This window comes from Mesorhizobium sp. M7A.F.Ca.US.008.03.1.1 (assembly GCF_003997495.1).
Taxonomy (GTDB): domain Bacteria; phylum Pseudomonadota; class Alphaproteobacteria; order Rhizobiales; family Rhizobiaceae; genus Mesorhizobium.
Genome location: NZ_RZRU01000011.1, coordinates 110183 through 164113, shown reverse-complemented (window position 1 = coordinate 164113; position 53931 = coordinate 110183). Strand labels below are relative to the sequence as shown.

Genomic DNA, 53931 nt, shown 5'->3' with positions numbered 1-53931 from the left:
CGCACCGCCCCGATGATTGCAGCGATGAGGCTGAGCGCAGCGGCAACGACGTAGAGGTCCGGGCTCTTGGTGAAGACGAGGAACGGAAAATGGAAAAAGTCGCCGAACAGACTGGTGATGCGCATGCCCAGCCAGGTGCCCGCCGCACTGCCGATCACAATGCCGATCATCACGATGATGATGACGAATTTGAGGTAGTGCGTGACGATGCTCGCGTTGCTGTATCCCAGCGCCTTCATGAGCCCGATCTGCTCGCGTTCCAGAGCAACGAGCCGGCTGAGCGTGAGATTGACCAGAAATGCCGACACCAGAAGGAAAATCGGTGGCAGCGTCCGGCTCATGTTGTTGAGCATGTCGAGTTCGTGGTTCAGCCAGGCATGCGAGGTCTGGTCCTTCCGGCCATAGGCCGCCCGCCCACCGTAGCGCTCGAGTATCGCGTCGAGGCGCATGATGACTTCGCTCTCGGACGCGCCCCGCAGGAGCTTCAACGAAACGGACGACAACGCATCATCGAGGTCATAGGCGCTGGCGAGCGCTTTTTCCGACATCCAGATGAGGCCGAAGCGGCGGTCGTCCGGCATGATATCGCCTGGGCCGACCGCGTAGATAAACTCAGGGGACAGCGCGATCCCGACAATCGTCAATTCGCGCTTTCGGCCGTTCAATATTGCCGAGAAGCGCGCCCCGGGCTGAAAGCCGTGGGACAAGGCAAAGCCTTCGTTCACGACGACCTCTTCGGCGCGTCCAGGCTCCGGCATGCGGCCAACGCGCATATAGAGGCGGTTGAGCGAAGCGTCGCCGCTCTGCGGCAGGGAAATGACTTCGCCCGTGGCCGGTTCCAGATAGTCCGGTATGTCAAGCAGCACGAGCTTGGCTATTCGCGCGTCGACCGAAGCGACGCCAGGAATCTCGGCAATCTGGTCGACGAGCGTCCTCGGCGCTCGGCTCACCGTGGCAAAGACGTCAGCAAACCGGTAGCGTTCGTAATATGCGGTGCGGGTCTCGTCGAGGGATCGGTAGGATCCGACCGCGAGGATGAGCGTCGCCACGCCTCCGGCAATGACGAGTGCAATCGCCAACGCCTGCGCCCAGAGCCGGCCGAAGTCGCGAAGAAGCTTCATATCCAGAGCGCGCATCCGGATCACCAGACAAGCTCGGCGGCAGTCCGGCGCACCTCGTTCTTGGCAATTCTGGAGATCTGGCCGTCGGCGAAGAACAGCACGCGGTCGGCGACATCCTGAATGCTGGCGTTATGCGTGATGATAAGTGTCGTGGTGCCAAGCTGCGTGTTGATGCCGAGCAGTGCCTCGATCACCCGAATACCTGTCTTGGAGTCGAGAGCGCCGGTTGGCTCGTCGCAGAGCAACACATCCGGGCGCTTGGCGATCGCGCGGGCAATGGCCACGCGCTGCTGCTCGCCACCGGACAGCTGAGCCGGGAAATGGTGCATCCTCGGTTCAAGTCCAACCAGCGCCAAAGCCTCCTCCGGGCGCATCGGATGATCAGCAATCTCCGTGACCAAGGCGACGTTTTCATATGCCGTCAGGCTGGGAATCAGGTTGTAGAACTGGAAAACGAACCCGACGTGTTGCCGTCGATAGGCGGTCAGCTCGCGATCGTCGAGATTGGTCAGTTCCTGATCCCTGAAGAACAACTGGCCGCTCGTGGCATGGTCAAGGCCGCCCATGATATTCAGCAGGGTCGACTTCCCGCTGCCCGACGGGCCAAGCAGAACGACCATCTCCCCTGCTGAAATCTCAAGGTCCAGCTTACGCAATGCAAGCACTTGCGTCCCACCTGACGTGTAGGTCTTGGTCAGCGCTCTTGCAGTGAAAACGTTGTCAGCCATGGCCGCTGGGGGGTCGGATGTTCGAGGCACTTCTCGTGTCGCATGCCACAGTCGCCCATCGAGGTGAGCGCGACATTGATGCAAGTCAAAACGGGAATCCGAAGGCCATCATGTGTGCCAGAACGGCTATCGACAAGTAGTGGGAGTGACCATTCAAGTCACCCGGATCGGTTGGATCGCAGCCGGTATTGATTTGCCTCAAATGAAATCGTGGGCGGCTGCGCTACGATATGACCAATTGGCGCTCGGCGCCCGCTCACTCGAACTAAGTTGGGGATGACGGCAGATGAAAGCGAAGGATGTAATGACTGCAAATGTCGTTTCGGTCTCACCTGACCACAGCGTAAGACACGCAGCACGGATCATGCTGGATCATCGCATCAGCGGCCTGCCGGTAGTCGGTGACGACGGCCGCCTAGTTGGAATTGTGAGCGAAGGCGATTTCCTGCGCAGGTCGGAACTCGGTGCCCCAGCGTTCCCGCCAGGTGAAGCGCGTGACTATGTGAAGGGCCACAGCTGGAAAGTGGCTGATTTGATGACTTCGGACGTCGTTATGGCGGACGAGGAAACCCCGATAGAGCGAATTGTTGTGCTGATGCAGGAGCACGGCATCAAGCGCATACCGGTGATGAGAGGACAGCGTCTCGTCGGCGTTGTCAGCCGTGCCGATCTCTTGCGCGTCATCGTCGCGGCGAAATTCCACGATGATACTGCGGCAGGTGACGATGCGATCCGGCGCAGCATTCTTACGCGGTTGCAAAAGGACGCAGGCGTCAAAGGAGACGCGTTAACTCTTACGGTCAGCGATGGTCTGGCGCATTTTTCGGGTACGGTCTCATCGCAGAGTGAGCGGGACGCTGTCCGCGTGGTTGCCGAAGGCGTCAGGGGCGTCAAAGGTGTGTTCGATCACCTGTATCTGGCCCATCCATGAACAGCGGTCCGGGAGGGCATACAGCGATGCGATCGCATCCTCCCGAAACTGATCATCCGGTGAACACCTCTGCCATGCAAGATGATCTGGCGATATTGCAGCGGGAGACATTCGACTACTTCATCCATGAAGCGAACCCTGCCAATGGTCTCATTCTGGACAAGACCGAAGCGAATTGGCCCGCAAGCATAGCGGCCACCGGCCTTGCGCTGGCTTGCTATCCGGTGGGAGTCGAGAGCGGATTCTTGACGCGAAGCGCGGCCGCGGAACGCACCTTGGCAACGCTGCGCTTCTTCTGGAACAGTCCGCAGGGCCCGGAGCCGGACGCCACGGGATATCGCGGCTTCTACTATCACTTCCTGGACATGCGGACTGGCCGGCGAGCCTGGCAATGCGAGCTGTCTACGGTCGACAGCACGTTCCTGCTGGCGGGCGCGCTGGCTGCAGGGCAGTATTTCGACGCCGACAGCGAGGCCGAAGTCGAGATCCGCACCTTGGCGGAGGCCCTCTATCACCGAGCCGATTGGCGCTGGGCGCAGGACGGGGGAGAAACCGTCACCCATGGCTGGACACCCGAGCACGGATTCCTGAAGTATCGCTGGGAAGGCTATGACGAGGCGCTCTTGCTCTATGTCCTGGGACTGGGTTCGCCGACCCACCCCTTGCCCGAGAGCAGCTACACTGCCTGGACCGCGACGTTCCGATGGGAGAACTGTTACGGCTACGAATATCTTTATGCCGGACCGCTGTTCATTCACCAGCTTTCCCACGTATGGATCGATTTTCGCGGCGTGCAGGATGCCTTCATGCGCAGCAAGGGAAGCGACTATTTCGAGAACAGCCGACGTGCCACTTTCGTCCAGCAGCGTTATGCCGTCGATAATCCGCGTGGATTCGCGGGTTATGGCGAACACTGCTGGGGCATCACCGCCAGTGAGGGGCCAGGCCCTTCCACGCTCAAGTTGAACGGCATCGAACGCCGGTTCGAGGGCTATGTCGCACGCGGTGTGCCCTGTGGTCCCGACGATGGCACGCTCGCTCCGTGGGCCGTAGCTGCCTCCTTGCCGTTTGCTCCCGAAATCGTCCGGCCGGCGATCAGCTTCTGCATCCACCAGGCCAAGCTCAAGGCCGCAAATGCCTATGGCTTCAAGGCGGCCTTTAATCCGACGCATCCGGGGACATCCGGCAACGCCTTTGGATGGTGGGTTTCGCCTTGGCACTTCGGCCTCAATGAAGGCCCCGTTGTCCTGATGATCGAGAACGAACGCAACGGCCTCTTGTGGCGGTTGATGCGCTCGTGCCGGTATATCCGAAGCGGTCTGCGACGGGCAGGATTTGAAGGCGGTTGGTTGCAAGAGTTTGATCAGGGATCAACGCCAGCTGTTTGAACAACGGGCTGGCGGGGGATGAGACTAAAGGCTGTCAAACGGGCGAGCGCTGTGGTTATGGCATCTCTTTTGGAAGAACGCTCCCGAAGAATTCGGCGCTACCCTCAGCCAACAAGCCGGCGATGGAAATCGCATTCGACGGATGCGGAATGGAGTCCGTGCTCACGACTTTTTCGGCACCGGCCGCCAATAGCTGTTCGTAGGCGTCTTGAGCGAACACGGGATGGATGACGATGCAGACTGCGGGAAGCAGACCAAGTCGCCTCAGGTGATTCAGGGTTTCGATCATCGTCCGCCCGGACGAGGCGATGTCATCAACGATGACCGGGGTTCGGCCGCGAGCGGCATCAATCGACGGAAGGCTCACCTCGACGTCGCGGTCTCCGCCTCGGGTTTTCGTCAGGATCTGATAGACAACACCGGCGCGGTCGGCGATCTCGGACACCCACTGGTCGCTTTCATTGTCGGGACCTATCAGGACGGCATTCGGGACGTTGTCTCGAATCCAGTCAGAGATACGTGAAGCCGTGGCAACCGCCCGGGCCGGGATGCGAAACAGCTGGGAAAGCTCGGGAGTCCTGTGCAGGTGCGGATCTGCTGTCACCAGCCAATCGAAACTTTCTGCCAGGAAACGTGCGAACAATGGCGCGCTTACCGCTTCGCCGGGATTGAACCGCTTATCCTGGCGCATGTAGGCCAGATAAGGCGCAATGAGGCCAACCGAACGAGCGCCGAGTTCGCGCGCTGTCGCGGCGACGAACCGCAGCGGCAGGGCGAGTGCATCGGGATTGCGCAAACTGGCGACGAGCGCCACATCAAGGCCGTGCAAATCCTGCTCGATTGTGACCAAGGATTCGCCATCCGGAAAGTGGCGCCAGTTGAGTCGGCCGGTTTGCGCGCCCAGCAAAGGGGCTATCGCGTCAGCCAGCGGTCGCTGCAACGGGAAAGGAAGCAGCATGCGGGTCATTGTCCGCCCCCGATCTCGAATATACCCGAATGAGCCGAGGCATAGTCCAATGCGTAGTCCAGTTCCCCCGGTGACCGTGCATGGACGTGAAACAGCGGCTCACCGGCCCGGATGCTGTCGCCAATCCGAACCCTTGAATCAATTCCAGCCGTAGCGCTGCCTGGAGCGCCGGCGAGCTTGGCGATCTTTGCAAGCCTACGATTGTCGATCCCCTGAATCTGACCGTTGCGGTTGGCGAGAACCGGCCGCATATGCGGAGCTACTCCAGGCGCGGTAAAACCGCCCTGTGCCTCGCAGATCGCCAGAAACTTGCCAAGCGCAGCGCCACTGTCGAGCAACGTGGATGCCACGGCCCGCCCTTTTCCCGGCACTGCCCCGGGTGCGGCATCAAGCAAGACGCCAGCAATGTCGAGCGCACGGCTGCGGAGATCGCGGGGCGCTGCCGCGTCGTTGCGCAGGACGTTTAACACGTCTCGCGCCTCAAGAGCCGGACCGATGCCGTAGCCGACGGGCTGCAGCCCGTCGGTGCGTAGCACTGACAGGTTAAGGCCAAGGGCTTGCGCTGTTGCAATGAGCCTTGCCTCAAGTAACGCGGCGGCGGCAGAAGAACGCACCTTGGCGGTCGGTCCGATCGGAATGTCGATCAACACGTGGGTCGAGCCGGCGGCGACCTTCTTCGAAAGCACACTTGCGACCATCTGCCCGTCGCTGTCGAAGTCGAGCGGGCGCTCGACGCGGATCAGAATGTCATCGGCTGGACTGAGCCGGACACTTCCGCCCCAGACAATGCAGCCCCCTTCGCGCTCGACCACGCTTCGCATGGCTTCGAGGTCCAGCGCCACCGGCGCCATGACCTCCATGGCGTCGGCTGTGCCGGCAGGGGAGGTGATGGCGCGCGAGGACGTCTTTGGGATGCGGTGACCAGCGGCAGCGACGATGGCGACAACGATGGGCGTGGTGCGATTTCCGGGAAGGCCGCCAACGCAATGCTTGTCCAATATTGCGCCGCTGCCCCAATCGATGCGATTTCCAACCGCAAGCATCGCTTTGGTGAGGGCAAGTGTTTCCCCTTCGTCCAGCCGCTCGCCAGCGCATGCCGTAATGAATGCCGTCAGTTCGATATCTGACAGCCGGTTGCTGACGGTGTCGCGCATGAGGGCGAGAAAGTCCGCCTCACCGAGCCGCCGGCCGAAGACCTTCGCCCGCAATGCCGGTGTCGAAACGGGGGGCTCTGGGTGACTGAATACGGCGAATGCGTCCGCGGTTGGTTGGAGAATCGTCCAGGCCGCCTCCGACAGCGCGGCGACATCCAGTTCGAGATGATCGTCGACAACCACGTTGAGCGTGGCGACCACCTCGCGGTCGCCGCTACGCGCCAGAACCCGGGTAAGAGCGGTGAAACCTTCCGACCGGCAGACGTGACAATCGCGATGCATGTAGACGACAGGTTGCTGATAGGTGTCGATACCCGCTCGGACGAGGCGTAACGGGCCGTGGGCGTCACTCATGCCGGCTGCTCCAGCGGCGGTGGTTGCGGCAGTTTCAGGCTTGCGATTGCGGCGAGACCCATGCCCGCGGCAGCGACGAGGAAGGCGGTGCCTTCCAGACGGTGGAAACCAAACAAGAGGCCGGCGGCCGCGGAGCCCACTGACAGCCCGAGGTTGACCGCTGCCGACTGGATGCCGAGTTCCATACCTTGGCTGCGTGCGCTGATGCGCGACACCCAATAGGCGAGCAGCGGGCTGATCACGCCGGCTGAAGCCGAAACAACGGAAACCGCAAACAGCATTTCCGTGAGCCCGACAAGTGACGGCATAACCGCCAAACCGATCGCCATCACCAGGAAGGCAGGCGTCACAAGCAGCCTCGTCGCTGCCGGTTTGACGAACGGCGAAAAGACCAGGCCCTGGACTGCAAACATCACAACGCTGCATGTCGCGAACATGAGGCCGAGCGCGGCGGGACCCATTGCGAGTTCGACGTTTCGCAGGGTGAGCCCGACCTCGAATGCACCAAGTCCTGCCGCGGCCACGGCGGCAAGAGCGAGCAGCCGTATCTCTCCAGATACGAACATTGATGATCCGGGCTTGCTCGCCTCAACTCGGGGGCCGGGCACCAGGTTTCCAGGCAGCACAGACCACACGCCAAGAGCTGCCGCTACAGCGAGGCTGGACGCAAGAAGGAAGGGAACGGTCTGCGGCGGGACAGCCGTCACGCCCAAGTCAAGTTTCAGTTTCGCCACGAGCCCGCCGAGCGTGGGTCCAACCAGGAAGCCTGCGATCGATGCCATGCTCATCCAGCCGAACGCTCTTGTGCGGCGATCGTCCTTGCCTTCGGTGTCGGCAATGAACGCAAGAGCCGTTGGCCCCACGGCAGCCGCGAAGCCGCCATTCAATATTCGCCCGACATAAAGAATGAGCAGACTTGGGGCCAGCGCCGAAGCGGCCAGGGTTATGGCAAAGCCGATCAGACCGACGGCGAGGACAGGTCTGCGCCCGATCAAATCCGACCACTTCCCCCAGAGGAAAGCGGCGACCACCGGCGCGGCGACATAGGCAGCGGTCAAGAAGCCAATCTGCCGCGCATTGAATGTCGGGTCCGTGGAACCGGCAAGCCGCTCGACCATCATCGGCAGGACCGGCAAGACGATACCGTAACCGAGCGCAACAACAAAGGCCGAGGCAAGAAGTGCGCCCACGGCCCATCTCGACGTCGGCAGGCGAGCCTGCATTGACACGCTCATGCCTGTGCGCCCGTAGGGTGCTGATGAGCGACGCCTTCGGTCATCGATCCTGCGGCAGGTCGAATGCCTTCGAGCCTGGTTCGCTTGAGCAGCAGGGCGTTGATGGCCACGAGAGCCGAACTGCCCGACATTGCCAGCGCCGCTAGCTCGGGGCTCAGCAGGAACGGGTAGAACACGCCCGCCGCGATCGGGAAAGCGATGAGATTGTATCCGACCGCCCACCACAGGTTCTGGTGCATCTTGCGCAGCGTGGCGCGCGAGAGCGTCATCGCCCCGACCACATCGTAGGGATCGCTCTTCATCAGCACGATATCGGCGCTTTCAATGGCGACATCGGTGCCTGCACCGATCGCAAACCCGACGTCGGCTTGCGTCAGGGCTGGCGCGTCGTTGACGCCATCGCCGACCATGCCGACCTTCAGGCCTTGGCCTTGCAGGTCCCTGATCTTTTCTGCCTTCTGCCCAGGCAGGACGTCGGCCAGGACAATGTCTATGCCGAGTGCGTCGGCGATGCGTTTGGCTGTGCCGGCGTTGTCGCCGGTGAGCATGGCGACGCGCACGCCCTGCTCGTGCAATTTGGCAATCGTTGCGATGGCCGTCGGGCGCGGCATATCGGCGATTGCAATGAGCCCGAGCAGCTTGCCAGAGCGTGCCACGTGGATGACGGTGCGGCCTTCGCCCTTGAGCGTTTCGGCCTTGTTGCCGAGTGCCAGAAGATCGATCTTCTGCTCATCCATGAGGCGCCGGTTGCCGAGGAAAACCGGAGTTCCACCGATGGCGGCGCTGGCGCCCTTGCCCTCGATGTTCAGAAAGTCCGAAACCTTAGGAAGCTTCTGGTCTTTGGCCCGCTCGACGATGGCGACAGCCAACGGATGATCCGACCCCTGATCCACGGCGGCAGCGACTTGCAGAACCTCGTCGGGTGAAACGCCGGCGGCCGGCACGATTTCGACCACCTTCGGCTGCCCCATGGTGAGCGTGCCGGTTTTGTCGAAGACGATCAGATTGAGCTTGGTCGCCTCCTCCAGGGCGGCTGCGTTCTTGAACAGAATCCCGTTTGCGGCACCAAGGCCGGTGCCGACCATGACCGCCATGGGTGTGGCGAGGCCGAGTGCGTCGGGACAGGCGATGACGAAAACAGTGATGGTCAGGGTCATCGCGAACAGCAGAGGCTGGCCGAGCCACCAGAACCAGACGGCGAAGGTCACAAGCCCGATGACGATCGCGGCGAGCACCAGCCACTGCGAGGCACGATCGGCGAGCAACTGCGCCGGCGCTTTTGAATTCTGAGCCTCCTGGACCAGCTTGACGATCTGGGCAAGGGCGGTGTCGGCACCCACCTTGGTTGAGCGATAGCGCAGTGTCCCGCTCTTGTTGATGGTCGCCCCGATGACCTTGTCCCCGACCTTCTTGGTGACCGGCATCGACTCGCCGGTCAGCATCGATTCGTCGATGGTCGAGGAGCCCTCGATCACCTCGCCGTCGACGGGAAGCTTGTTGCCGGGCCGCAGGACCACGATGTCGCCGAGCACGACGTCTGCGGTCGCAACCTCGACCTCCTTGCCATCGCGGAAGATGGAGGCCTTGGGTGGAGCAAGGTCGAGCAATGCCCTGATCGCGGCCGAGGCCCCGGCGCGGGCGCGCATCTCCAGCCAATGGCCGAGCAGGATGAACACGAGCAGCACGCTCGCGGCCTCGTAGAATTGCTGCCCCTCGAAGAAGAAGGTTGCGCCGACGCTGAACATGTAGCCGGTGCCCACGCTCAGCACCACCAGCACGGCCATGTTGAGGACGCCGTTGCGCAAGGCTCGCCAGGCGGCGACCAGGAAAGGCCAGACCGGATAAAGGATCGCGGCGCTGGCGAGGAAAAACATCGAGACGTCTTCACTTAGCCCGAAAGGCGGGCGCAGCCAGGGCTCGCCCAGGCCCATCGGCTCCATGGCGAAAATCGGCAGCGCGAAGACCAGGCTGATGAAGAACCGGTTGCGCATGTCCTTGACCATGCCCCGCATGTCCATGCCGGCACCGTGTCCCATCTCATGAGCCATGGCGTCGTGCGGAATGGCCGCAGCCGTCCTCTTGCCCACCGGAACCGGCTCGATCATGGCGGCGTGCCCCCCATGATCGTGCTGGGCGTGGTCGTGCCCGGCGTGCTCAGAGGTCGCGCGCGGACGCCCCGGCGGTATCGTCGTGCTATCGGGAATGCACACATGCCGCGGCACGACCTCGCCACGGCAATGGAAGCCGCAGGCCTTGATTTCCATCGCAAGGGCTTCCGGGCTCGTCTGCCCCTCGTCAAATTCGACGCTCGCGGTTGTCGATCCCGCGTTCATGGCGACACTGGCAACGCCCGGCAACGCCGCGAGACGTTTTTCGACCGCCGCGAAATCCATCATGCCGACAAGGTCGCGCACTTCCAGATTGACCTTTTTCATCATTCTTCTCCGTGCCGCCCGTTCGTGGCAGCAATCGCACCGCCTGCGGTGTCTCAGCTTCGGTAGGCAAAGGTCGACATCATGCCGCTCGCCATGTGGTAGAGATGGTGACAGTGGAATGCCCATTTGCCGGGATTGACGGCATCGACGGCAATGGTGATCGAGTGCATCGGCGGCACCAGCACGGTGTCGCGAACTGCGCCCCGGAAACGCTGCCCGTCAATCGCGACCACCTGGAAATGATGGCCGTGAAGGTGCATCGGGTGAGCCATCATGGTGTCGTTGCGCAGCGTGATCTCGACGCGATCGCCCTTGTCCACGAGGATGGGCGCGCTGGTTTCGAGACCCCAGCGATAGGCGGCCATGTCGCCGTTCAGCGCCATTTCGAACGTCTTGTCGGCAGGGCGTGATGCAAGTGGCGCGATCGCCCGAAGTTGTGCCTCGAGCGCCAGGTCCAAAACCGGAGCGTCGACATCAGCCACCGTCCCGAGCTTGGCCACCGCCGCCCCTGCCGGACGCAGGACAATTCCGGTCCGTTCCTTGCTTCCCTCGCGCAGCGCCAGGATCGGAAAGGAGGAGGTGAGGTCGCGCGGCAACCGCGCGCGCACGTCGATACGCTGGCCCATCGTCATTGGAAACCGCCGGCCCCTGACCGGTTCGACGGGCTGGCCGTCGACAGCGATCAGTTCACCTTCAAGCTCGCCGAAGTCAATTGTGAACGCCGTCGCCGTGGCGCCATTGATGATCCGCACCCGCACGCGCCCGCCCTGTTCGACCGGGACGATCTCGGGGTCGTTCAGGGACCGGTCGTTAGCCAGATAGGCGTCATACTCGATGTCGTTGATATCCATCACCATGCCGCCATGCTTCATCCCTGCCATGGCGTCGGGTTGCGCTCCCGACATATCCATACCAGCCATCGGCATGGAGCCGGCGCTATTCTTATTCTGCAGACCGGCCAGCAACTCCTCCGGCGATGAGAACGAGAAATCGTGGAGCAGGATAACAACCTCCTGCTCGTCTTTTGCGTCATCGGCGGGGTCGGCGACGATGAGCGGCGCAGCGAGCAACAATTGTTCCTGCAGGGTATGGGCGTGCATCCAGAAGGTGCCGGGCTCCCCGACCGGAAAATCGAAACTACGATCGGCTTGAGCGCCGATGAGCGGCAGTGGCGCGTCGGCGACGCCGTCGCTCGGCCAGGGCGGCGTCAGCCCGTGCCAATGTATGATGGTCGGTTCGGCAGTCTCGTTTCTAAGCAGCACATTGAAGGCATCGCCCGCCCGCAAACGCAGGCCAGGCGCGCCGTCGACCCTTCGCAGTCCGAAGACGCTTGCAGCTTTGCCGTTCACCTCGACCGTGCGGCGCGAGATGACAAGCGTCTGGCCGCCTGACTGGCTGGCGAAGGCTGCGGCGAGCAAGGCCGATGGGATCGCAAAAGCTGCTGCGCCTGCCACTGCGCCCTTCAGGATATCGCGGCGTTTCATGATCGTTCCGTTGCTTTCTAGTTCGGATTTCGGAATTTCGTTGTTTCGTTCAGCACACAAGGATGAAGCCCCAATGGGGTCCGCCCTTCAGGGTGCGCGGCGCTCGCCGCCGGAGCCGAACAGCTTGGCCAGATGCGGGAAAAAGGCAGGCACACGGGCTGCGTAGCGGTCGTATGCGTCGCCGAATTCCTTTCTCGCCTCACGCTCTTCGATCAAGGAAAGTCGCACATACATGCCGACCAGTATCGGGAACATCGCCAGCGTCAGCAGCGTCGGCCATTGCACGAGGAATCCCGCCATGACGAGGACGAAGCCGACATATTGCGGATGCCGGATGGAGGCATAGGGGCCGCCGGTTGCGAGGCGATTGTGACGCTGCGCGTCGTAAAGCACTCGCCACGCGGTCGAGATCAGCATGAAACCGCCGCCGATCAGGAAGAAGCTGAGAACGTGGAAGGGCCCGAAATGCGGATTGAAACGCCAGCCGAACATCATTTCCAAGAGGTGACCGGCATCATGCGAGAACCAGTCGATGCCGGGGTATCGTGATTGCAGCCACCCCGAGAACAGGTAAATCGTCAGGGGAAAGCCATACATCTCGGCAAACAACGCCACCAGGAAGGCGCTGAATGCACCGAAGGAGCGCCAGTCACGGCCGGTTCGCGGCTTGAAGAAGCTGAATGCGAACAGAATGAAAACCGCCGAATTGACTATGACCAGGCCCCAGAGGCCGTAGGCTGGAGATTGCTCGACCATCGTCATGCTCCTTTATGGTGGGTGGTGCCGTCTTGCCCGCCCGGTTCAGTTTCCTGGTGCTGAGCATGCCCCTGGTGGCTCCCATGGCCCCCGGGGCGGCCGTGGCCGCCATGCATGAAAACGTGAAGCAGAGGACAGGCGAGCAGCAGCAGAAACGGAAGGACACCGAAGGTATGAGCCCGGTGCTCAGTGAGAAGGAAAAACGCGGCGAGCAGCAGGAAAGCGATCGTGACCAGGCCGGTCTTCGAAGTCCAAAATCCACCTGCCTCGGCCTCCGGTTCTGGTTCGGACCCGGTCGGGGGATCGGACATGCGGTGCACGTTATTGGTATTCATGGGACGGGTTCCTTATTCGTCAGCGGTTGTCATTGCCGGAGCTTTCGAGCCCATACGCGATGAGGCTCACGGCCCAGACCATCGCGCAGGCAAACAGTGGCCACCTGAAGTCGGAGCCAATCACGAAGTTCACGACCGACATCAAACCGATGGACGACGCTCCTCCGACCACGGCGCCGGCCACCGCGACCGGATCGCGTGCGCGGAACGCGGTGAGCGCCAGCGCAATCAGAAGAACGCCGGTGGCGAGGGCGTAACCACCGAGCACCCTGAAGATCTGTGTCAGCCACAACGCAAGACGTGGACCGATCGCTTCGAGCTCGGCGGCCGAGAGATTCATATAGCGGACATCCTCGGGCAGCAGTGGTGGCCTGAGTGTGATAAAATACAGTCCGATCCCGGCGATGATCATCCCCGCCAGAGCAAGGGTGACGGACGACGTCGTCCGTGGATTGGCGGTGGCTTTCATGGGCTGAACCTCGGCTTGCTTTACCGCCGCCCCGTGGCGACGACATTGTAGATTGAGGCGTAAACGACACCCGCCAGCAGCCCGACGATGCCAAGTCCGAGGACGCCGTAGAGGACGCGGAAGGGGCTCATCGGCGCCGTGGATCTGACCGCGCTGAGGTCGAGCCCGTGCATGATGGCGCCGAAGAAATTGAGCGCTGCGTCCGGCCAGATGGCGACGGCCAAAGCGCAGAGCATGCTCGTCAGGGCCGACGTCATGCCAAGCGCAATGCCGACGGACAGGACGCTGAGTTTGTCCATGTCTTCCTCCTGTCACTTCGCGTGTTGCTTGAGCCATCCCTGCATGGCGGCGATCTCAGACTGCTGAGCCGTGACAATCTGATTGGCCCAGACTTTGACCTGATCATCTTTGCCGAATTGCAGGACAGCACGGGCCATATCGATAGCCCCTTGGTGGTGTGGGATCATCGCCTGGACGAAAGCGACATCGGAATCGCCGGCCTGGACGCCCTGCATCATCGGCCCGTCCATTCGCTTCATGGCATCCATATAGGCCTTGGAGGACTCGGACATGTTGGCAGCGTCCATCGGCATGTTTGTCATGCCGCCGCCTTGCATCATGCCGCCGCCCTGCATTGTGCCGCCTTGCATCATCTGCTGCATCATCGGCATCATCTGCTGCATCATGGGAGCCATTTTCTCCATCATCGGCATCATCTGTTGCATCATCGGCATCATATTTTGCATCGTGGACATCATCGCCGCGCACTGCTCGGGTGAGCTGCCCGGCATCGCCTCCGCAGCCGGCGCCGTTGTCGTAGCTTGTGGTGCGTCAGCCGCCGGATGGTGCGGATCTGTCTGTGCAGAAGCCGCGCCCGACAGGGTTACGAATGCGGCAAGCGTGATCAAGCGAAGGTGGGTTTTCATGACTGTTTCCTTGTCGTCGATGTGAAACGGACAGGCAAATTAGGAATTGGGTGCGAAAAGGCAGACCGGATCGCCGATACCGGTTTGGTTTCGCGGATTCTCGCTGAATCGACCCTGACGAGTGGCGCCGAGCTCAACAGCCGCGATGCGCAATTCTCAGACGAAGATCTGGGGAGGTTGCAGGAGCGCCTCGGGGTCAATGCCCGTTGCCAGGAACACCTTGCCCGCTACGAAACGGGTGGTGCTTGGTGCGCAATTGACGACCGCACATTCGCCGGCCGCAAAAATATAAGCAGCACAACAGCCCGATGCGGACGAGTACGTACAGTCAGGGTGCTCGCAACAGCCATCGGGGTGATGCTGGGCAGTTGCTGCGACATCACTTGTCACTTGGCTCGAGCCACCGGTGGAACGGGCTGCAACGTCGGCAACGGGCCGGATGTCGGCGCCCAAGACCGAACCCTGCCCGGCGAAGCCAGCCACCGCAACGACGCCGCCCGCGATCAGGACGATCACGGAAAGTAAGGTGCGAAGTTGGGCCAGCCCTGTTTTCATTTGTTCAGCATGGCACAATTGCGCATCGCCACTTTGACGCAAATCAATGCCGAAGCTCCGACGGAGCACTTAGTTTGTGGGGATCGGATGTTTTCTTGGGTCTCTCCTGAAACCTGGGATGAACCGGAGGTGAGACAATGCCAGCAATGCTCCGTTGCACCGAGGCGCGAAGCCGATCCCGGCGAGGTGGCGCAGCAGGGTGGATTTGCCCGATCCGCTCGATCCGGTGATGGCCACCGGTCCGGTCCCTGGCAGAGCGATGTCGCATCGGTCAGGGCGCGGGTGGCTTTGGCGGCTTCGAAAGCCGGGGATTGCGGACGACCTGCCAGCACAAGCGTGTCGAGCGCGGTCGCGGCGGCGAAGCCCTCCGCCTTGGCGTGATACTGCTCGGCGTAATGGCGGAACGGGACAAAATACTCCGGCGCGATCATGAGGATGAACAGGCTTTGCCAGAGCTGAAGGTCGGCAAAGCCTGGTTCCGTATTGGCGACAGCGCGGTCGGCCACCAGGCCGATGACCGAGCCGAGGGATCAGGCTCGCCAAGGCCGCGCGGAGCAGCGGCCAGTTGACTCGGCCAGAGATCATCCCGCCCACGAACATGGCCGCCAGGCCGATGCCGATGAAGGCAAGCCGCAGCACAGCGCGCGCTGCCTGCAATGCAAGGGTGGAAAGAAAGCCGGGAGCGGCCAGCCCGTGCGCGACGCGGAGCGTCCTGCCGAGGGTGGGCTCCTCGGAATTGGCTGCCTCCGTTGGACGCGTCGTCCGAGCTCGGCATCCCTAACCTCCTGATCACCATCCTCGGCTTCATCGTCGTCTACGGCGTGCTGGCCGTGATCGAGGTGCGGTTGATGCTGCAGGCGATAGCAAAAGGTCCGGCTGTCGGCGCGGATATCGCGCCTCCCGTTGGCGATCGCACACGGATCGCCCAATAAGCCCCTGCAAGGAAGAATGACGATGATCGATTTTCCCTTCAACTATGAAACGCTGCCAATTGTGTGGTGGATGCTGCTTGGCGTCCTTTTGATTGGCTTCGCGGTCACCGACGGCTTTGACATTGGTGTCGGGGCATTGCTGCCCTTCGTCGATCGGGCTTCTACCTCGCGATGTTCCTGGTTCTGTTCGCGATGATCCTGCGACCGGTTGCCTTCAAGTACCGTTCCAAGCGGGAAGACGCCCGCTGGCGTTCGAACTGGGACTGGGCGCTGTTCATCGGCGGCGCCGTGCCGGCGCTCGTCTTTGGCGTGGCGGTGGGCAATGCCCTGAGAGGCGTGCCGTTCCATTTCTCCACCGACCTGCGGCCGTTCTACGAGGGTACCCTGTTTGGCCTGCTCAATCCGGTGGCGTTCTATTGCGGCCTTGTTTCGCTTGCCATGCTTGTCATGCACGGCGCGGCGTGGCTGGCCTTTAAGGCGGAAGGGCCGGTGGCTGACCGCGCGCCCGCATCATTGGCGGGAAGGCAGCGCTGGCCGCTGCTGTTTTATTCGCTGGCGGTGATCGCACGTTTTCATCACCCGATCTGGACGAAGTTCGCGTCGGTGACTTTCGTCGCGATTGGCGTTTCGGCGCTCTGGCTTGGTATGCCGATCGTCCCGTTGGCACTTGCATTCTACGGCGCTGGCATCGGCCTGGAATCGATCGCGCGGGGAACGCTACCGCTGGCGATGTTCGGCTCAGATGACTACGCCAAGCTGATGGGACGCCTCGCCATGCCGAGCCTGATTGCCCAGGCGGCAGCACCGTCCATCGGCGCTTTGCTTCTGGAGCGCTTCGGCGCTTACGGCACGCTGGCGACACTTGCCGGCCTGGCACTGATCAACGTCGCCCTGGCATGCGGGTTGGGTTGGCTGGTTTTCAGTCGGCGGGGCGCCGAGGTCCCTACCAAAGCGCGCGTTTTCTGATTTGTTGGAATGCCTTAACTCCGAAGGCAGAGGTCACAGGTTCGAATCCTGTCGGGTGCGCCAGTTTTCAATATAACACTTTTAGCGAATCTAGGATGAGTGTTCCCCGCGCCCTTTTGCGCGGAAGCACTACGGAAGCTAGGTTGCCGAACGGTAAAGCCGCCATGCCCCGATGCTTCGGCTCGCTCTGCACTAGGAACCTATAGCTTCGTCGCGAATTGAGTCGCGTTCGCATTTGGGAGGGTTGTTTGCAGGACCAGCGGTTTGAAAAGCCTGTGCGAGTGGCGCTTGGCCGGTCGCGGAACACTGTCTACACCGTGGACCGGGTAGTCCAGGCAGCGGATATCTTGTTCAACAGATGGCCGGCGATGACAGGCAAAAACATGTCGCTGCACGAAAAGCCTGCCTCGGCGTTCTCGAGGGGATCAAAGAGACCCCGCGACGCTCGGAAGGCCTTTGTTGAGGCCGCAAAGGAGGCGGATATTCTGGTTGAGCGGAACCCTTGAGGTTGAGCACCCGCCACTTTCCATGGCGTGCTCGCTTGCCGTAATATCAACAGAGGTCGCCCAGGTCTGGAGCTCTGCATGTGCAATGATTACGAGCAGCATGTCGCTTGGGCCGAATATTGCCGGATCATGGCGTCGCTGGCGCTTAAGATCCCGGCCCACCAAACCGAACTCGATTTGCCACAGGCCGACGACGTCCGCATCAAGGATCCGGCGCCGATAATGCGCGCCGCCGGGGACGCGATCGAACTGGCATCGATGACGTTCGGATTTCCGCCGACAGGACCAAAAGGCGGGCCTGTGTTCAACTTCCGCTCCGAGGGTCGGCAATTCGGAAACAGCAACCGCTGCCTGGTTCCTGCCTCCGCATTCTTCGAATTCACCGGCGCCAAATATCCGAAGGCGAAACATCGCTTCACACTCAACGGCTCTCCGTTCATGGCCGTCGCGGGGCTTTGGCGTGAAGCTGTCGGCAACAAGCCACCCACCTTCACCATGCTGACGACCGATCCCGGACCGGACGTCGCGCCATATCACAATCGTCAGGTCGTGGTCCTTCAGCCGGAGAGCTGGGCGGCCTGGATCAATTTGACAAAGCCTGAGGCTGAGCTGTTGCGGCCGCTTCCGGCCGGATCGCTCTCGGTCGAGACTGTTCGCCCCGAAAGCTCGTGACTTAGCTGCGCAAGATCTCTGGTACGCTGAGCGGACCGAGATCGAGAACCGGTGTGTATTCACCCGTCCGGCGCCAGACGCCCCGCACGTTTCCATTCTCCCGATCCCGCCTTGGATCGAACATCAGCCCCTCGAAGTGGTCAATGAACGACTTTGCTGATGCCGCATCGCTGAAGCAATGGAGCCGATAGGTTTCATATTTGCCGTTCGGCCATATCGCCTGCACATGCCGCGTCTGGTGCTTAAGCCCTCGTTCCTGGCAGAACTTCGCGATCATGGTGAAGTTCCGGTCGGTGCAGAGGTCATCCGGCAGCGCAACCTGGTGTGGCCAGTCGCGGTCGATGACCGATGGCGTTGGTGAGCCTCGACTGCGTTTGACCACTATTCGAAATGCATAGACTGGCCGCACATCATTGCCAGCGTCAGCGCGATTGCAGGATTTGCCGGCGGCTTCTCCATATGCAAGGAACCGTCGAAATCACGCGATGCCGCCATGCGCAACTCATCACCGTCATCGCTGGCCGCCGGGTTGAAAACGTGGGCATCACAGGGATCTCGGTCGATCTCGATTGTCCAGTCCTTGAGCGCCTTGCGAGCCATCTCTTCGACCTGGGCAAGGTCGCTGGTGAAGAAGGGGATGCGGTCTCCATCTTCCGACAGCGGCTCAACCCGATCCAGCGTCGGCCGCTCGGGAACCCAACCCAGAACGAAGGCAATATCGAAATCGATCTGGCGGTCCGGCCCGGTCGTGATTTCCAACCGCTTGACGACGTCAGGATAGAGCTGCTGGCGCTCTGGCCAGGTGTCTGGAACCGCCTCGGCTTGCAACTTTGTGCGGGGGACATTGATCAGTTCCATGACCTGATGGTGCGGAACTTTTTCCGCCGGCCAGCCCGCACAACATGCCGTCGCTGCAGCCTCGTCGGCTTCCATCCAGATTGCCGCAGCTTGGTCTTTGTCCTCGGTTGGCTGATCGTCTTCCGGAAAACCCTTGATGTCCCAGCCTTCCAAGGCGAACAGTCCTTCCGCGCCCTGCAAGGCCGTAATGCCGGCGCGTGCAAACACCGCTTCGGCTGCCGCGATGCCGCGTTCGAGCTCTTGGGGTGTGGCGTCTTCAATGTTCAAGCGAAGTTCCATGGTTCGCCTCCTATGGCCTAATCCTGCCAATTGTGAACAAAAAGAGAACACCGAGTCAAGCGCGCCCTTGACGAGAGAGGAATATGTTCCTTATTTCAGCGTGATCTTGAGCAGCAAAGGACCATGGCTCGGCGTCAATCGCGCTGGCCGGCGAAGCTATGGCAAAAACAGCGGAAGACAATTTTCGGATCGAGGTCTGGGATCGCGACGAGCAGGCTTTGTCAGAAACCATTTCGCGTTCTACCGATTCAACGGTGAGCCAGGCAGCCTGGCAAGCCGCCATCCGGCGGCGGCCGGGCATGTTGCTGATCCACTACAACAGTCGGCACGTGATGGAGAAAATTCTGACACCGGGCGAGGTGAAAATCCCGCCACAGACCATCATCGACGGCAGCGTTCACGCAGGGCTCGATGTGGCGCTCGGAGATCTTCGCGAGTGGCATGTGTTGCGGGCCTGGTGCAGATCCTGTTCACACCATGCAACGGTAAAGCCTGCCGGGCTTATCGAACGCTATGGAAAAGGCGCTCTGTTCAGTTCGGTCGAGCGAGCGCTCTTCTGCACAAGTTGTGACAGGGGAGGGCCTGTCAGGCTGGAAATTCACAAGCTGCCACGCAATTGAGGGGTGAAGGGATGCAAGACCTCATCGATTTCGTCCGGGCCAACTCGCCACTGGGTTGGACAATCCTATCGCATCGTCGCCGATCAGCGGTCGGACTGTCGAGAGCCGGAAATGCGCGCGATCTCGGCCGGTCGGCTTCGACGCAAAACATGCGGACCACCGCGGACGGGGACAGTCGGTCCCGCGTCCCGTCCTGCGGCCGGCGCTATGCTGACGCTCCTACGGCTGTCCCGTTCACCGCCCGCGGCGGGGGCGAATTTCCTCCGTCCTACGCGCGACAATGATCCACTGTTGCGGACGCGCGCAGGACTACGGTTTATACGCCGTTCTTCCTTAGAGCGCCGCCGGTCGCCGTCGCGTAGATGCTTGGGCATGGAACCGAATCCAAGGCAGGGTATTGAATCGGACTATGTATCCGAGTTCCGCATGGCGGCTGTAGATGGCACCCTCAGCAAAAGGCGCACACGGCGCAGAGACTCAGAATCTATCCCTACCTATCCGCTGCCGGAGTTTCGGTCGTTCCAGCTCTGCACATTGACAGACGACATACCGGTCGGCGGAGATTGGCTCTTCGAGATGAAGTTCGACGGCTATCGTGCCCAAGTCGCCATCTCCGGCTCGAACGTCGTCGTCTATACCCGCAATGGTCACGACTGGACCCGACAGTTCAAGGTCATCCTGCCGCCGCTTCAGAAACTGACCAAAGGCTCGGTGCTGATCGATGGTGAGATCGTGGCCATAGACAGCCAGGGCCGCACGAATTTTTCCATGTTGAAAACCGGCATTGCCGCAGGTATGCCGCTCAAGTTCTACGCCTTCGATCTGCTTGAATTCGATGGCGAAGATCTATCGAACCAGCCGCTCATCGAGCGCAAGGAGCGACTTGAGTCCCTGCTGGGCGCTCGCCGCCCTGACGACTGCCTGCAATTCTCCAGCCACATAGTCGACCAGGGCAAAAGGGTGTTCGACGCCATGTGCGAGGCCGGCCACGAAGGCGTCATCGCCAAGCGCGCCGACAGCTCCTACGTCGGCGACCGCACCCGGAGTTGGCTCAAGATCAAGTGCACGAAGCGACAGGAATTCGTTGTCGGCGGCTACCGCCCAAGTGACACAGGACAGGGCATGGCCTCGCTAATCCTCGGCACTTACGACAATGGCCAGCTCATCTATCGCGGCCGCGTCGGCACGGGGTTCACCGCGGCGATGCGCAAGGACATCCTCGCGAAGCTCGAGAAACGCCGTGTTGAGAAGCCGGCTTTCGCTTCTGTTCCGCGAGACATTGCCCGCCGTGCCCGGTGGGTAAAGCCCGAGCTGGTCGCCGAAGTCACCTATGCCGAAGTGACACCGGACGGCAGCTTGCGGCATCCGAGCTTTGAGGGCATGCGCGAAGACAAGCGGGCCGACCAGGTGGTGATGGAGATGCCGAAGACGCCGACAACTCTTGGCTCCGCCAATCTCGATCCGGGAATCGGCAAGGAGATCGCCGCTGCTGTGGGCGTCAAGCTGACGCATCCGGACAAGGTCATGTATCCCGGAACCAAGGTGACCAAGGCCACACTCGCCGCCTACTACGCCGTGGTCGCCGAGAAGATGCTGCCGCACATCCAGGATCGGCCGCTTTCGCTGGTGCGCGATACCGACGGCGATCTGCAGCAGACCTTTTTTCAGAAGCACAGACTACCAGGCATGCCCAAGGCGATCCATGACGGTCAGTTGGAGAAGATGTCCGGTAAGGAAAGCCGCATCTTGTGGGTCGATGACCTGGCCGGGCTGATCGCAGGCGTCCAGATGAATGTGCTCGAATTCCACATCTGGGGAAGCCGTCGTCAGCAGCCGGATCTGCCGCACCGCATGATCTTCGACATCGACCCCGACGAGGGCTTGGGCTTCACTGCCGTCAAGCAGGCAGCCCTCGACATTCGGGGCATTCTGGAAGCGCTTGGACTGCAGTCGTGGCCGTTGCTGTCGGGCGGCAAGGGCGTTCATGTGGTCGTGCCGCTCGTCCCGGAGGCAGACTGGGACGAGGTCAAAAGCTTCTGCCAAGACTTCGCCGAACTACTGGCCCGTACAGATCCGTCGCGCTTCGTCGCCAACATGAGCAAGGCGAAGCGCAAAGGCCGAATGTTTCTCGATTACCTGCGCAACGGGCAGGGCTCCACTGCAATCTGCCCCTGGTCGACTCGGGCACGCGCGGGGGCGTCGTGCGCGGTGCCCGTCAGCTGGGATGAATTGCCCACCTGCGAACGCGCCAACGGTTTCGATGTTTTCGCCGCCGCCGCGCGGGCTCAGTTGCCCGAAGCCTGGGAAGGTTATTTCGACGTTGAACAAACGCTTACCGACCGCATCCGCCACGCAGTCCGGTAGCAATAACCATACTAGATGATCAGCGACACTTGCCGATTTGGCGCGGAGCGCCTTTGCCCCAAATTCGAGAGCATCGCCCCTTCTGCGGGGAGCCCCGCAACGCCGTCTAGAGTGAGAGTAGGGACCGTTTTGCCGTGACGGGTTGAGAGCTGGTGGAGAGGCCTCCGGCGCCCGTCGCGGAGAACCGCGATGTCCAGACATTACGCTCACGCCGGCGCCGACCGAAGAAGCCTCTATGACGATATCACCAACAAGATCGTCGCCGAGCTGGAAGCAGGCCGCTTTCCCTGGGTGCAGCCCTGGGGCACGACGGCGGCGCGAGCGCCCCTCGCTATGCCGGCCAACGCCGCCACCGGCCGCGCCTATTCGGGGATCAACGTGCTGATCCTGTGGGGTGCGGTCGTCGAGCATGGCTTTCCCGTCCAGGGCTGGCTGACTTTCCGCCAGGCGCTATCGCTGGGCGGCCATATCCGCAAGGGCGAACACGGGACCACCGTCGTCTATGCCGATCGCTTCATCCCTGACGACGAGAAGAAGCGCGCGCGGGAGACCGGCGAGGCAGCACAGGCCATACCGTTCCTGAAGCGCTTCATCGTGTTCAACGTGGCGCAATGCGAAAATCTGCCCGACGATCTGGCCGCGGCTCCGCCTGCGCCGGAGCCCGGACTGATCGAGCCTGCGGTCGAGGCGCTGATCAAGGCGACAGGTATCGATTTCCGCATCGGTGGCAATCGCGCCTATTATGTGCCGGCGCAGGACTACGTCCGGGTGCCGCCCCCGCAGGCCTATTTCGAGACCATCGACTGGCACCGCACCGCCCTGCACGAGCTTGGTCATGCGACCGGCCATGCCTCCCGCGTCGGCCGCGACCTCGGCGGCGCCTTCGGCACCAAGAGATATGCTTTCGAGGAACTGGTCGCCGAGATGAACGCAGCTTTCTGCTGCGCCTCGCTTGGCATCGTGCCAACCGTGCGCCACGCCGACTACTTGGCCTCATGGCTCGAGGTCCTGCGCGAAGACAACCGCGCCATCGTTCGCGCGGCCTCCCAGGCCAGCAAGGCGGCCGACTGGCTGCTCGCCTTGCTACCGCAACCTGACGGGGCAGCCAAGGCAGACCCGGCCGAGGTCGAAGATGCCGAGATCGACAGGAGGGCGGCATGAACCTCCTCACCGACGAGCTGCGCGAGCGCCTGCTCGCCAATGGCCGCGAGCGCGACGCCGATCACGTGCCGGTGGTGAAGCTCTTCAACCCGCTCGGCGAAGGAACATGGCTCGCGACCGAGCTGGATGCCGATGGCGACGCCATGTTCGGTCTCGCCGATCTCGGCTGTCCCGAGTTGGGCCGTTTCTCGCTCCTTGAGATGACGTCGATCCGGCTGCCCTTCGGCATGGGCATCGAGCGCGACATCTTCTTTGCCACCGACTTGCCGATTTCGGTCTGGGCAGAGGCCGCTCGCCGGGCCGAAAGCATTCGCGACGCCGAACGCGTCCTCTACCAGGCCGCCCAGCTTGGTTGGGAGGGCGGGTGAGATCTCAGCTTGAAATCCGCAAAGCCGCAAATGCGCAAAGTCGTGTCTGCGGTCTTGTGTTCCTTCAGATTCGCGTGCGGCGCAGTCCTCGGAGTGAGAGGGCTGCGCCTTCCTTTGTGACGGGTTTGGAGGTCGAGAGAGTCTCGGCCGCCCGTCGCGGAGACAGTCCACATGGTTACGCCCAAGCAGAAGATCACCCTCAACGCCTCGCGTGATATCCCCTTCAACAAGCTGATGCTGAGCCAGTCCAATGTCCGGCGCATCAAGCGCGGGGAAACGATCGAGGACCTCGCCGCCTCGATCGCACGGCGTGGCCTGCTCCAGAGCCTCAACGTCCGGCCAGTGTTGGATGGCGAGGGCAACGAGACCGGAATGTTTGAGGTGCCGGCTGGCGGGCGCCGCTATCGCGCGCTGGAACTGCTGGTCAAGCAAAAGCGCATGGTCAAGACCGAGCCCGTTCCCTGCGTCGTCAGCGATGTCCACAGCGCGATCCCGATCGAGGAGGATTCGCTGGCCGAGAATTTTCAACGCGAAGATTTGCATCCGCTCGACATGTTTCGCGCCTTCCAGACCCTGCACGACCAGGGCGCGAGCCGCGAGGAGATCGCGGCACGCTTCTTCGTATCCGCAACGTTCGTGCAGCAGCGTCTGCGGCTCGCTAAGGTTTCGGCCAAGCTGCACGAGGTTTACGAGCAGGAGGGCATGCAGCTCGAGCAGCTCATGGCCTTTACCGTGACCGACGATCACGCCCGTCAGGAGCAGGTCTGGGAGGCGCTCGAAAACTCCTGGTCGAAGGAGCCGCAGCAGATCCGGCGCCTGCTGAGTCAACTGAAGGTCTTCAGAGAAGTGTTGCGGGCTGGTTCGACAAGGCGAGCGGCGGCAGCACTCGGGATAAGCCAGCCGGCCGTCAGTCAACATGTGAAGCAACTCGAGACCACGCTCGGCATCACACTCTTCAACAGATCAGCCAACCGCATCGTCCCCTTGCAGGAAGCCTGGGAACTCCTGCGAAACGTAGAACTTGCCCTGACGTCCCTGGATCGGCTGGAAGCGTCGATCTTCGCAATGAAGAACGAGGAAAAGCAACGGATTGCGATTGCCGCGCCTTCTGTTTTCGGGTTCGTGACCTTGCCCAAGGTCGTGGCGATTATCCACTCAAAGACCGCTTCGAATATCCGGTCGATTTCGGGAAGCTACGAACAGATCGGCGAGCACATCCTGTCTGGGCGGGCGGATCTTGGAATCTCGAGATTGCCCCTGGATCCACGGCTGTTTGAATGGGCGCCGCTCGGGTCGGCACGAAACGTATGCATTTTCCATCCCGACCATCGCTTCTCGCAACAGACCTGTATCGAGGCTCACGACCTGGCAGGCGAAACGATCGTCGATATCGATCCGCAGTTCGCCGCCCACCAAATGAACTTCAACGCGTTGCGCTTCGCCGGCGTTGAGCCGGACATACTGGTGGAATTCGATTGCAACGGTCACGAAGCCGGATACGTTTCGGCTGGCCTAGGCATTTCGATAACCAACGAGATTATCGCGCGTGAGTACGCTGCGTTTCACTTGGGAATAAGGCCAGTGGAGCCGTCCGCGCTCTATCACTACGTTGCGATTTGGCAGAAGGGCCGGACCTTTTCCAGCGCATTGAATGTCTCGCTCGAGGCGATCATCGCTGCGTTTTCCACGGAGCGGCCTGCGGTTTCCTTAGGAAGCGCCAATTTATTGGCGGTCGGCTAGGCTGTCCTCGCAGCTCGGATCGTGTGCAGGGTTTCCGGCTAAGATGAGTATATCAACGCAACATCTTCCAATCCTTGCGACCCGTGACAACGTCGCTCAATCCATCCTGGATTCGTCGTTGTCCTCCCAGCAACGGCGGATGTCTGGCAAAGTGGTATTAGCCGATTGCTTGCCGCAACTCCGTATGTGGCGGTGTCTGTTGAAGCCTCGCCGCGATCACATGAAGTTGCTCCGGCCTCAAGTGGGTATAGCGGCGGAGCATCTTCCAATCCTTGTGCCCGGTGACCATGGCGACCTGCTCGATGGTGAAGCCAGCTTCAAACAGGCGGCTTGTGCCTTCGTGACGCAGGTCGTGGAAGTGCAGATCCTCGACCTTCAGTTCATGACAGGCACGTCGGAAGGCGGTTCCGGCCGACTTCCCATTGTAGGGGAAGATGCGTCCCTTTCCCTCAGTGGAGAAACGCTGCTCTTCGAGGATCGCGCGGGCGTCGTAACCACTCACATCGAGGAGCGGGATGCGCATGTGATTGCCCTTTTTGTGGCGTGGGTCCTTGCGATCTCGTATCAGCAGGGTGTTGTTGCGGTCGTTCAGGTCCTCCCACGTGGCGTTGCAGATTTCCCCGAGCCGCATGGCGGTGGCGATCGCAAAGCGGATGATCTTGTCGACGGGGATAATCTGGAAGTTGTTTTCTCTGAAGTACCGGATGAGGGCCTCTATCTCGCCAAGTGTCGGCCGCCGATCGCGTTCGTTGCCCTTGCCAACAAGACCCAAGCGGGCGAGGGCGACACGACCAAGTTCCACCGGCTCCGCTGAATAAGGCAGTCCATGCACAGCCGCGCCGTGCACCAGCAATGTCCGGATGTATCCGATGTCTATTCCAACGGTGACAGGTCCGGCGCCTTCCTCGGCTCGTTCCTTGCCGAACTTTATGACCTGTTCGCGACTGAGATCCGCGATGTTGAGCCTTCCGAGCCTGGCTCGTAGCAGGTCCAGGCTGAATGCCTTCGAACGCCCGATCAACTTGCCAACTTCCGTCATATCGGCGATATGCAGGTCGATCAGGTCGGAGACCGTTTTGATCCCGTCCTTGTGCTTGGGAGCGGGCTTCTGACCCAGGTCGATTTCTCGCTCAATTCGGCGTGCCCACATCTCGGCGTCCTTGCGAAGCGAGAAGCTGGTGCTGAGGTAGTGGCCCTTGCAGCGAACCTGCACACGCCACTTGCCGGAAGCCAACTTGTTGATGGATGCCATGGGTGGTCTCTTTTTCGTGCACGCTGTGTGCACAGGGAGGGGTACAAAATGCGAAAACTGACGGATATCGTGTCGTACAAACGGCGAACGTGTGCACGTTTTAAGGCCCTGAAAATACGAGAAAAAGCGTGATAAATCAAGCCCATAGGATTTCCGTTGCGCCTATGATGGACTGGACGGACCGGCATTGCCGGTTCTTCCACCGCCAGCTGACGAGCCATGCGCTGCTGTACACCGAGATGGTAGTGGCCGACGCGGTCATCCATGGCGCACGCGAGCGGCTGCTCGGCTTCGATGCAGTGGAACATCCGGTCGCGCTGCAGCTCGGCGGCTCGGATCGCGAAAAACTTGCCGAAGCGGCGAGCATCGGCGAGGCTTTTGGCTATGACGAGATCAACCTCAATGTCGGCTGTCCGTCGGACCGCGTTCAGTCGGGCACGTTCGGCGCCTGCCTGATGAAGGTGCCGGACCTCGTCGCCGGCTGCGTCGCAGCAATGAAAGCGGCGGTGAAGATCCCGGTGACCGTCAAATGCCGTATCGGCGTCGACGAGCAGGATCCGGAGCCGGCCCTCGATGCGCTGGCGGATGGAGTTTTCGATGCCGGCGCCGACGCATTGTGGGTGCATGCACGCAAGGCGTGGCTGGAAGGATTGAGCCCCAAGGAAAATCGTGACATCCCGCCGCTCGACTACGAAAGGGTCTATCGGCTGAAGGCCCGAAAACATAACGAATTCATTGGCATCAATGGCGGCATTCAGACGATCGAAGAGGCGTTGGCGCATCTCGACCATGTCGACGGCGCCATGCTTGGCCGCGCCGCCTACCACACGCCCGGCATTCTGGCCGGCGTCGATGCCGCTTTCTACGGCGTCCAGTCCGAGCCGTTCGATTTCGCCGCGCTGATCGATACGATGGCGGACTATGCGGCACGCCATATCGAGCAGGGTGGGCGGCTTGGCCATGTCACCCGCCATATGGTCGGACTGTTCCATGGCCTGCACGGCGCGCGCCGCTACCGGCAGATCCTGTCCACCGATGCGACAAAACCCGGCGCCGGCCCGGACGTGCTGAAGACGGCTTTCGCGGCCGTCGAGTTCGGTGGAGCAGCAGCCGAAGCGGCTTGAGCTTTGGGGATCAATCCCTGAGGATCATGCGGTCGCCGCGCACGTCAAAACCCGACAATGAACCGATGAAGTTCATGCCGAGCAGGCTCTGGCTGAGCATGCCGGGTGCGGCGATCATCACCGACATATCTCTGCGCATGATGCCGCCGATCGCAATCTGATCGGTTTTCACGGCCGCGGCGCGGGCCATGCCGTTGGCGGTCGAAACCGGTATGGTGTAGTTGAGCGCGGCCGGATTGAAACCGGCGGCCTGCGCATCCTGCGACGTCAGCACGGTGCTGGTCGCGCCGGTATCCACCACGGCCCGGACCGGGTTGCCATTGACCAGGATGCGCGCTTCGAAATGGCCATTGTCCGCCTTGTCGAGCGTCACCGTGGCGTGACCGTCTTCGACGCCAAGCGCAAGCGGGCTGCCGGGAACAAGGCCCGCGGTCACCCGGCTGGCGACATCCTGCAACTCATAGCGATACTGGTAACCGGCGATCAGCGCGAGTGCGATCGCCGCCCAGGCGCCGAGATTGCGGGCCATGGCGCCCAGGGGCCTGCCTGAGCGAAGCAGGCCGGCGCCGATAAGGGCGCCAAAGGCGCCGAGCCAGATCAGCCGGCTGAAATCGTTGTTCTCCACGCCGAGCGTGCTGCCGGCGGAATCGTTGAGCATGAGCAGGACTGCTCCCACCCCGATCGCGGCCATCAAGACCCAGAACAACCGGCTCATCCGCACCTCACGATAGCGCGTCGCGTTCGCGCGCCATGCGGGTGCGGCGCGTTTCCCGGCGCGGCCGGCGCTCGACCGTTTCCAGCCGGGCCGGCAATTGCGCCATGACGCTGCGGCGCGTTTCCGTCGTCATCCCCATCCAGGCGCCGATTTCCTCGCGCGTGCGACCGCAACCGAAACAGAAGCCGGTTTTCACGTCGATCGAACAGACCAGGATGCACGGGGATTCGATGGCCGTCATGACTTTCTCTTGGGTTTCCATCCGGAATCCCTTGTTCCACCTCACATGGTGCAACGGCAAAGCCAATGCAAGCCCTCGCGATTGCGCCCTTCGGGGCCGGCTTTGCGGCAAATGCAGATCCATCATCCCGGAGGTTGTGCCAACCCCGCAAGGCGGCTATGCCGCTCACCAACTCCAGGGAATGATCGATAACAAGATGACCAGCGCACTGCCTTTCGACGATTTTCGCAACCTGTTGGCCAATCTGCCGGCGGCCGACACGGCAGCCGAGACCCGCGTGCGCTCGCTGTTTGCCAAGGCCGACAAACCAGGCAATTCGCTTGGCCGTATAGAGGACATCGCCGCCTGGCTGGCAGCTTGGAGCGGGAGGGCTCCGCCCGCGGTGACAAGACCGCTGATGGCGGTCTTTGCCGGCAATCACGGCGTCACGCGCCACGGCATTTCGCCACGGCCGGTGGCGGCGACCGCCAACGCGGTCGAACTTTGCGCCGCCGGAGGTGCCGCGATCAACCAGATCTGCATTGCCTACGATCTCGGGCTGAAGGTTTTCGATCTTGCCCTGCACATCCCGACCGCTGACATCACCGAAGAGGCCGCACTGGACGAGCGTGGCTGTGCCGCCACCATGGCCTTCGGCATGGAAGCGATCGCCGGTGGCACCGATCTCTTGTGTCTCGGCGATCTTGGCGTCGGCAACTCGACCGTCGCCGCCACCCTGTTTGCGGCGCTGTTTGGGGGCAGGGGCGCCGATTGGGTCGGCCCAGGGTCGGGCGCCGATGCGGCGATGCAGGCACGCAAGGCCGACGTGGTCGATGCGGCGCTGGCTTTTCATGGCGGCCATCTCGGCGACCCGCTCGAGGCGCTGCGCCGGGTCGGCGGCCGTGAATTCGCGGCGATCGCCGGCGCCATCCTTGCCGCGCGGATGCAGAAGATCCCGGTGCTGCTCGACGGAGTGGCCGCGACGGCAGCCGCAGCGGTGCTGCATGGCGTCAATCCCGCCGCGCTCGATCATTGCCTCCTGGCAAGCCTGTCGCCAGAACCCGCGCATGCACGCGCCGCCCAACGGCTCGGGCTGCACCCGTTGCTTGATCTGGGCATCAGCCATGGCGAAGGGACAGGGGCCGCCCTTGCCGCGGGTCTGGTCAAGGCCGCCGTGCTGACCAGTTCGGGCATGGCTGCGGCGGTGCGCGGCTAGAGTCTTGCTGTATTACCGTCGTCGAGCCGCCACCGCCGCGGTCGGCAGTGCTGGCAGTTCCTCCATCACCCGGCTGAGCGGGAAGATGGCGATCGCCTCGGTCCCTTCGCGCAGCTTGGAATGAAGTTCGAACTCGCCGCCATGCATGGCGAGCAGCCCTTGCACGATCGGCAGGCCAAGGCCGGTGCCTTGCTCGGCGCTCTTGATGGCGATCGAGCCCTGGCCGAAGGCGGAAAGCACGATCGGGATCTCGTCTTCCGGTATGCCCGGCCCGTTGTCCTTGATCGAAATATATTGTCCGCCGCCCGCGGTCCAACCAACGCGGACACGGATTTCACCGCCGGTGGCGGTGAACTTGATGGCATTCGACAGAAGGTTGAGCGTGATCTGTCGCACCGCACGCTCATCGGCGAAAAGGCGCGGTAGCTCGTGTTCGAAATCCTGGACGACACGGATATCCTTGTTGCGCGCCCTCAACTCCATCATGTGGCAGCAGTCCTCGACGACGCCAAGCAGCATCACTGGCTCCTCATTGAGCTGGTAACGGCCGGCCTCGATGCGCGACAGGTCGAGGATTTCGTTGATCAGGTCGAGCAGATGCTGGCCGGATTCGTGGACGTCATGGGCGTAGTCGCGATAGGTGGGATTGCTCATCGGTCCCAGCACCTCGTTCGACATCACCTCGGAAAAACCGAGAATGGCATTGAGCGGCGTGCGCAATTCGTGGCTCATCGAAGCGAGGAACCGTGATTTCGCCAGATTGGCGTCTTCCGCCCGCCGCCGCGCCTCATCCGACATCGATTTCGCCGTCTCCAGTTCGGCGATCAGCGCATCCTTTTCGGAGCGGAACGACAACACCATCAGGGACGAGCGGTTGAGATGATGGGCCACATAGGCAAAGAACGGCAGCGACGCGATCAGCAGCCCGGCCATGATCGCCTCAACCGGCATCCATAGCTTGGCGCCGGCATAGGCGTAGAGCGCCACGGGAACGGCAAACGTCGCCAACAGCGCCCCGCCCAGGGACGAGGTCATCACCGCGGTCGCCGCCATGGCGAACAGCAGCACGACGGCCTTGACCAGGTGGAACTCGTCGACCTCGCAGACGCTGCAGCCAAGCCAGACGAACCATGCCCAACCGAGGCCGCACAGGAAATGGCCGATCAGGAATTCCCGTCGTGCTTGCAAAGGGTTGAGCTCGGAAGCTTCAGTGCGCTCGATGCGCCGCGCCATGAAGGCAACGATAGTGTAGCAGGTTAGGGTGAACAGGGCCCAAAGCCCGATCTCGTTGCCGATTCCGGCCAGCCGGCCAGCCGCGGCAATCGCCAGAACAAGAAGCGGGATGGCGATGGCGCCGCTTGTCATCGCGCGGGCATGCAGCTTCAGCAGTTCGCGATCGAAGTCGGGATTGCCGGCCTGCTGCGAAAGGCGGTCACGCGTCTTGCGCACCGCGCGCGCCACATCGCTGTTGCGATGAGGTTTCCTGCGGTCCACAATGAACTTGTCCGCTGTGTTCGAGCGTTGCAAGGGCATCAAAACTTCAATTTATGCGAGCAGCGGTTTCCAAGTGTTAAGCTACGTTCGAATGATTAACCAACCGTTTGCCATATGAGCCGATCCTGGTCGCCAAGGCCGCGCCGGCGATACGCTGCGCCACCCAGAAGCCTGTGGCGCCGGCTGGTGGATTACGGGCTTGCCGTCATCATCCTCGGACTGCTGATCCTGCTGGCGGCACGCCTCGACCGGGTGGAGACACGCAAGACGCAAGGCGCGGCCATCGTCAACGACGGCGATTCGATCACGCTTGGCACCGAGCGTATACGCATGCGCGGCATCGATGCTCCGGAGTATACGCAAACCTGCCGCAAGAACGGCGCGGACTATTCCTGCGGCACGCTTGCGCGTCAGTCGCTCGTTCGCCTGATCGCCGGCAAGCCCGTCTCTTGTACCGGCTGGCAGCGTGATCGTTATGGCCGGCTGCTTGGCGACTGCACCGCCGGCGGCAAGGATCTCAACCGCGCGCAGGTCGAGGCGGGCTGGGCGGTTGCCTATGGCGACTTCGAGAGCGAGGAAGCCATCGCGCGCGCGGGAAAGGCCGGCATCTGGGCGGGAACATTCGATCAGCCGCAGAATTGGCGAGACAGCCATCACGGCGAAGTCGTCGAGAAGAAGCACGGCACACTGGCGTCGATCGGCGATGCCGTGCGCGAGATTTTTCGCTTCTGGTGATGCGCATCCTGGAACTGGAACCCAGAACGAACAGGAGGATGGAATGAAGCTCTTCGACGGTGGCCGGGCGCCCAATCCGCGGCGGGTCCGCGTCTTCCTGGCCGAGAAAGGCATCGAGGTTCCGCAAGTGCCCATCGACATGGGGGCGCTGGAACACAGGCAACAGGCGGTCAGTTCGCGCAATCCCTTGCAACGCCTGCCGATACTGGAACTCGACGACGGCACCGTCATCACCGAATCCGTCGCCATCTGCCGCTATTTCGAGGAGCTGCATCCCGAACCGGCCCTGTTCGGGCGTGGCGCACTCGGCAAGGCGCAGGTCGAGATGTGGCAGAGACGGATGGAGTTCAATTTGCTCAACTGTGTCGCGCAGGCTTTCCGGCACATCCATCCGGCCATGAAGGAATGGGAAATCCCGCAGGTCCCCGAATGGGGTGAGGCCAACAAGCCGAAGGCCGTGGCGTTCCTCAGGCTGCTGGACGGCGAACTGGGCAGTCGGGAGTTCATCGCCGGTGACAGCTATTCGATCGCCGACATCACCGGCCTGATCGCTGTCGACTTCATGAAGCCGGCACGCATCACGGTGCCGGATGAATGCGAGAATGTGTTGCGCTGGCATCAGGCTGTCTCCAGCCGGCCGAGCGCATCAGCCTGAGAATGACTGTCGAACTCGAAAACCTCGTCGCCAGGGTCCGCGCCTGCCGTATCTGCGTGGAAAATCCGGCCGGCAAGCCGTTGCCGCATGAACCACGGCCGGTGCTGCGCCCATCGTCCAGCGCCCGTATCCTGATCGCCAGCCAGGCGCCCGGCACCAAGGTGCATCTGTCGGGCATGCCGTTCACCGACGCCTCCGGCGACCGCCTGCGCAGTTGGCTTGATGTGACGAGCGACGAATTCTACGACATCGAAAAATTCGCCATCGTCCCGATGGGCTTCTGCTTTCCCGGCCAGGATGCCAAGGGGGGAGACCTGCCGCCGCGGCGCGAATGCGCGGCGGCCTGGCGCGCACCTTTGATGGCCTCGATGCCACGGATCGATCTGGTGCTGACGATCGGTATCTACGCGCAGTCCTGGCACATGGGTGCGGCGCGCCGGCCCTCACTGACCGAAACGGTCATGGATTGGCGCTCCATCTGGGAGAATTCCGTCGGTCCGAAAGTGCTGCCGCTGCCGCATCCCTCGTGGCGCAACACCGGCTGGCTGAAGAAGAATCCATGGTTTGAAATGGATTTGCTGCCTTTTCTGCGTTCGGAAATCCGCTATCGCCTCGGCTGACCTTTCAGCAAGAAATCACTCGCTTTTTGCCTGATCGGCAGAATTTCTTTCTTGTGAATGGCCTGGATAAGGCAGAGTATAGGCATTCTATTCCTTTGGGAGCACGATATGGATCGCCTCGATAGAAAAATTCTCCGCCTCTTGCAGGAGGACGCGACACTCGCGGTCGCCGATGTCGCCAAGAAAGTCGGGCTGTCGACGACGCCTTGCTGGCGGCGCATCCAGAAGCTCGAGGAAGAGGGCGTCATCAAGCGGCGCGTTGCCATTCTCGACCATGAAAAGGTCAATGTGCGCGTCACCGTCTTCGTGTCGATCCGCACCAATTCGCACAGCCATGAATGGCTTCGGCGTTTCTCGGAAGTCATCCAGGAGTTTCCCGAGGTGGTCGAGTTCTACCGCATGAGCGGCGACGTCGACTATCTCCTGCGCGTCGTGGTGCCCGATATCGCCGCCTATGACGCCTTCTACAAGCGGCTGATCGCCAAGATCGAAATCCGTGACGTGTCGTCGTCCTTCGCCATGGAGCAGATCAAGTACACGACCGAAATCCCGCTCGACTACATGGTGCTGGACAAGGAATCGGGCGCCAACGCTGCGTGAGCTTGATCTCACACAAGGTCGTTCCGCTTAGTTCTTCTTTTTGTTGAGGAAACTCCAGGGCGAGTTCACCGGCAAGGTGATGGTGTCCGGCACACTGTCGACGGCGGCCACGTCTGCCTTGCGCACCGTGTAGCCCGATTGGATGACGCTGACGCCGTCGAGGACGAACAGCTGGCTCTTCTCCATGTCCGGCTTCAGCGCGCCGGTGACCGCGACAGGCTGATAGGCCTCGGACATCTTGTAGGGACGGGCCGGCGTGACCAGGACAATCTGGTTGGGCGGCGGCGTCGGCATGTGGCTGCAGGCACCCGTCCAGGGTACCAGCAGGAACTGATAGACGAGATCACCGTCGCGATCGACCGGCAATGCGTAGCCGGCTAGCTGAATGCTTCTGTCCTGCAGGTTGAGGGACAGCGTCTCGCCATGGTCGGGCAATTTTGCCGCGATCATCGGCAGTCCGACATTTTCGGCGGCGGATTGCGTAGCCGGACGGAGATCCTTCCAGAATATGTGCGCGGTCTCGGCCGAGGCATCGACGGCAGCGGACACAAACAACGCAGCCGCGAGCACTATGGTTGATTTTAGAGGATTGCTCATTGGCCGCTTCCTTTGAGGCTCAAGTAAAGACGCCGCTGTCAACGACGTCAACGCTCCCGCCGCATCACGTGTCGGCAGCTGCATCACAAGGCGGCGAGAACCAGACATGCCGGAAAGCGGATTTCCGCGCCGTCAGACTTTCCTGGCGGCGATCCGCGCGAGCGTCTTGGCATTGGTCAGCTCCCTTACGGCGTCCTTGCCGATCCAGCGCGCCGTCTTGTCCGCCGACTGCGCTAGTCGTTCAGCGACAGCTAGGGCAGCACCGTGCATGTCCATCGATCGTTTGCCGATCGACCGAAGCGCCCAGTTCACGGCCTTCTTCACGAAATTGCGGCTGTCGGTAGCATGCATTTCGATGATCGGCAGGAAGGAGAGAAAGGTCGCCCCGGGCTCCTTCTTCCGGTGAACGACAGACCAGGCCATCATGGCAAAGGCCGTGCGCCGAACGAATTCCCGTTCGTCCGCCGCGAACTCACTGATCAGTTCCTTCCAGGCGTCCGTATCGACAAAAAGGTCGGAGACGCCGTCGACGATGTCCCAGGAGTCGAAACTCGCCGCCCATCGTCTTGCATCTCCAGCAGAAAACCGTTTCGGGTCAGCCGTGACGGAGGCAATGAACTGCGCCTCCATGATGCCGGTGTCCCATAGCTCGAAGGCGCGCGCGTGGTTGCGTTTGATCTTCCTGGCGATCTGCCGCTGCATGCCGTGCGAGATGCCAAGCGCACGGTCGATCTTGATGCCATAGCGCAACATGCCGAGGCGGCTCTCCTCCGATCCGATAGCGCGAAGATGGGCGACGATTTCCGCGGCACTGGATTGAGGCGAGAGCTCTGCCACCGCAGAAACCTTATTTTTCGAGACGGGCGAGCAGCGAGGACGTGTCCCAGCGCTTGCCGCCCATCGCCTGCACATCCTTGTAGAACTGGTCGACGAGTGCGGTGACCGGCAGTCTGGCGCCATTGCGGTCAGCCTCGGCCAGGCAGATGCCGAGATCCTTGCGCATCCAGTCGACGGCGAAGCCGAAATCATATTTGCCGGCGTTCATCGTCTTGTGGCGGTTCTCCATCTGCCAGGAGCCCGCGGCGCCCTTGGAAATCACCTCGATCACCTTCTCGATGTCGAGTCCGGCCTGCTTGCCGAAATGGATGCCTTCGGCCAGACCCTGGACGAGGCCGGCTATGGTGATCTGGTTGATCATCTTGGTGAGCTGGCCGGCACCGGCCGGCCCCATCAAGCCGATCATGCGGGCAAAAGCGTCGATGACAGGCTTCGCTTTGTCGAAAGCGTCCTGCTCGCCGCCGACCATCACGGTCAGCACGCCGTTCTCGGCGCCGGCCTGGCCGCCCGAGACCGGCGCGTCGAGAAACGAAAACCCGCCAGCTTGCGCTGCCGCCGCCAACTCGCGAGCGACCTCTGCCGAGGCCGTGGTGTTGTCGATGAAGACCGAACCCTTCTTCATCGATTTGAAGGCGCCTTCCGGACCGGTCGTCACCGAACGCAAATCGTCGTCATTGCCGACACAGGAAAAGACAAAATCCTTGCCCTCGGCGGCCTGCGCCGGCGTCACTGCCAGGTTGCCACCATGCTGGCCAATCCATTGCTCGGCCTTGGCCTTGGTGCGGTTGTAGACGGTGACGTCATGGCCGCCCTTGTTCTTCAAGTGCCCGGCCATCGGATAGCCCATCACGCCAAGACCGAGAAATGCAACGGATGCCATGAGCCTGCCCTTCAGAATGGAAACGGAATTTGCTGCGAGACGTCTAGGCTCTGCGCGCAATTCGTCAAGATGCGTAGGGCAGGATCGACGGGTGCAGCTGAATTGAAAATAGTCAGCGTTTCAGGTGAACGGTGATCCGGCGCTCGATCCATTCGACGCCATGACGCAATATCTCGACCATCACTAGATAGACGAGCGCGACCCAGATATAGGCCTGGATGTCGAATGAGTTGGCGAAGGCGAGCTTTGCATTGCCCATCAGATCATAGACCGTGATGATGGCGACGATGGCGGACGCCTTGACCATCAGGATCAGTTCGTTGCCATAGGGCCGCAAGGCGACGATCAAGGCTTGCGGCAGGATGACCTTGCGCAAGGTCTGCAGTTTGTGCAGGCCAAGCGATGCCGCCCCTTCCCATTGCCCTCTTGGCACGCTCTCGATGGCGCCGCGCAGAATCTCGGCCTGGTAGGCAGCGGTGTTGAGCGCAAAGGCAAAGACGCCGCAATTGAACGCGTCCTTGAAAAAATCCCAGAGGCCGACCGACTGGAGCTCGACGCGGAACGAGCCCAATCCGTAATAAACCAGATAGGTCTGGACCAGCAGCGGCGTGCCGCGGAAGAAATAAACGTAGCAATAGGCGAGGCCGGACAGGATCCGGTTCTTGGACATGCGCCCGTAAGCGACGGGCACCGACAGAATGGCGCCGAGCACCATAGATATGGAAACCAGCGCGAGCGTTACCCCAAGCCCTCGCAAATAGGCAGGCGCATATTTGGCGAAGAAATCGGGATTCCAGGCAAGGAAGAGATAGCTGACGATGCCAATGCCGAACAAAATCCACAGGCAGACCAGCGCGTAACCGGCGATACGCCTGCGCGGCCAGCCGCGCGCCCGTGGCGGGGGACGTTCGACCATCGTGGCCGCGGCGCTCATCGCTGGGCCTCCCGCCGGCCAAGCGAGCGCAGAATCGCGTTGGTGGCGAAGGACGACAGGACGGCCAGGGCAAGAAAGACCAGGGAGGCGACGCCGAAGAACAGGAAAGCGTGCTTGGTGACGCGGGCGGCAATGCTGGCATTGCGCAGTGTCTCGGCCAAGCCGACGACCGACACCAGCGACGTGTCCTTGAGCAGGCTGAGCCAGCAGTTTTCCAGTCCGGGGAACGCGATGCGCAGCAGCTGCGGCACGATCACCTTGCGCATGGTCAGCCAGTTCGAAAGACCGATGGCATAGCCGCCCTCATACTGGCCTTTGGGAATGGCGCGGAAGGCGGAAAGAAAAACCTCGCTGGCATAGGACGAGAAGATCAGTGCAAGCACGATCATTCCAGCGACGAAGCTGTTGACGTCGACGGTGGTGTCCGGCCGGAAATACCTGACGAGATGCTGCAGCAGGATCGGCATGCCGAAGAAGAACAGGAAAAGCGTCACCAGCTCCGGCAGGCCGCGAAAGACGGTGGTGTAGATGTTGGCGGCAAGGCGCAACGAGGGTTCTTCGGACTGCTTGGCGAGTGCAATGAAAAAGCCGATCGTCAATCCGATGGGCAGCGTGGCAAGCGCAAGCGCAATGGTGATCAGGGCGCCATAGGCAATATCGTCAAGCCAGCCTTCGGGTCCCCAACTGAGAAGTGTCCATATGCTCTGGGCTGGCATCGACCGGTCTTACCCCCACGGCGTTCCTGAGACGAATAGAAAGACGGCGGGGAAATTCCCCGCCGTCTTGACCCCGTATTTATCAGGACTCGGCGCCGTAGACGTCGAACTTGAAGTACTTGTCGTTGATTTCCTTGTATTTTCCATTGGCGCGAATGGCGTCGATGGCCGAGTTGAGCTTGTTGACCAGGTCGGTTTCGCCCTTGCGCACGGCAATGCCGGCGCCAGGCCCGAAGATCTCGACCGGCTGCGGCGACGGTTGGCCGAGGATCTTGCAGCAGGCGCCGTCAGGCGAATCCAGAAACTGCTGCAGCACGACGATGTCGTCCTCGATGGCGTCGAGACGACCATTGGCAAGATCTGCCTGCTCCTCGGGGCTGCTCGGATAGCCCTTCACGGTGCTGTCGGTGTAGGTCTTCGAGGCATAGTTGAAATGCGTCGTGGTGGTGGCGACGCCGATGGTCTTGCCGGCGAGATCTTCCTTGGTCACGCCTTTCAGCGTGCTGTCTTTAGGCACGGCGAGCGCCGACGGCGTGTTGTAGTATTTGTTCGAGAAGTCGACCTTCTCCTTGCGCTCGGGCGTGATCGACATCGAGGCGACGATGGCGTCGAACTTACCGGCCTGAAGGGCGGGAATGATGCCGTCCCAATCCTGGGCGACGAAGGTGCACTTGACCTTCATCTCATCACAAAGCGCCTTAGCGATGTCGATGTCGAAGCCCACGAGCTGGCCATCGGCGGTAAGGTTGTTAAAAGGCGGGTAGGCGCCTTCGGTGCCGATCCTCAGGGTCTTTTCCTGGGCCTGGGCGACGCCGAGCGTCAGCAGCGCGGCCGATGCGGCAAGCGCGATACGCAGTGAAATACGCATGATGGTCCTCTCTTTATGGTCCCGGCCGTCGTTCCGAACGGCTCTGTGGGGCGGTGCTTTTGACCGCCCGCTGGCGCGATACTCCCACTCTTTCCAAGAAAAAAGCAACTGCAAAACCGTAAAAATGGGCAAGGCTATTCTGCCGTTGCGTCAGCGCTCAAGCAACGAGCCCGGTGGTGCGCTCGATGAAGTCGGCTATCGATTTTGCATCGTCGAGATCGAATATCGGCAACCGCTCGTCTTCAATCGCAAAATCGGCGGCGACAGCGACGATGTTGGGATCCTCCGCCGAAAGCGGCGTACGGTCCTTCGCATCCAGCCGGCGAGTTTCGATCTTGTCATGGGCTTCGCGCTTGTAGCCCTCGACCAGCACGAGGTCGCAAGGGGCAAGCCGCGACAGGACAGTCTCCAATGTCGGCTCGTCCTCGCCGCGCAGCTCGTGCATCAGTGCCCAGCGAACGCCGGAGACGATCGCGACTTCGGTGGCACCGGCCTGCCGGTGGCGAAAACTGTCGGCGCCCGGTTTGTCGATGTCGAAATCATGATGGGCGTGTTTCACCGTCGACACCTTCCAGCCACGCCGGACAAGTTCGATGACCAGCCTTTCGGTCAAGGTCGTCTTGCCGGAATTCTTCCAGCCGGTGATGCCGAAGACGCGTCTGTTCATGGCTTGATGCTCTGCAACAGACGCTCGGCAGACACAAGATCGTCCGGTTCGTTGATGTTGAAGAAAGGGTCGACACCCGCCGATTGCGGAACCGGGAACTCCACCTCGACAAAACCGTGCCGGTCGATGAAAGCCGAAACCCGCCTGATATCCTCATCGACCAGAAAGTGCCGCAAGGCATCGCGGCAGCCGATCGGCCAGAGCGCGAAGGTCGGGTGCCGCTTGCCGGCCGAACAGGCGACGGCAATCGAACCGGGACTTTGATCGGCGGCCGCTGCCAGACGCTCGACAAGGTCCAGCGGCAGGAAAGGCGTGTCGCCGGCGGCGCTGGCGATCGCCTTGCAAGACGTATTGGCCGCAGCCCATTCGAGGCCGGTCAGGATTCCGGCGAGCGGCCCGGCAAAGCCGGACACGCTGTCGGCAAGCACCGGCAGTCCAAAGCGCAGGAATCGTGCAGGGTTGCCATTGGCGCTGAGCGCCAGCGATTCTATTTGCGGGGTGAAGCGCGAGACGACCTGGTCAAGCAGGCAGCCATCGCCAAGCGGCAACAGGCTCTTGTCGCCGCCGCCCATCCGCCTCGACTGGCCACCGGCCAGGATGATCCCCGCAATGTCTCGCTTCATGCTATCGAGCCTGTACGCCAGCCGCCGAAAATCACAAGAACCCTTCAACGGGTCAGGTTAGATTCCGTCCGGAACCATGCTCGGCCCCGTGCTTTCGGCGACGATCTTTCGCCGGCCGACCACGCGCTCGCGGTAGAGCGCATAGAGGCCGGAGGCAATGATGACGGTGGCACCAACGATCATCGGCAGATCGGGAATGTCGGCGAAGATGAACAGGCCAAGCAGGATCGACCAGATCAGAGCCGTGTAGCGGAACGGCGCGATGAAGGAGATGTCGCCCGCCCGCATCGCCATGATGATGGACTGATAGCCGATGAGCACCAGCACCGCGGCCAAGGCCAACAAGGCCGTGCTGTTGCCCGTCATCGGCGTCCAGCCGCCCATGGTCGGCAACAGCGCCGCACCGACAACAGTCATGGCAAACGCGGTCGCGGTCGACACCAGCAATGTCGGGATGGCCTTGGGGATCCGCTTGGTGGCGAGATCGCGCACCGCACAACAGGCGACGCTGGCCAGCGCCGACAGCGAGTAGATGCTGAACCCTTCGAAGCCCGGCCGCACGATGATCAGCACGCCGGCAAATCCGATGGCGATGGCCAGCCAACGCCGCCAGCCGACAGTCTCGCCAAAGACAAGTGCCGCTCCCATCGTCACCGCCAGCGGCAGCGCCTGCAGCACCGCCGAAACGTTGGCGATCGGCAGATGGGCGAGGGCGACGAGGAAACTCACCGTTGCGCCCGCCTCGCTGATCACGCGCAAGGCGACCAGAGGCTGCAGCATCGAGCCCGGGCGGGCGAGAGCGCCGCGCTGCCAGGCGAGCAAGCCGACGAAAAGCGAAGCGAAAGCCCCGCGGATCAACATGACCTGCGCCATGTTCATCGATTGCGACGAGTATTTGGTGATGGCGTCGTTGAGGGTGAAGCCGGCCATCGCCACCATCATGAACAACGCGCCGCGAAGATTTGGTGACAGGGGCAAGACGGCTACCGGTTCTGCTAATGCAGGTCGCCCAAAAGTGACCTCGGTTTTGGGAAACGACATGCATAGGAAACAAAGACCTAAAGCGCGCTGCCTGAATCCGTTCAACGCGATGCGCTTTAGGCAGCAAGCCTGTAACAGTCAGGCATGAAACAGCAACAGCAAAGGACTGGGCCACAGCCTTGTTTGTGGCCCAGAATATCGCCTGCGATGGCGAACTTACTTCTTCGGCGTAAGCACCTCGGTGCCATTGCCTTCCTTGCCGGCGATCGTCCAAAGACCGTGCAGCGAACCGTCCGCCGCCACCTTGTAGACGACGAGGCCGATGTCCTTGTCCATGACATAGCCGGCGGAGAAGGCGTCATCGTTGCGCATGCAGATGCCGTCGGAAGATGAGCCGCCCGTCTCCCAATGGATCGCGCAGGTCGTCCCGCTGGTCAGCGTGATGGTGGCTTCGCCGTCATAGGCCGAGCCGTCGAAGTTGGTGCCGGCGACCGTATAGGTGCCGCCGATCGACTGGGCCGCCGCGGGCATGGCCGCGAGACCAAGCAAGGCTAGAGAAAGAACGAGTTTGCGCATGGTGTATTCCCCCCTGTGAGCGAAGATCCGCTTCCAGGGAAAGGCTAGGCTGGAACAGACTGGCCGTAAATCCGACCGCGGTTCGCAAACAAGACTTTTTCTGGGGTGTGATCCGAAATTTTCATGGCCCCTTGAGACTGTCGGCAATGACGCCGACCAGCGGGTCGTATTTCGACTTCAGCGCCGGCGGGTAGTCGACCCAGACCGTGCGGATGATGCCGTCTTTCCCAAACAGACGTCGCTCGTAAAAGATCTTTCCATCCTTCAGGCCCGACAGCACGGCCCAGTCCTTTCCGGTCTTGCTGTAGGTGACCTTGTAGCCGGCGTCATCGCTGGCCTTCTCGGCCGCCACAAAACCCTTCGGCGTATCGTCGTCGATGTTGAGGATGCCCGAGCAGATCAGACTGGCACCGTCGGCACTCAGCCATTGCTGTCCGTCGCCATTGTCGGGCTCGGGCTGGCGCTCGGTGAAGACATCGTCGGGAAAGGTGCAGGCGGTGCCGAAGCGCTCGTTCACATAGGTGAACGGCGCGGCGACCGCACCGGTTGCTGCCATTGTCGCAATGACCAGGAATGAAGAGTGCAGCCGCATGCTCGCCTCGAAGTCATGATCCCGAAGCGATCTTGCATGAATTTCATGAAAAGGTCAGCCGCCGGTGACGCTCATATGGCGCGACACCGCTGGGCGGCTGGTGCGGCGGTCGATGATGAAGTCGTGGCCCTTGGGCTTGCGGCCGATGGCTTCGTCTATTGCCTCTGCGACCAGCTCGTTGCCTTCGGAGGCGCGCAAGGGCGCGCGCAGGTCGGCGGCATCTTCCTGGCCCAGGCACATATAGAGCGTGCCGGTGCAGGTCAGCCGGACGCGGTTGCAGCTTTCGCAGAAATTATGCGTCATCGGCGTGATGAAGCCGAGCCGCCCGCCGGTCTCGGCGACCTCGACGTAGCGCGCCGGGCCGCCGGTCTTGAAAGGAATGTCGGTCAGCGTGAACTGGCGTTCCAGCGACGCGCGCAGCAGCGACAGCGGCAGATACTGGTCGGTGCGATCGGCATCGATCTCACCCATCGGCATGGTTTCGATGACCGTCAGGTCCATGCCGCGGCCATGCGCCCAGCGCATCATCTCGGGCAGTTCGGCGTCGTTGAAATCCTTCAGCGCCACCGCGTTGAGCTTGACCTTCAGCCCCGCCGCCTGCGCGGCATCGATGCCTTGCATGACCTTGTCGAGATGGCCCCAGCGGGTGATCTTGTGGAACTTGTCGGCATCGAGCGTATCGAGCGACACGTTGATGCGCCTGACGCCGCAATCGGCGAGTTCGGCGGCAAAGCGCGACAGCTGCGAGCCGTTGGTGGTCAGCGTCAGTTCTTCCAGCGCGCCGCTGGCGAGATGCCGCGACAGCTGGCGCACCAGATGCATGATGTTCTTGCGCACCAGCGGCTCGCCGCCGGTGAGGCGCAACCGCCTGACGCCCTTTTCGATGAAAACCGTGCACAGCCGGTCGAGCTCTTCCAGCGACAGCAGGTCCTTCTTTGGCAGGAAGGCCATGTCCTCGGCCATGCAATACGTGCAGCGGAAATCGCAGCGGTCGGTGACCGACACGCGAAGATAGCTGATCGTGCGGCCGAAAGGATCAATCATGTCCATGCTTCAAGCGCTTCCCGTGGCCGTGAACGGCGTCGTTATATATCGCTATGTGATACGATCCGGCCTGCCATTCAAGATAGTGCCTCTCGATCTTTGGTAACATCTCTCAGCCGACATCGTATGTCGGTCGGTCTCATCAGGCCTTTTCCCGTTTGGCGAAGCGGGGTAGGGAAGGGCGGATGAGACGGGATCGAACAGCATGACCGCACCGAAAGAGCTCAGGGTCTCCAAGGACCGCAAGCTTCTGTCCGTCACCTTTCCCGACCATCATCCGTTCGAATTGCCGGCGGAGCTGCTGCGCGTCGCCTCACCATCGGCCGAAGTGCAAGGCCATTCGCCGGAGCAGCGGGTGACGGTTCCCGGCAAGCGCAATGTGGCGATCCTCAAGATCGAACCGGTCGGCAACTACGCCGTGCGCATCACTTTCGACGATTTCCACGACACCGGCATCTTCACCTGGAATTACCTGCATACGCTCGGCCACGAGAAGGATGCGCGCTGGGAGGCCTATCTCGCGGAGCTTGCGGAAAAAGGCTTGAGCCGCGACCGTTAAGCCATCCTGGCCGCACGCATCGGCTGGCCCAGGGTCGCCAGAATCTCGCTCGTATCGTAGTAGAAGGGCGTGCCCTCCAACAGCAGACCATCCCTGAAGCGCAGCACCTCGGCAAACGGCTGCTTGATTGTCACGCCGTTGGCTCGTGACGTCAGCGAAAGCGTGCAGTTCATGAAGATGATGTCATCATCTTGCGCGGCTTGAAGATTCTTCACCGCTACATTGCTCCAGCTTTCCTGCATCTTGTGGAAAAGAGCTGCGATGCCTTCAAGGCCCTTCCAGTCGCCGGCATAGGGGAGCGATTGCGGCTCATGCACAACGACATCCGTGTGGAAGGCGTCGGTCAGCATATCGATGTTGCCCGACCCTGATCGCAGGAAGCGCATTTCGACATCGAACATGTTTTCGAGAAGTTCCATGGCGGTGCTTCGCGGTTCAAATGCTTTGTCCATTTCGATCTCCGCGTCCGTTTTGTACGGTCGTAACGGTTTGCGCCAGAAATCGTTGCGTCGACACCCGTTTCCTGTCGCGAAAACGTCATGGATCTGGAGTAGCGCCGGCAAAGGTTTCGGAGACGAGAAAATGCCCCTCATCACCACGGTCGAACAGCTCGAAGCGCTCTACGGTTTGCCCGGCGAAGCGTCGACGGTCAAGGAACTCGACCATGTCATCCCCGAATATGCAGCGTTCATCGAAGCCTCGCCCTTCGTCGCGCTGGCGACCAGTGGACCGGAGGGGCTCGACTGCTCGCCGCGCGGCGATCTCGCCGGCTTCGTGCGCATCGTCGACGGCAAGACGCTAATGATGCCGGACCGTCGCGGCAACAACCGCGCCGATTCGCTGAAAAACATCATCCGCGACCCACGCGTCGGCCTGCTGTTCCTGGTGCCGGGCTCCGGCACGACGCTGCGTGTCAATGGCCGCGCTCATATCACAACGGATACAGCGCTGTGCGCATCATTCACGGTGGACGGCAAGGCGGCGCGCTCGGTAACCGTCGTCGAGATCGATTCGGTCTATTTCCAATGCGCCCGGGCCATCGTCCGCTCCGAGCTCTGGAATGCGGCAAGGCACGTCGACCCGAAGTCGCTGCCGACGCCCGGACAAATCCTGGAAATCACCAGCCGCAAGACCATCGACGGCGAAACCTACGACAAGGAATGGCCGGAGCGGGCGAAGAAGACGATGTGGTAGGTCTGGGCTGAAAGGCGTCACGCCTCTTTCAGCACATCATAGATCTTGCGCATCTGATCGCCGATCATGTCGCACTGTTCCGGCGTCGACTGGCTCATCGCCTTCTCGATCAGCGCCATATGCACTTTCAGCGCCTGCATCAGCAACGCCTCGCCGGCCTCGGTGAGCGCGAGCCGCAGGATGCGCTTGTCCTTCTCGTCGCCTTCGCGGCGCAGCAGGCCACGCGCTTCCAGCTGCGGCAAAAGCATGGTGATGTTGGAGCGGCCGACGAGCAGCTTGCGGGCAAGATCGTGCTGCGACATGCCGGGGTGGCGATAGAGGTTCATCAGCACGTCGAGCTGCGCCGGTTTCAAATCGAGCGGCGCAAGCTTCACCGCCAGCGTGCGCTCCAGCACATGGCAGGCGCGCGCCACCGCGACCCAGTTGCGGAAACGCGGGTTGTCCCAAGGCAGCTCTTGTTTATTGTTCATCTTTGAACTATTATGTTCATGCTTGAACGTATGGATGGATCCTCACTATGGCATCATTCGGGCTGAAGGTCATCCGGGGCGTGTTCGGTGCGGCCGAGCGTGTCGCGCCACGCCTGACCGGGCGCGCGGCGTTCGAATTGTTCTGCCGCACCCCGAATGTCAAGGCGCTCAGCGACGGCGAGCGCCGCGCTGTCGACCGTGCGGCCGGGTTCATGACCGAGGCGCGTCATCACCGGCTGAAGACCGCGACCGGCTGCGTCATGGTGCACGAGTTCCGGCCCGAGCCGGGCAGGGCGGCCGCCGGCACGGTGCTCGTCGTCCATGGCTGGCGCTCGCGCACCGAATATATGCGCGCCTTGATCGAAGGCTATCGCGCCGCCGGCTACAGGGTCGTTTCGCTTGACCTGCCCGGCCACGGCCAGTCGCAGGGCCGGCGCCTGAACATGGTCAATGCGGTGGATGCGGTGCGGGTTGCGGGCGAATGGTTCGGCCCCTTCGTGGCAGCGGTCGGCCATTCCTTCGGCGGCGCCGTCGCCGCCAATGCCATCGCCGGTTCGGTCAAGAACATCCCGCCGCTGGCGGCCGGACGCCTGGTGCTGATCGCGGCGCCCAGTTCCCTGCCGGCGATCTTTGCCGACTTCAGTCATATGTTGAATGTCGGCCCGCGCTCGCAAGCCGCCATGGCGGACCGGGTCGAGCATCTTTCCGGCCGGCCCCTGCACGAATTCACCGGCGACCGCCAGCTCGCCCAGGCGCCGGTGCCGACCCTGGTCATCCACGCGCCGGACGACCGCGAAGTCTCGGCCGATCATGCAAGGCGCTATGCCGGCGCCGGCGGCCACGTGCGGCTTTACTGGGCCGACGGGCTCGGCCACCGCCGCATCCTCGCTGACAGAGGCGTGGTCGAGCGTGCCGTCGGCTTCGTCGCGGAGCATCTGGAGCCGTCGCGGCTCCATTGAGCGGCGATCAAAACTATTTCTTCTTCTCTCCGGGTTCGACCGGTAGTCCGGCGGCCTTCCAGGCGGTGTAGCCGCCAAGGATGTGCTTGACCGGCGACAGTCCCATGTCCTGCGCCGTCTTGGTGGCCAGCGCCGAGCGCCAGCCGCCTGCGCAGAAGAACACGAAGTTCTTTCCCGAGGCGAAGAACGGCTTGTGGTAAGGGCTTTCGGGGTCGATCCAGAATTCCAGCATGCCGCGCGTGACATGTTTGGCGCCGGGAATCCGGCCGTCGCGTTCTACCTCGCGTGGGTCGCGCAGATCGACGAAGATGGTGCCTTCATCGTCGAGCAGCCCGGCCGCTTCCTCCGGCGAAACCACCTCGATCACGGCGTTCGCCTCGTCCAGCAACTCGCGATAACCCTTTTTCACGCTCTCTCCTCTCCCGGTCTTGCCGGCCCTAGCATTGCTGGCAACTCCGAATTTCGAGCACACCGGCCGGCGTTTGTCACGCCGCGTTGCCACCGGCCATCGTCTGCCAGGCAGCCATGGCACCGGCCACTGTCGCCAGCAGGGCGTCATGCGATGCACCGTCGCGTGCCTGGATCGACATGCCGTGCTGGACCGTGGCGAAAAAGGTCGCGGCGGCGCAGGCATCGAAATTCGCCGGCAGTTCGCCTTGGGCAACGCCGCGCTCCAGACGCTTCTGCAGGGCGGTGTGGTTTTCGGCACGACGACGGCGCAGGTCGTCGCAGATGGCGCCGCGGCTCGAATCCTGATGCAGTGCGCCCAGCGTGATCAGGCAGCCCTGCGGTCGATCGCTCTGCGCATAGGCTTTCGCCGTCAGGCACAGGAATTGTTCGATCGCCTGCCGCGCGGTCGGAGCCTCGTCCAATGCCAGCCAGATGTCGGCACCCTCGGTGTGCGAGTAAAAATCCGTCGCCTCCAGGAACAGCGCCTCCTTGCTGCCGAAGGCGGCGTAGAGGCTGGGCGAGTTGATGCCCATGGCGGCGGTCAGCTCGCTCATCGATGCGCCTTCGTAACCACGCGCCCAAAACACCTGCATGGCGCGGCGCAGGGCTGCGGTTCGATCGAAGGTGCGGGGACGGCCTCGTTCCGACATGACGCTCTTTTCTGTGTTGATCGATACATAATTCAGTTGACGTCTGCGGGCAAGGCTGGCAGGTATTTATGTATCGATCATTACATAAAAGGAGAATTCGATGTCATCCAGCAAATTGAACGGCAAGGCCGCGCTCGTCACCGGCGGCAGTCGTGGCATCGGTGCGGCGATTGCGCGGAGGCTGGCGGCCGATGGCGCCAGCGTTGCGCTGACTTATGTGCATGGCGAGGAGCAGGCCCGCGCTGTTGTCGCCGAGATAGAGGCCAAGGGTGGCCGCGCCATCGCGATCAAGGCCGACAACCGCGATGCGGTTGCCATAGACAAGGCGGTCGACGATGCCGTAGCCGCCTTCGGCCGGCTCGACATCCTGGTCAACAGCGCAGGGATCTGGCGCGCAGCCCCAATCGACACGCTGTCGCTCGCCGATTTCGACGAGACCATGGAGGTCAATCTCCGAGCCCCATTCATCGCCTCCAAGGCAGCGGCCGCCCATATGGGTGAGGGCGGCAGCATCATCTCGATCGGCAGCAACCTTGCCGAGCGGGCGACCGACGGCAGCCTCACGGCCTATTCGGCCAGCAAGGCGGCGCTTGTCGGCCTGACCAAGGCGCTGGCGCGCGACCTCGGCCCGCGCGGCATCACCGCCAATGTCGTCCACCCCGGTTCGACCGACACCGACATGAACCCTGCCGACGGCCCGCACGCCGAGCATCAGCGCCGGAAGATGGCAACGCCGCGCTTCGGCAAGGCCGACGACATTGCCGGCATGGTCGCCTGGCTCGCAGGCCCGGAAGGCCGCTTCGTCACCGGGGCTGCTCTGACCATCGATGGCGGCGCCAACGCCTGATCCCGACGGATTTCCGGCTGGGGCGGAACCACCCTCCGCTCCGGCCGTCACGATCTTGTGAAACCGTTCTGCAACAGGCTTTCCAAAATTTATGAAAGCTTAACGAAATCGGTATGAATCAGTATAGTCGCGCCTTACATCCGCCATGCGGTGAGCGGGACGATCTAGCGTGCGGAACGGGAACCGGTTGCGGCCGGAGCGGGTGATTCATGAAATTCCTCGGAAACAAAGCAACCGTGATGCCGCTGATGGCAATCACGGCAACGCTGGCTTTCGGTGTACCCCAGGCAGGCGCACAGGGGCTCTTCGACATGCTTTTCGGCGGCGGCGTCAAGCATGCGCCGAAAGGCGAGTTTCCGCCCCCGCCGCCGAAGAACAAGCCAAAACCGAAAGTGTCCGATGGTGGCGGCGGCAATGTGAAGATCAGCAGCCCGTCCTATTACACCTACAAGGCCGACCGGCTGGTGCGCGTCGACTTCTCGGCATTGGCCGCGACGCCGCAGCCGGCGACACCGCAGGACGCCGCCTTCGTTCCGTCTGCTACGGGTGCCGCGTTTCGTGATGCGGTTGCCAGCTTGGGCGACTATGAACTCTTAGCCGAGCCCGACATCGCCAAGGCGCTGATCGCGTACTACTCGGCCAATCCGGATTTCATCTGGATAAGCGGAACCAGCCTCAACAGCCGTGCGCAGGATGCGGTGCGGGTGCTTGGCGAGGCGTCAAGCTATGGCCTCACGCCCGCCGACTATACGGTCGAAGTGCCCGCCGCCGGCGCATCGTCGGCCGATGCCAATGCGCAACTGAAAGAGCTCGTCCGTTTCGAGATGGCGCTTTCCGCGCGTGTGCTGCGCTATGCCCACGACGCCCAGAACGGCCGTGTCGATCCCAACCGCATGACCGGCTATTATGATTTCCCGGCCAAGCCGCTCGATCTGCAAGGCGTGCTCAAAACGCTGGCTCATACCCAGCAGGTGCGCACCTATCTCGAATGGCGGCATCCGCAGAATGCGGAATACCAGGCGCTGCGCGTCGAACTCGAAGCGCTGCAGGCCAGCGCTGAAAACGAAATCGTCGTCGACCCCAAACTGTTGCTGAAGCCGGGCGAGATCAGCCCCGAACTGCCGAAGCTGCTGACCCTGATCGCGCGCAATCTCGATGACGAAATGGGCGGCGCCTACGGCGAGACCCTGTCCAGGCTGGCCACCAGCGAAGTCTATGTTCCGGAACTGGTCCCGGTCATCAAGGCCGTGCAGCAAAAGGCAGGCATGAAGGGCGACGGGGTCATCGGCCCGCGCACCGTCGCGACGCTGGCTGGAACATCCAAGGCCGACAAGCTGCTGAAGGTGGAAGTGGCGCTGGAGGAACTGCGCTGGCTGCCCTCCGATCTCGGCAGCCCGCGCGTCTTCATCAACCAGCCGGCCTTTACCGCAAGCTACATCGACAATGGCGAGGAAAAGCTCAAGACGCGTGTCGTCGTTGGCCGGACCACCAACCAGACCTCCTTCTTCTACGACCAGATCAAGCAGGTCGATTTCCATCCCTATTGGGGCGTGCCGCAGTCGATCATCGTCAACGAGATGCTGCCGAGATTGCGCAACGATCCGGGCTATCTCGATCGGGCCGGCTATGAGGTGACGGATTCGCGCGGCAAGCGCATTCCTTCGTCGGCGGTCAATTGGGGCGCCTATGGCTCGAACATCCCCTACAGCGTTCGCCAGCAGCCGAGCGAGGCCAACGCGCTGGGCGAACTGAAGATCCTGTTCCCCAACAAGCACGCGATCTACATGCACGACACGCCGCAGAAATCATTCTTCCAGCGTGATATGCGCGCGCTCAGCCATGGCTGCGTGCGGCTGCAGGACCCGCGCGGCATGGCGGCGGCGGTGCTTGGCACCTCCGTGGACTATATCGCCGAGAAGCTGAAGCACGGCCACTCGACCGAGAACGTGACACGCACCATCCCGGTCTATGTCGCCTATTTCACCGCCTGGCCCGACCTGTCCGGCAAGGTCGAATATTTCGGCGACGTCTACGACCGCGACTCGCGGCTGAAGCAGGCCCTGGACGCCACGGAAGCGGTGCGCTCGCCTTCGAGCTGATTTAGCGCTCGAACAGTGGCCGCCGGAAGCCGGCGTCGCGCCCGGCGATCAGCCAATAGAGCAACCCGGCGACAAGGCCGGCAGCGGCAATGATGCCGATGTCGACCCAGCGCTCCGGGTCCATATCCTCTGGTGCGCTCGGCCAGATCAGGGCGAAGCCGCCGACCGCGGCGCCGGCGCCGAAAACCATGTGCAGCAGGACATTGCGCAACGAGAAGAACTCCGCGATCAGCGCGAAGATAAGCGTCTGCAGCGCGGTCACCACGATCGTCAGGAAATAGACGAACATGCCGAGCGGCGGCACCAGCAGCACCGCGATCGGCGAAACGCCCATGACATCGAAATAGTTGGGCGCGTTGGGCAAGGAACTGAGCACGCCATAGATCACCACGATGGCGATCAGCCCGACCAAAACCGACACGAAGTAGCCGGCCAACATCATCAATAGGCGCTTCATCACGTGCTTTGCCGTCGCCATGCCCATCCCCCAATGCAGCGCCTGACGCAACAGTCAGCCATCAAAGCGAGACTGACGCAAGGGGATGCGCCCTTGGCAAGCTGGCCGGCGGCGCCAAGAGTGGACGATTTTAGGCGATGCCAGGACAATCGCTTCAGACCAATGACAAGTTCGACTTGTGGCTGAAACCACCAATAGCCGAAGTCGGCGCCGCCCCTCATCGCCCTGCCGGGCACTTCTCCCCGTATAGTGACGGGGAGAAGGGGCTGCCCGCAACCTCGGCACCCTTTCCGCACTGCTGGCGATTGGCGAAAACCTTCGATGACAGCGTCCCTCTCCCCGTCACTATACGGGGAGAGGATGCCGGCAGGCAGGTGAGGGGCGGCGCCGGCGCTCGGAAAGCCATTGCCATGGCCGAGAATGGGCTAGCGCGTCGGATACGTCGCTGTCGGCAAACCCTATTTCGGCTCCGCCGTCACAGGATCGTAGGTGATTTCGACCTTCGCCTTGTCCGCCGTGTAATAGGTCACGGTGTAGGCGCCGCTGTCCCAGTCGACCTCGTCCACATAGCGAAAGCCGTCGCGCTGCTCGACCTTGGCGATGATCTCCGACAATTTCTTGGCGTTGGGCGGCGGCAGCGGCTTGTCGTCAGCGGCCAAGGCCGGCCCGGCGGCGAGAAGAACGGCGACGCTCGTCGCCAGGATAAATCTGGACATGGGCTTTCCCCCAAGTTGCGTCGCACAGAAACTCGCCGGCAAGCCGGTTTGTTCCCTGGAGACTTACGGCCATGAAGACTTGAGGTCATTCGATTTGACGGTCGGGCAAGGAAAGCCCGTCGGTCAGGCAGGCTATCCCGCCGTGCCCGCTGATGTGCCGCTTTCAATCCGGTACAGTTCTTCCACATAGCCTCGGCGGAGCCAGTAGGGGCTCCTGTAGGTGCGAGCAAAGCTCGGATCGACACCCAGCAGCTTCGAAACGTGAAGAAGCCGCGTGCCCCCGGCGATGAGTTGCTCGCCCTCATGATTGATGCTGAGGAAGAAGCCCGATGTGATGCGCTTTATCTGTTGCACATACTCGTCAAAGATGCGGCGGTTGATTTCCGGAAATGAATCCTGGTTGGCGGTGACCCGAAAGGTGCCGTCCGCTTCATTGGTGCAATTCCAATTCGCCTTCAGTTTGATGGCGTCCCTGCGCGAGGGTTCGCCTTCAAGGCAAACGGCTTCCTGGCCAAGGGTTCCGATCAAGAAATAACCCGACAGCACGTTCACGATCGGAAGGTCGAAGATCGTGACATCCTTGCGGCCCATCCGGTTCAGGTAGAATGCGGCAAGCCCGAGCCCTCCGCCAAATTCGCAAATGCAGTCTTCGGGTGCGGCAAGGTCCCGTATCCGGGTCGCCAGATAGAGTGCGTTAATGTGCCTGTAGTGGAGCAGGCCACTCCTGATTTTCAGACCGGCGACATGAACCGGCCCCTCGGGTGGGATGATGCGTATGCCGAGTTGGGCCTCTATGGCGTCCACGATCTCGTTTGGATCCTGAAGACTGTTCTTGCCCCATTTCCCGTCCGTCCCCTGTTCGGGGCTTTCCACCGACAGGACTCCGAGCGCCTCGCCCAGGCAGAGCAATTTGTCGAAATAGCTGTATGCAACAAACTGCTCGTCGCGATCCCAATAGGTATAGCCGTCTATTCCCGTCGTAATTCCGCCGAACCAGGTGTATTCCTTGCCGAAATCGACGAGATAGCGCGATAGCTGCTCCGCATCCTCGGCGTGAATGAGGCTGAACATCTGACCGAGATTGTCGCGCATATGCCGACCAGAGGTCGTCGTCCGTGATTTGCTTGAGCCGGCTCTCCTGCAGCATGGTCGCCTTGTACGCGGCAATCAGCCGGCGACAGGTAACCACCATCTCCGGGTTCCATTGGGCGTCCTTCTTGCCGAACGGCAACGGGCGAGCTTCGCTCCCCATCGGATGCACTAGCGTGTGGCGGAAAACATCGTTCATGAGTCGAGTTGTCTAAAGGCCATTGACGGAGCGGGCAATTCCAATCTCTCTTCCACAATCGTCTCCGGGAAGGTTGCCCGGTGCAACCCCGGTATTGAACCTCACGATCCAACCTCCGCCTGATGTGCAAAAACCGTTTCTGCAAAACACGCTAATGAAAGTCAGATCACATATGGCGGGAAAAGGGGGGCCCTCCCAAAAAGAGTCGTGATATTCCGGCCATAACGCTGCCAGCTATCACTCAGGGGGTCTTCCACGCGTCATGTCGTTGCCCCCACGATGTCCCCAACTGATGTGGAGCGCATCACGCTGAGCCCTTGCTTACCGGTTCGACGGGCCGCCGCCCGTTTAACTTACGCGGCGCGTCGTTGAGCGGGGTGGAGACCTGAACGGGTTCGACGAGGGTCGACGGCGGTCACGATGCTGTGGTGGTGATCGCAATAGACGCGATCCGCCGAAGTTGGCCCAGCACAGAAACGATAACCGCCGGGTACTGACCGGTCTTCGCTCACCGGGAAGCGGCACTGATAGACGCCTAGCTGAATGAGGGGGACGTCTTTCGAAATCGGTCTGATATTTTCAGGCATGGTTTTTCAGGTTCCTGGTTCATAGCCATTGCCGGCCGATGGCCGCAATGCGACCGTGTCAAGGCAAGCTTCTCTCGTTTTGGAGGGCTGTGGGTCATCATATGGTGTTGGTCGCAGCGTCAATGAAGCCCGAAACCTGCTTTTCGGAGGCCGATCATTGCGACTTAAGGCCACACTGGCCGTTGGGCGGGGGGCTGCGGAAGCGAATACATTTTGTCAGCAGACAGTGTGGTCGCGTCCCCGAGCATCTCTGCGGACCGCTTCGCCGGTGCTATGGTGTGCCTGCATGATCAGGCAGCAGGGATATGAGCCATGCCCGAAGTCACCCGCCGTACACTTCTTGCGTTCGCCGCCGTGGCCTCGGTCGTCGAACCGACGTTTGCCGAAGGGGAAGGGGCCTCACCC

61 protein-coding genes and 2 pseudogenes (2 of these 63 only partly in view) are annotated in these 53931 nt (G+C 61.8%); 25 read left to right on the top strand and 38 right to left on the bottom strand.

The window, feature by feature from the left end; all coding sequences use genetic code 11:
* Positions 1 to 1136: the 5' portion of an FtsX-like permease family protein gene (locus EOA16_RS17420; protein WP_127259373.1), read on the bottom strand. 1228 nt of this gene lie to the left of the window's left edge; only the first 1136 of its 2364 coding nucleotides appear in the window; its start codon is at positions 1134 to 1136; its stop codon lies beyond the left edge, outside the window.
* 5 nt (positions 1137 to 1141) lie between these two features.
* Positions 1142 to 1849, bottom strand: coding sequence for an ABC transporter ATP-binding protein (locus EOA16_RS17415; RefSeq protein ID WP_127259372.1), 708 nt, complete (start codon positions 1847 to 1849; stop codon positions 1142 to 1144).
* A 286-nt stretch (positions 1850 to 2135) separates the two neighbouring features.
* Here EOA16_RS17415 and EOA16_RS17410 point away from each other — a divergent pair, with 286 nt between their 5' ends.
* Positions 2136 to 2780 (top strand): CBS domain-containing protein, encoded by a 645-nt coding sequence (locus tag EOA16_RS17410; RefSeq protein WP_127259371.1) that lies wholly within the window; start codon positions 2136 to 2138, stop codon positions 2778 to 2780.
* 74 nt (positions 2781 to 2854) lie between these two features.
* Entirely contained in the window at positions 2855 to 4168 is a 1314-nt protein-coding gene (locus EOA16_RS17405) for a glucoamylase family protein (RefSeq protein ID WP_245455961.1), read from the top strand.
* A gap of 55 nt (positions 4169 to 4223) precedes the next feature.
* On the opposite strand, the gene EOA16_RS17400 is transcribed toward EOA16_RS17405, so the two are convergent.
* The 10 genes from EOA16_RS17400 to EOA16_RS17355 all read right to left on the bottom strand — a co-directional run bounded on the left by EOA16_RS17400 (position 4224) and on the right by EOA16_RS17355 (position 14283).
* Complete coding sequence (locus EOA16_RS17400) at positions 4224 to 5135, bottom strand: ribose-phosphate diphosphokinase (protein ID WP_127259369.1); 912 nt, start codon at positions 5133 to 5135, stop codon at positions 4224 to 4226.
* A complete protein-coding gene (locus EOA16_RS17395) occupies positions 5132 to 6643 on the bottom strand; it encodes a thymidine phosphorylase family protein (protein WP_127259368.1) in 1512 nt (503 codons plus the stop codon). Before EOA16_RS17395 ends, EOA16_RS17400 begins: the two co-directional genes overlap by 4 nt.
* Complete coding sequence (locus EOA16_RS17390; RefSeq protein WP_281035881.1) at positions 6640 to 7866, bottom strand: MFS transporter; 1227 nt, start codon at positions 7864 to 7866, stop codon at positions 6640 to 6642. The genes EOA16_RS17395 and EOA16_RS17390 overlap by 4 nt, the downstream gene beginning before the upstream one ends.
* 8 nt (positions 7867 to 7874) lie before the next feature.
* Positions 7875 to 10313 (bottom strand): heavy metal translocating P-type ATPase, encoded by a 2439-nt coding sequence (locus tag EOA16_RS17385; RefSeq protein WP_127259366.1) that lies wholly within the window; start codon positions 10311 to 10313, stop codon positions 7875 to 7877.
* Positions 10314 to 10366: 53 nt separating this feature from the next.
* Positions 10367 to 11797 carry a multicopper oxidase family protein gene (locus EOA16_RS17380; protein WP_127259365.1) on the bottom strand — a complete coding sequence of 477 codons (1431 nt, stop codon included), beginning with the start codon at positions 11795 to 11797 and terminating at the stop codon, positions 10367 to 10369.
* Positions 11798 to 11884: 87 nt separating this feature from the next.
* Positions 11885 to 12553, bottom strand: coding sequence for an isoprenylcysteine carboxylmethyltransferase family protein (locus EOA16_RS17375; protein ID WP_127259364.1), 669 nt, complete (start codon positions 12551 to 12553; stop codon positions 11885 to 11887).
* A 2-nt stretch (positions 12554 to 12555) separates the two neighbouring features.
* The gene (locus tag EOA16_RS17370) at positions 12556 to 12888 is read right to left on the bottom strand and encodes a DUF2933 domain-containing protein (protein WP_127259363.1); all 333 of its coding nucleotides are present in this window, start codon (positions 12886 to 12888) and stop codon (positions 12556 to 12558) included.
* A 19-nt stretch (positions 12889 to 12907) separates the two neighbouring features.
* A complete protein-coding gene (locus EOA16_RS17365; protein WP_127259362.1) occupies positions 12908 to 13357 on the bottom strand; it encodes a hypothetical protein in 450 nt (149 codons plus the stop codon).
* A 20-nt stretch (positions 13358 to 13377) separates the two neighbouring features.
* Positions 13378 to 13656 (bottom strand): DUF5676 family membrane protein, encoded by a 279-nt coding sequence (locus tag EOA16_RS17360; RefSeq protein WP_127259361.1) that lies wholly within the window; start codon positions 13654 to 13656, stop codon positions 13378 to 13380.
* A 12-nt stretch (positions 13657 to 13668) separates the two neighbouring features.
* A complete protein-coding gene (locus tag EOA16_RS17355) occupies positions 13669 to 14283 on the bottom strand; it encodes a DUF305 domain-containing protein (protein ID WP_127259360.1) in 615 nt (204 codons plus the stop codon).
* Between EOA16_RS17355 and EOA16_RS17350 the strand changes: the two genes are divergently transcribed.
* On the top strand, positions 14272 to 14808 hold the full coding sequence (locus tag EOA16_RS17350) for a hypothetical protein (protein WP_127259359.1): 537 nt from the start codon (positions 14272 to 14274) through the stop codon (positions 14806 to 14808). The two genes, EOA16_RS17355 and EOA16_RS17350, sit on opposite strands and share 12 nt — an antisense overlap.
* Before the next feature lie 26 nt (positions 14809 to 14834).
* On the opposite strand, the gene EOA16_RS32705 is transcribed toward EOA16_RS17350, so the two are convergent.
* The gene (locus tag EOA16_RS32705) at positions 14835 to 15344 is read right to left on the bottom strand and encodes a hypothetical protein (protein ID WP_164754296.1); all 510 of its coding nucleotides are present in this window, start codon (positions 15342 to 15344) and stop codon (positions 14835 to 14837) included.
* A 243-nt stretch (positions 15345 to 15587) separates the two neighbouring features.
* On the opposite strand from EOA16_RS32705, the gene EOA16_RS17340 reads away from it, so the two are divergent.
* The 4 genes and pseudogenes from EOA16_RS17340 to EOA16_RS17320 all read left to right on the top strand — a co-directional run bounded on the left by EOA16_RS17340 (position 15588) and on the right by EOA16_RS17320 (position 17914).
* Positions 15588 to 15770, top strand: coding sequence for a hypothetical protein (locus tag EOA16_RS17340; protein ID WP_206517343.1), 183 nt, complete (start codon positions 15588 to 15590; stop codon positions 15768 to 15770).
* A 22-nt stretch (positions 15771 to 15792) separates the two neighbouring features.
* A pseudogene (cydB, locus tag EOA16_RS33655) lies at positions 15793 to 16321 on the top strand (cytochrome d ubiquinol oxidase subunit II); the annotation flags it as partial.
* A 178-nt stretch (positions 16322 to 16499) separates the two neighbouring features.
* Positions 16500 to 16736, top strand: a complete 237-nt coding sequence (locus tag EOA16_RS33650; protein WP_127259358.1) for a hypothetical protein — start codon at positions 16500 to 16502, stop codon at positions 16734 to 16736.
* A gap of 584 nt (positions 16737 to 17320) precedes the next feature.
* Positions 17321 to 17914 carry an SOS response-associated peptidase gene (locus EOA16_RS17320; protein WP_127259356.1) on the top strand — a complete coding sequence of 198 codons (594 nt, stop codon included), beginning with the start codon at positions 17321 to 17323 and terminating at the stop codon, positions 17912 to 17914.
* 1 nt (position 17915) lies between these two features.
* Here EOA16_RS17320 and EOA16_RS17315 read toward each other — a convergent pair whose 3' ends face one another.
* Together EOA16_RS17315 and EOA16_RS17310 are read right to left on the bottom strand one after the other, a co-directional pair.
* Positions 17916 to 18191 (bottom strand): hypothetical protein, encoded by a 276-nt coding sequence (locus EOA16_RS17315; protein WP_127259355.1) that lies wholly within the window; start codon positions 18189 to 18191, stop codon positions 17916 to 17918.
* Positions 18192 to 18295: 104 nt separating this feature from the next.
* Entirely contained in the window at positions 18296 to 19051 is a 756-nt protein-coding gene (locus EOA16_RS17310) for a hypothetical protein (RefSeq protein WP_127259354.1), read from the bottom strand.
* A 158-nt stretch (positions 19052 to 19209) separates the two neighbouring features.
* Here EOA16_RS17310 and EOA16_RS17305 point away from each other — a divergent pair, with 158 nt between their 5' ends.
* The 6 genes and pseudogenes from EOA16_RS17305 (at position 19210) to EOA16_RS32900 (ending at position 25304) form a co-directional block, all read left to right on the top strand.
* Positions 19210 to 19671, top strand: a complete 462-nt coding sequence (locus tag EOA16_RS17305) for a hypothetical protein (protein ID WP_127259353.1) — start codon at positions 19210 to 19212, stop codon at positions 19669 to 19671.
* A 372-nt stretch (positions 19672 to 20043) separates the two neighbouring features.
* On the top strand, positions 20044 to 22035 hold the full coding sequence (gene ligD, locus EOA16_RS17300; protein ID WP_348630326.1) for a DNA ligase D: 1992 nt from the start codon (positions 20044 to 20046) through the stop codon (positions 22033 to 22035).
* 189 nt (positions 22036 to 22224) lie between these two features.
* Complete coding sequence (locus tag EOA16_RS17295; RefSeq protein WP_127259352.1) at positions 22225 to 23196, top strand: zincin-like metallopeptidase domain-containing protein; 972 nt, start codon at positions 22225 to 22227, stop codon at positions 23194 to 23196.
* Entirely contained in the window at positions 23193 to 23564 is a 372-nt protein-coding gene (locus EOA16_RS17290) for a DUF2958 domain-containing protein (protein WP_127259351.1), read from the top strand. Before EOA16_RS17295 ends, EOA16_RS17290 begins: the two co-directional genes overlap by 4 nt.
* Before the next feature lie 171 nt (positions 23565 to 23735).
* Positions 23736 to 24392: pseudogene (locus EOA16_RS32905) on the top strand (ParB/RepB/Spo0J family partition protein); the annotation flags it as partial.
* 18 nt (positions 24393 to 24410) lie between these two features.
* Complete coding sequence (locus tag EOA16_RS32900; protein WP_348630329.1) at positions 24411 to 25304, top strand: LysR family transcriptional regulator; 894 nt, start codon at positions 24411 to 24413, stop codon at positions 25302 to 25304.
* Positions 25305 to 25461: 157 nt separating this feature from the next.
* Here the strand turns inward: EOA16_RS32900 and EOA16_RS17280 are convergent, their stop codons facing one another.
* Positions 25462 to 26556: a site-specific integrase gene (locus tag EOA16_RS17280; protein ID WP_127259349.1), complete on the bottom strand. Its 1095-nt coding sequence runs from the start codon at positions 26554 to 26556 to the stop codon at positions 25462 to 25464.
* 128 nt (positions 26557 to 26684) lie between these two features.
* Between EOA16_RS17280 and dusA the strand changes: the two genes are divergently transcribed.
* Complete coding sequence (gene dusA / locus EOA16_RS17275) at positions 26685 to 27680, top strand: tRNA dihydrouridine(20/20a) synthase DusA (RefSeq protein ID WP_127259348.1); 996 nt, start codon at positions 26685 to 26687, stop codon at positions 27678 to 27680.
* Between the two features lie 10 nt (positions 27681 to 27690).
* Here dusA and EOA16_RS17270 read toward each other — a convergent pair whose 3' ends face one another.
* The gene (locus EOA16_RS17270) at positions 27691 to 28395 is read right to left on the bottom strand and encodes a TIGR02281 family clan AA aspartic protease (protein WP_127259347.1); all 705 of its coding nucleotides are present in this window, start codon (positions 28393 to 28395) and stop codon (positions 27691 to 27693) included.
* Positions 28396 to 28402: 7 nt separating this feature from the next.
* Positions 28403 to 28636, bottom strand: coding sequence for a DUF1289 domain-containing protein (locus EOA16_RS17265; RefSeq protein ID WP_164754294.1), 234 nt, complete (start codon positions 28634 to 28636; stop codon positions 28403 to 28405).
* 196 nt (positions 28637 to 28832) lie between these two features.
* On the opposite strand from EOA16_RS17265, the gene EOA16_RS17260 reads away from it, so the two are divergent.
* Positions 28833 to 29831: a nicotinate-nucleotide--dimethylbenzimidazole phosphoribosyltransferase gene (locus EOA16_RS17260; RefSeq protein ID WP_127259345.1), complete on the top strand. Its 999-nt coding sequence runs from the start codon at positions 28833 to 28835 to the stop codon at positions 29829 to 29831.
* 12 nt (positions 29832 to 29843) lie between these two features.
* On the opposite strand, the gene EOA16_RS17255 is transcribed toward EOA16_RS17260, so the two are convergent.
* Entirely contained in the window at positions 29844 to 31364 is a 1521-nt protein-coding gene (locus EOA16_RS17255) for a HAMP domain-containing sensor histidine kinase (RefSeq protein ID WP_127259344.1), read from the bottom strand.
* A gap of 75 nt (positions 31365 to 31439) precedes the next feature.
* Between EOA16_RS17255 and EOA16_RS17250 the strand changes: the two genes are divergently transcribed.
* The 4 genes from EOA16_RS17250 (at position 31440) to EOA16_RS17235 (ending at position 33935) form a co-directional block, all read left to right on the top strand.
* Positions 31440 to 32060 (top strand): thermonuclease family protein, encoded by a 621-nt coding sequence (locus tag EOA16_RS17250; protein WP_127259343.1) that lies wholly within the window; start codon positions 31440 to 31442, stop codon positions 32058 to 32060.
* Positions 32061 to 32103: 43 nt separating this feature from the next.
* Positions 32104 to 32715, top strand: coding sequence for a glutathione S-transferase (locus EOA16_RS17245; RefSeq protein WP_127259342.1), 612 nt, complete (start codon positions 32104 to 32106; stop codon positions 32713 to 32715).
* The gene (locus tag EOA16_RS17240) at positions 32655 to 33335 is read left to right on the top strand and encodes a uracil-DNA glycosylase family protein (RefSeq protein WP_127259341.1); all 681 of its coding nucleotides are present in this window, start codon (positions 32655 to 32657) and stop codon (positions 33333 to 33335) included. Before EOA16_RS17245 ends, EOA16_RS17240 begins: the two co-directional genes overlap by 61 nt.
* Before the next feature lie 108 nt (positions 33336 to 33443).
* Positions 33444 to 33935 (top strand): Lrp/AsnC family transcriptional regulator, encoded by a 492-nt coding sequence (locus EOA16_RS17235; protein ID WP_006205209.1) that lies wholly within the window; start codon positions 33444 to 33446, stop codon positions 33933 to 33935.
* A gap of 27 nt (positions 33936 to 33962) precedes the next feature.
* Here EOA16_RS17235 and EOA16_RS17230 read toward each other — a convergent pair whose 3' ends face one another.
* The 12 genes from EOA16_RS17230 to moaA all read right to left on the bottom strand — a co-directional run bounded on the left by EOA16_RS17230 (position 33963) and on the right by moaA (position 43256).
* Positions 33963 to 34532, bottom strand: a complete 570-nt coding sequence (locus tag EOA16_RS17230) for a DUF3299 domain-containing protein (protein ID WP_127259340.1) — start codon at positions 34530 to 34532, stop codon at positions 33963 to 33965.
* Between the two features lie 132 nt (positions 34533 to 34664).
* Positions 34665 to 35369, bottom strand: coding sequence for a DNA alkylation repair protein (locus EOA16_RS17225; RefSeq protein WP_127259339.1), 705 nt, complete (start codon positions 35367 to 35369; stop codon positions 34665 to 34667).
* Positions 35370 to 35379: 10 nt separating this feature from the next.
* Positions 35380 to 36249 (bottom strand): NAD(P)-dependent oxidoreductase, encoded by an 870-nt coding sequence (locus tag EOA16_RS17220; RefSeq protein ID WP_127259338.1) that lies wholly within the window; start codon positions 36247 to 36249, stop codon positions 35380 to 35382.
* Between the two features lie 112 nt (positions 36250 to 36361).
* The gene (locus EOA16_RS17215; protein ID WP_127259337.1) at positions 36362 to 37183 is read right to left on the bottom strand and encodes an ABC transporter permease; all 822 of its coding nucleotides are present in this window, start codon (positions 37181 to 37183) and stop codon (positions 36362 to 36364) included.
* Positions 37180 to 37899, bottom strand: a complete 720-nt coding sequence (locus tag EOA16_RS17210; RefSeq protein WP_127259336.1) for an ABC transporter permease — start codon at positions 37897 to 37899, stop codon at positions 37180 to 37182. The genes EOA16_RS17215 and EOA16_RS17210 overlap by 4 nt, the downstream gene beginning before the upstream one ends.
* An 82-nt stretch (positions 37900 to 37981) precedes the next feature.
* The gene (locus EOA16_RS17205; protein WP_127259335.1) at positions 37982 to 38767 is read right to left on the bottom strand and encodes an ABC transporter substrate-binding protein; all 786 of its coding nucleotides are present in this window, start codon (positions 38765 to 38767) and stop codon (positions 37982 to 37984) included.
* A gap of 157 nt (positions 38768 to 38924) precedes the next feature.
* Positions 38925 to 39434 carry a molybdopterin-guanine dinucleotide biosynthesis protein B gene (mobB, locus tag EOA16_RS17200; protein WP_127259334.1) on the bottom strand — a complete coding sequence of 170 codons (510 nt, stop codon included), beginning with the start codon at positions 39432 to 39434 and terminating at the stop codon, positions 38925 to 38927.
* On the bottom strand, positions 39431 to 40057 hold the full coding sequence (gene mobA, locus EOA16_RS17195) for a molybdenum cofactor guanylyltransferase MobA (protein WP_127259333.1): 627 nt from the start codon (positions 40055 to 40057) through the stop codon (positions 39431 to 39433). The genes mobB and mobA overlap by 4 nt, the downstream gene beginning before the upstream one ends.
* A 57-nt stretch (positions 40058 to 40114) precedes the next feature.
* The gene (locus EOA16_RS17190) at positions 40115 to 41035 is read right to left on the bottom strand and encodes a DMT family transporter (protein ID WP_127259332.1); all 921 of its coding nucleotides are present in this window, start codon (positions 41033 to 41035) and stop codon (positions 40115 to 40117) included.
* 219 nt (positions 41036 to 41254) lie between these two features.
* Positions 41255 to 41614 carry a hypothetical protein gene (locus EOA16_RS17185; protein ID WP_127259331.1) on the bottom strand — a complete coding sequence of 120 codons (360 nt, stop codon included), beginning with the start codon at positions 41612 to 41614 and terminating at the stop codon, positions 41255 to 41257.
* Between the two features lie 121 nt (positions 41615 to 41735).
* Positions 41736 to 42206 carry a hypothetical protein gene (locus EOA16_RS17180; RefSeq protein ID WP_127259330.1) on the bottom strand — a complete coding sequence of 157 codons (471 nt, stop codon included), beginning with the start codon at positions 42204 to 42206 and terminating at the stop codon, positions 41736 to 41738.
* A gap of 54 nt (positions 42207 to 42260) precedes the next feature.
* Positions 42261 to 43256: a GTP 3',8-cyclase MoaA gene (gene moaA, locus EOA16_RS17175; RefSeq protein WP_127259329.1), complete on the bottom strand. Its 996-nt coding sequence runs from the start codon at positions 43254 to 43256 to the stop codon at positions 42261 to 42263.
* 199 nt (positions 43257 to 43455) lie between these two features.
* Between moaA and EOA16_RS17170 the strand changes: the two genes are divergently transcribed.
* Positions 43456 to 43809 (top strand): DUF971 domain-containing protein, encoded by a 354-nt coding sequence (locus EOA16_RS17170; RefSeq protein WP_127259328.1) that lies wholly within the window; start codon positions 43456 to 43458, stop codon positions 43807 to 43809.
* On the opposite strand, the gene EOA16_RS17165 is transcribed toward EOA16_RS17170, so the two are convergent.
* Positions 43806 to 44261 carry a nuclear transport factor 2 family protein gene (locus EOA16_RS17165; RefSeq protein WP_127259327.1) on the bottom strand — a complete coding sequence of 152 codons (456 nt, stop codon included), beginning with the start codon at positions 44259 to 44261 and terminating at the stop codon, positions 43806 to 43808. The two genes, EOA16_RS17170 and EOA16_RS17165, sit on opposite strands and share 4 nt — an antisense overlap.
* 130 nt (positions 44262 to 44391) lie before the next feature.
* Here EOA16_RS17165 and EOA16_RS17160 point away from each other — a divergent pair, with 130 nt between their 5' ends.
* Positions 44392 to 45003 carry a pyridoxamine 5'-phosphate oxidase family protein gene (locus EOA16_RS17160; RefSeq protein ID WP_127259326.1) on the top strand — a complete coding sequence of 204 codons (612 nt, stop codon included), beginning with the start codon at positions 44392 to 44394 and terminating at the stop codon, positions 45001 to 45003.
* A 17-nt stretch (positions 45004 to 45020) separates the two neighbouring features.
* Here EOA16_RS17160 and EOA16_RS17155 read toward each other — a convergent pair whose 3' ends face one another.
* The gene (locus tag EOA16_RS17155; protein WP_127259325.1) at positions 45021 to 45473 is read right to left on the bottom strand and encodes a MarR family transcriptional regulator; all 453 of its coding nucleotides are present in this window, start codon (positions 45471 to 45473) and stop codon (positions 45021 to 45023) included.
* Between the two features lie 47 nt (positions 45474 to 45520).
* On the opposite strand from EOA16_RS17155, the gene EOA16_RS17150 reads away from it, so the two are divergent.
* Positions 45521 to 46432, top strand: coding sequence for an alpha/beta hydrolase (locus tag EOA16_RS17150; RefSeq protein WP_127259324.1), 912 nt, complete (start codon positions 45521 to 45523; stop codon positions 46430 to 46432).
* 13 nt (positions 46433 to 46445) lie between these two features.
* Here EOA16_RS17150 and EOA16_RS17145 read toward each other — a convergent pair whose 3' ends face one another.
* Positions 46446 to 46841: a rhodanese-like domain-containing protein gene (locus EOA16_RS17145; RefSeq protein ID WP_127259323.1), complete on the bottom strand. Its 396-nt coding sequence runs from the start codon at positions 46839 to 46841 to the stop codon at positions 46446 to 46448.
* 76 nt (positions 46842 to 46917) lie between these two features.
* A complete protein-coding gene (locus tag EOA16_RS17140) occupies positions 46918 to 47532 on the bottom strand; it encodes a TetR/AcrR family transcriptional regulator (protein WP_127259322.1) in 615 nt (204 codons plus the stop codon).
* Between the two features lie 100 nt (positions 47533 to 47632).
* On the opposite strand from EOA16_RS17140, the gene EOA16_RS17135 reads away from it, so the two are divergent.
* Complete coding sequence (locus EOA16_RS17135) at positions 47633 to 48379, top strand: 3-oxoacyl-ACP reductase family protein (RefSeq protein ID WP_127259321.1); 747 nt, start codon at positions 47633 to 47635, stop codon at positions 48377 to 48379.
* Positions 48380 to 48588: 209 nt separating this feature from the next.
* Positions 48589 to 50478: a murein L,D-transpeptidase gene (locus EOA16_RS17130; protein WP_127259320.1), complete on the top strand. Its 1890-nt coding sequence runs from the start codon at positions 48589 to 48591 to the stop codon at positions 50476 to 50478.
* Between the two features lies 1 nt (position 50479).
* Here EOA16_RS17130 and EOA16_RS17125 read toward each other — a convergent pair whose 3' ends face one another.
* The 3 genes from EOA16_RS17125 to EOA16_RS17110 form a co-directional block, all read right to left on the bottom strand.
* Positions 50480 to 50962 (bottom strand): hypothetical protein, encoded by a 483-nt coding sequence (locus EOA16_RS17125; RefSeq protein ID WP_164754303.1) that lies wholly within the window; start codon positions 50960 to 50962, stop codon positions 50480 to 50482.
* 431 nt (positions 50963 to 51393) lie between these two features.
* Complete coding sequence (locus EOA16_RS17115) at positions 51394 to 51651, bottom strand: PepSY domain-containing protein (RefSeq protein ID WP_127259318.1); 258 nt, start codon at positions 51649 to 51651, stop codon at positions 51394 to 51396.
* 132 nt (positions 51652 to 51783) lie between these two features.
* Complete coding sequence (locus tag EOA16_RS17110; RefSeq protein ID WP_127259317.1) at positions 51784 to 52743, bottom strand: hypothetical protein; 960 nt, start codon at positions 52741 to 52743, stop codon at positions 51784 to 51786.
* 1095 nt (positions 52744 to 53838) lie between these two features.
* On the opposite strand from EOA16_RS17110, the gene EOA16_RS17100 reads away from it, so the two are divergent.
* Positions 53839 to 53931 carry the 5' portion of a hypothetical protein gene (locus tag EOA16_RS17100; RefSeq protein WP_127259315.1) on the top strand. The gene runs 261 nt beyond the window's last position, so 93 of the gene's 354 nt are visible here — the first part of the coding sequence; it begins with the start codon at positions 53839 to 53841; its stop codon lies beyond the right edge, outside the window.

What these genes read in the sequence shown, in the direction of transcription:
- EOA16_RS17415 (WP_127259372.1), bottom strand. Translation starts at nt 1,849, where the DNA reads ATGGCTGACAACGTTTTCACTGCAAGAGCGCTGACCAAGACCTACACG.
- EOA16_RS17410 (WP_127259371.1), top strand. Translation starts at nt 2,136, where the DNA reads ATGAAAGCGAAGGATGTAATGACTGCAAATGTCGTTTCGGTCTCACCT.
- EOA16_RS17405 (WP_245455961.1), top strand. Translation starts at nt 2,855, where the DNA reads ATGCAAGATGATCTGGCGATATTGCAGCGGGAGACATTCGACTACTTC.
- EOA16_RS17400 (WP_127259369.1), bottom strand. Translation starts at nt 5,135, where the DNA reads ATGACCCGCATGCTGCTTCCTTTCCCGTTGCAGCGACCGCTGGCTGAC.
- EOA16_RS17395 (WP_127259368.1), bottom strand. Translation starts at nt 6,643, where the DNA reads ATGAGTGACGCCCACGGCCCGTTACGCCTCGTCCGAGCGGGTATCGAC.
- EOA16_RS17390 (WP_281035881.1), bottom strand. Translation starts at nt 7,866, where the DNA reads ATGCAGGCTCGCCTGCCGACGTCGAGATGGGCCGTGGGCGCACTTCTT.
- EOA16_RS17385 (WP_127259366.1), bottom strand. Translation starts at nt 10,313, where the DNA reads ATGAAAAAGGTCAATCTGGAAGTGCGCGACCTTGTCGGCATGATGGAT.
- EOA16_RS17380 (WP_127259365.1), bottom strand. Translation starts at nt 11,797, where the DNA reads ATGAAACGCCGCGATATCCTGAAGGGCGCAGTGGCAGGCGCAGCAGCT.
- EOA16_RS17375 (WP_127259364.1), bottom strand. Translation starts at nt 12,553, where the DNA reads ATGGTCGAGCAATCTCCAGCCTACGGCCTCTGGGGCCTGGTCATAGTC.
- EOA16_RS17370 (WP_127259363.1), bottom strand. Translation starts at nt 12,888, where the DNA reads ATGAATACCAATAACGTGCACCGCATGTCCGATCCCCCGACCGGGTCC.
- EOA16_RS17365 (WP_127259362.1), bottom strand. Translation starts at nt 13,357, where the DNA reads ATGAAAGCCACCGCCAATCCACGGACGACGTCGTCCGTCACCCTTGCT.
- EOA16_RS17360 (WP_127259361.1), bottom strand. Translation starts at nt 13,656, where the DNA reads ATGGACAAACTCAGCGTCCTGTCCGTCGGCATTGCGCTTGGCATGACG.
- EOA16_RS17355 (WP_127259360.1), bottom strand. Translation starts at nt 14,283, where the DNA reads ATGAAAACCCACCTTCGCTTGATCACGCTTGCCGCATTCGTAACCCTG.
- EOA16_RS33650 (WP_127259358.1), top strand. Translation starts at nt 16,500, where the DNA reads ATGTTCGGCTCAGATGACTACGCCAAGCTGATGGGACGCCTCGCCATG.
- EOA16_RS17320 (WP_127259356.1), top strand. Translation starts at nt 17,321, where the DNA reads ATGTGCAATGATTACGAGCAGCATGTCGCTTGGGCCGAATATTGCCGG.
- EOA16_RS17315 (WP_127259355.1), bottom strand. Translation starts at nt 18,191, where the DNA reads ATGATCGCGAAGTTCTGCCAGGAACGAGGGCTTAAGCACCAGACGCGG.
- EOA16_RS17310 (WP_127259354.1), bottom strand. Translation starts at nt 19,051, where the DNA reads ATGGAACTTCGCTTGAACATTGAAGACGCCACACCCCAAGAGCTCGAA.
- EOA16_RS17305 (WP_127259353.1), top strand. Translation starts at nt 19,210, where the DNA reads ATGGCAAAAACAGCGGAAGACAATTTTCGGATCGAGGTCTGGGATCGC.
- ligD (WP_348630326.1), top strand. Translation starts at nt 20,044, where the DNA reads ATGGAACCGAATCCAAGGCAGGGTATTGAATCGGACTATGTATCCGAG.
- EOA16_RS17295 (WP_127259352.1), top strand. Translation starts at nt 22,225, where the DNA reads ATGTCCAGACATTACGCTCACGCCGGCGCCGACCGAAGAAGCCTCTAT.
- EOA16_RS17290 (WP_127259351.1), top strand. Translation starts at nt 23,193, where the DNA reads ATGAACCTCCTCACCGACGAGCTGCGCGAGCGCCTGCTCGCCAATGGC.
- EOA16_RS17280 (WP_127259349.1), bottom strand. Translation starts at nt 26,556, where the DNA reads ATGGCATCCATCAACAAGTTGGCTTCCGGCAAGTGGCGTGTGCAGGTT.
- EOA16_RS17270 (WP_127259347.1), bottom strand. Translation starts at nt 28,395, where the DNA reads ATGAGCCGGTTGTTCTGGGTCTTGATGGCCGCGATCGGGGTGGGAGCA.
- EOA16_RS17265 (WP_164754294.1), bottom strand. Translation starts at nt 28,636, where the DNA reads ATGACGGCCATCGAATCCCCGTGCATCCTGGTCTGTTCGATCGACGTG.
- EOA16_RS17260 (WP_127259345.1), top strand. Translation starts at nt 28,833, where the DNA reads ATGACCAGCGCACTGCCTTTCGACGATTTTCGCAACCTGTTGGCCAAT.
- EOA16_RS17255 (WP_127259344.1), bottom strand. Translation starts at nt 31,364, where the DNA reads ATGCCCTTGCAACGCTCGAACACAGCGGACAAGTTCATTGTGGACCGC.
- EOA16_RS17250 (WP_127259343.1), top strand. Translation starts at nt 31,440, where the DNA reads ATGAGCCGATCCTGGTCGCCAAGGCCGCGCCGGCGATACGCTGCGCCA.
- EOA16_RS17245 (WP_127259342.1), top strand. Translation starts at nt 32,104, where the DNA reads ATGAAGCTCTTCGACGGTGGCCGGGCGCCCAATCCGCGGCGGGTCCGC.
- EOA16_RS17240 (WP_127259341.1), top strand. Translation starts at nt 32,655, where the DNA reads ATGCGAGAATGTGTTGCGCTGGCATCAGGCTGTCTCCAGCCGGCCGAG.
- EOA16_RS17235 (WP_006205209.1), top strand. Translation starts at nt 33,444, where the DNA reads ATGGATCGCCTCGATAGAAAAATTCTCCGCCTCTTGCAGGAGGACGCG.
- EOA16_RS17230 (WP_127259340.1), bottom strand. Translation starts at nt 34,532, where the DNA reads ATGAGCAATCCTCTAAAATCAACCATAGTGCTCGCGGCTGCGTTGTTT.
- EOA16_RS17220 (WP_127259338.1), bottom strand. Translation starts at nt 36,249, where the DNA reads ATGGCATCCGTTGCATTTCTCGGTCTTGGCGTGATGGGCTATCCGATG.
- EOA16_RS17215 (WP_127259337.1), bottom strand. Translation starts at nt 37,183, where the DNA reads ATGAGCGCCGCGGCCACGATGGTCGAACGTCCCCCGCCACGGGCGCGC.
- EOA16_RS17210 (WP_127259336.1), bottom strand. Translation starts at nt 37,899, where the DNA reads ATGCCAGCCCAGAGCATATGGACACTTCTCAGTTGGGGACCCGAAGGC.
- EOA16_RS17205 (WP_127259335.1), bottom strand. Translation starts at nt 38,767, where the DNA reads ATGCGTATTTCACTGCGTATCGCGCTTGCCGCATCGGCCGCGCTGCTG.
- mobB (WP_127259334.1), bottom strand. Translation starts at nt 39,434, where the DNA reads ATGAACAGACGCGTCTTCGGCATCACCGGCTGGAAGAATTCCGGCAAG.
- mobA (WP_127259333.1), bottom strand. Translation starts at nt 40,057, where the DNA reads ATGAAGCGAGACATTGCGGGGATCATCCTGGCCGGTGGCCAGTCGAGG.
- EOA16_RS17185 (WP_127259331.1), bottom strand. Translation starts at nt 41,614, where the DNA reads ATGCGCAAACTCGTTCTTTCTCTAGCCTTGCTTGGTCTCGCGGCCATG.
- EOA16_RS17180 (WP_127259330.1), bottom strand. Translation starts at nt 42,206, where the DNA reads ATGCGGCTGCACTCTTCATTCCTGGTCATTGCGACAATGGCAGCAACC.
- moaA (WP_127259329.1), bottom strand. Translation starts at nt 43,256, where the DNA reads ATGGACATGATTGATCCTTTCGGCCGCACGATCAGCTATCTTCGCGTG.
- EOA16_RS17170 (WP_127259328.1), top strand. Translation starts at nt 43,456, where the DNA reads ATGACCGCACCGAAAGAGCTCAGGGTCTCCAAGGACCGCAAGCTTCTG.
- EOA16_RS17165 (WP_127259327.1), bottom strand. Translation starts at nt 44,261, where the DNA reads ATGGACAAAGCATTTGAACCGCGAAGCACCGCCATGGAACTTCTCGAA.
- EOA16_RS17160 (WP_127259326.1), top strand. Translation starts at nt 44,392, where the DNA reads ATGCCCCTCATCACCACGGTCGAACAGCTCGAAGCGCTCTACGGTTTG.
- EOA16_RS17155 (WP_127259325.1), bottom strand. Translation starts at nt 45,473, where the DNA reads ATGAACAATAAACAAGAGCTGCCTTGGGACAACCCGCGTTTCCGCAAC.
- EOA16_RS17150 (WP_127259324.1), top strand. Translation starts at nt 45,521, where the DNA reads ATGGCATCATTCGGGCTGAAGGTCATCCGGGGCGTGTTCGGTGCGGCC.
- EOA16_RS17140 (WP_127259322.1), bottom strand. Translation starts at nt 47,532, where the DNA reads ATGTCGGAACGAGGCCGTCCCCGCACCTTCGATCGAACCGCAGCCCTG.
- EOA16_RS17135 (WP_127259321.1), top strand. Translation starts at nt 47,633, where the DNA reads ATGTCATCCAGCAAATTGAACGGCAAGGCCGCGCTCGTCACCGGCGGC.
- EOA16_RS17130 (WP_127259320.1), top strand. Translation starts at nt 48,589, where the DNA reads ATGAAATTCCTCGGAAACAAAGCAACCGTGATGCCGCTGATGGCAATC.
- EOA16_RS17125 (WP_164754303.1), bottom strand. Translation starts at nt 50,962, where the DNA reads ATGGGCATGGCGACGGCAAAGCACGTGATGAAGCGCCTATTGATGATG.
- EOA16_RS17115 (WP_127259318.1), bottom strand. Translation starts at nt 51,651, where the DNA reads ATGTCCAGATTTATCCTGGCGACGAGCGTCGCCGTTCTTCTCGCCGCC.
- EOA16_RS17110 (WP_127259317.1), bottom strand. Translation starts at nt 52,743, where the DNA reads ATGCGCGACAATCTCGGTCAGATGTTCAGCCTCATTCACGCCGAGGAT.